The organism is Snodgrassella sp., assembly GCF_024103505.1.
Taxonomy (GTDB): domain Bacteria; phylum Pseudomonadota; class Gammaproteobacteria; order Burkholderiales; family Neisseriaceae; genus Snodgrassella; species Snodgrassella communis.
In genome coordinates this window covers 1-44,840 of sequence record NZ_JAGGIJ010000011.1, presented here as the reverse complement: position 1 = coordinate 44,840, position 44,840 = coordinate 1, and the positions used below count along the sequence as shown (strand labels likewise).

The following is a 44,840-nucleotide window of genomic DNA, read 5'->3' as shown; positions in this document are numbered from 1 at the left end:
GGTAATCTGTTCTGTTAAAGAGCGTTGCTTTTGACTGCGTTCTACTTTAAACTGGCTAGTTCTTTCGCGTCGCGTCATCAGCGAAGAAGGCGAACTATACGCCTCGCTCTAAACGCTGTCAACTACTTCTCGCTTTTATTTTTGTATAATTTATTAACCGCATATTTTTTATAATATTTAATTTTGTCGAATTTAGTTTTAGTTTGTTTTGATGAATGTCCTTTAGATAGATATTGCTCAATCTATTGGTTCAGTCATTTGTTGCAGAAATGATTTGTGCTATTTGTTGGTATTTATCTCTATTTAATGTGGTTAAGTTTAAAGTTTGTTCTGCCAGTGCTTTGTAAACTACTCGTTCTGAGGAACTCAATGCCTGCCAGTGGCAGGCGATTATGTTGCTATCGCCACGTTTTATCGGACCAGTTAAGGCTTCTGCTGGAGACATGATTTGCAGTTGATCAAGATTTTGTTGCATGAGTTGGTTTACTAGCTTTTCTGTTAGTTGTGGCGGCAAGGATAAGGTAGCCAGTATATTGCGCGCATAAGCATTTAATGTGACTAAAAAATTAGCGCTGATGGAAAGTGCTGCGTGATAGCGAGTTTTCTGAGCAGAGTTAATATTGAAACTAGTTAGATTTGCTGCCTGTGCCAACTGTTGCAATAACGGTAATGCTGCGCTGTCGCCTTCTATGGCGCATAGGTGGCCGGCCAGTGTATTAATTGCCGTTTCGATTGTGGCAAAAGCAAATACTGGATGTAATGAACCAGTTAGTATTTTTTGTTTGTTTGACTGTAATACTTTGCTATTTAGTGCTCCGCTAAAATGAAGTATTAGTGTATTGGCTGTGATCCAGTCTGTCTGATTAATTTGTTGGCCAATTGTTTCTATGGCTTGATCACTAACACCTATGACTACGATATCTGCTGGTGGTAAGGTATTTAGCTGTTTATGAAGTTGAATATGCGGTATATGGCTTTTAAGATGCTGTGCTGCTGGGAAACTGCGATTCCATGCTGCCTGTATATTTATTTGTCTGCTTTGATGCCAGATAATGGCTAGTGTTGAGGCAACTTTACCGGTACCGATGATATTTAATCGTGGCATAGATGACTTTGTTGGTTGGGTGGATTGAGTGAAGATGTCGGTCATTATCAGTTTTTCTTGGCTTAAGGGTAATTATTTTGTCTGTAGCTACGGGTTGTCATTGAAGCCGCTTAATCAAAACGGTACACTTCGATACTTACTCTATATTCTAATCAAAATTTATTTGGGCAAACACGTTAATGAAAGCTGCTTTTAATGTGAAATCCGCGCGTCTGGATACACTATCAGTACAGTTACTGACTGATGACCTGACTTTGATTAACTATGAACTAAAGCAACGGGCAGATCGTTTTGGAAATTTACGTAATATGCCTTTTACTTTGGATCTGCAAAATCTTACTAGTCCGGCAACAGTAGATTTAGGAAAGCTATTTGCGCTGTTTGCACAATATCATTTGCGTGTTATAGCTATTCGTCATTCTGATGCAAGCTGGGCAAGTTTGGCTAAACAACATAATATAGCTTTTAGTATTTTGCCGGAAGAGCAGGCTAATTCTCGAGTGAAAGCTGTAGCCGAGGCATTTTCTCCACAAACGGCAGATGCAAATAAAGAAAAATGTATTTCATCAGTTTCCGCAAATGCGCTGCCAACGTTGGTTATTGATCGTACGATTCGGACGGGGCAACAGGTTTATGCAGAAAAATCTGACTTAATTGTTCTGGGATTGGTCAGTGAAGGTGCGGAGATCATTGCTGATGGCAATATTCATATTTACGGCCCGTTGCGTGGACGTGCTTTAGCTGGTGCCGCAGGTAATAAGGATACACGTATTTTTGCTCAGTGCATGCAAGCTGAGCTGGTATCTGTGGCTGGTATTTATCGTATTTTTGATCAGCAGTTACCGGCACATTTGGATCGTCGCCCAGCACAGATTTTTCTGCAAAATGACCGGCTGGTACTTAGCGCGATTCAGGCGCATTAATTTATTCAGATGTATGATTTTTATGCACTGTTAATTTGTAAACATATTAATGGGTTCACTTTACAACAAAAGGAATTTAATTGTGGCAAAGATTATTGTGGTGACGTCAGGTAAAGGTGGTGTTGGTAAAACCACAACCAGTGCCAGCATTTCAACAGGTCTAGCTTTAGCCGGCCATAAAACTGCGGTAATTGATTTTGACGTGGGTTTACGTAATCTTGATTTGATTATGGGTTGTGAGCGCCGCGTGGTTTATGATCTGATTAATGTCATTCAGGATGAGGCTACTCTTAATCAGGCGTTAATTAAGGACAAACACTGCGATAATCTTTATGTATTACCAGCATCTCAAACTCGCGATAAGGATGCGCTTACTCGTGATGGGGTGGAAAAGGTTTTAAACGACCTAACTGGCAAGATGGGTTTTGAATATGTGGTCTGTGATTCTCCAGCAGGTATTGAGCAGGGCGCATTGATGGCTTTGTACTTTGCAGATGAGGCTATTGTAACTACGAATCCAGAAATTTCCAGTGTACGTGATTCTGACCGTATTTTAGGTATTTTATCCAGCAAATCCCGCCGTGCGGAAACTAATGGTGTACCGGTAAAAGAGCATTTACTGATCACACGTTACGCGCCTGAACGCGTTGAAAAGGGTGAAATGCTGTCTGTTCAGGATATTCAGGATATTTTGCGTATTCCTTTGATTGGTGTCATTCCTGAATCGCAAAATGTGCTACAGGCTTCCAATTCGGGCACTCCTGTTATTTTACAGGAAGATTCAGTGGTTGCTGAGGCATATAAAGATGTGGTAGCTCGTCTGTTAGGTGAAGACCGTCCAATCCGCTTTCTGGATGCTGAGAAAAAAGGCTTTCTCAAGCGCCTGTTTGGAGGTTAGGTCATGTCTATAATGGATTTTCTTTTTGGCAAGAAGCAACAATCCGCTCAGCTGGCACGCGACCGTTTGCAGATTATTATTGCGCAGGAGCGTGCTACACAAGCACCAGATTATTTGCCTACATTGCAAAAAGAGCTATTGGAAGTTTTGTCAAAATATGTTCATGTTTCTTTGAACGATATTCATATTGCTCAGGAAAAGAAAGATGGTATGGATGTATTGGCTCTGAATATTACTTTACCGGAAACGGGAAAAAAAAGGCCAGTGAATGACGCTGACTGAATTGCGCTATATTGTGGCCGTCGCTCAGGAAAAACATTTTGGGCGTGCTGCCCAGCGATGCTTTGTGAGCCAGCCCACTTTATCTATTGCAATTAAAAAGCTTGAAGAAGAGTTGGGGCTGACTTTATTTGACCGCAGCAGTAATGAAGTTTTGACAACTGAAGCGGGTCAGCGAATTGTGTTACAGGCACGCCGGGTACTGGAAGAAGCTGATCGTATCAGGCTAATGGCAAATCAGGAACAAAGCGAGCTGGCTGGAATATTTAAGCTTGGTCTTATTTTTACAATTGCACCATATCTGTTACCGAAATTAATTTTGTCATTGCGGCAGCTGGCACCGGAAATGCCATTGCAACTGGATGAAAATTATACTGATGTGCTAACAGAATTACTGAAGCGTGGTGCTCTGGATGCAATTGTGGTTGCTGAACCATTTCATGAAACGGGGCTGGCAACGATCCCGCTCTATGATGAACCTTTTTTTGTTATTGTTCCCAAAGGCCATCCTTTTGAGCAATTAGACGAAGTTACGCCAAAACAGCTGGGCGAAGAACGTGTATTGTTGCTTACAGAAGGTAACTGTATGCGTGATAATGTACTGGATAGCTGTCAGGAATTGGCTTCGCGTCAGAAAATTCTGGGTTTATCGAATAGTATTCAAGGAAGTTCTATTAACACGATTCGGCATATGGTTGCCAGTGGCTTGGGTATTAGTGTAATGCCTGCTACGGCATTAACGGAAAATGACCATTTGTTATTCAGCATTATTCCTTTTACTAATCCGGCTCCGAAACGGCGTGTGGTCTTGGCCTCACGACGTAATTTTGTCCGCCCTAAAGCTTTAAGGATGATCAAATCGGCTATTTTGTCTTCGCATCTATCCGGAGTACAATTTATTCATGATGTTGATTAGGCTTTATTGTTACAAGAAAAACGTCAGTTTTTGAGCTGGCGTTTTTCTTGGGCGGGAATTTCTGATTTATAGCGGCTAGAAAGTTTTTGATTATTTGTCTGTATGGTGTTTTTTTAATCTGTGCTGATAGAATTATCTTCTAAGGTGATATGGATTAAAATTTAGACAGATTTAGACAGGATGTTCAATGATTGCATTAATACAACGCGTTAAGCAAGCCAGTGTCAGTGTAAACTGTGAAATTATCGGCCAAATAGAGCACGGATTGCTGGTTCTGTTAGGTGTTGAACAAGGCGATGATCCACAAAAAGCTGAACGTCTGTGCAATAAGGTTCTAGGTTACCGAGTATTTGGTGATCAGGATAATAAAATGAATTTGAATATTAAGCAGGTGAATGGACAACTATTGGTTGTATCACAATTTACTCTTGCTGCTGATACTAAAAAAGGGACGAGACCTAGTTTTACTAAAGGTGCAACGCCAGCTGAAGCCAATCATTTGTATAATTATTTTGTTGAATTATGCCAAAAACAGCTTATAACTAAAACTGGAATATTTGCAGCAGATATGCAGGTTTCTCTGGTTAATGATGGCCCAGTCACGTTTTGGCTACAAGTTTAATTACTATTTATTGCTCGCGCTTTGAAATATGAATATTAGTTAATTTTTAGTAGCGACTTAACTCTTGTTTCAATACGCGGATATTGGCCTGTCTATCGGTAACATTTTGCTGCCAGCGCTGAATTTGGGCAACAATACCTTGCTTTTGCGCCTGTCGCAATTGCTGCTGGGCTGTCACCAATGCCCGCTGTTCACTGGCAATATCACGCTGTACGAGTTGCTTTGGGGTTAATTTGGGCACAACAATTATTTTTGCTGGTACATTTTTATTTTTAATTGCAGTGGCTATATCTGGTTTCGGTGTCTGCTGACGCAGCAGGATGCCTATTTTAGGTGTTGGCGGTACTTTCATTAAATCGCTATCACGACCAAATTCAGCACTATACCAGAGGCGCTGTAGCTGCTCTAATCCTGGGGCATTTTGGTTTTCCAGTGAATGTTTTTTTAAATCATCACTGTCTGTGGGCGGATGTTTGGCAATCTGGCATTGAACATCTAATGGTTTAGTTGTGTAGCTAACATGATTATTTGCTAGCGGACATGCATACCAGATTACCGGCACTGGTTCGCTAGCCATGATTGCGGCTGGTTTATCTTCAGCCCAAACTGGGTTTAAATAGCCTAATAGCAGTACACAGATACTAAGATAAAAACCAAGTCTGAACTTGTTTTGCATGACAATGACTCATTGCATTTAAATTAAAAACAAACAGATTTATATTACAACAATTCAAATGAGGCTAGTTAACTAGGTAAATCCATATAATTAGTCCAAGTGTTGTATTGTACGACAAGTTATTTGCTGTGCAGATGCTTTGTATTACAGTTTTTACTTTTATATCATATTAGTTGTTACTTTGTATATTTATTACAGAAAATATTGAGTTTATTTTGAATTGTCTAATGATGTATCTAGGTAAAATGGGATATTAGGGTGTTAACAGTAATATATTTAAGTGTTAACTAATGGTTATATTTTTACATGTTGAAAAACACGCTATAAGAAGGAGTATGGTAGAGCCAAATGAAATAAGATTAAATTTTTTGAAACTGAAAAAGATATATCTGTATTAGTCAAAATCCAAAATCAAATTCATAGTAACGGGTTATTTTTGTTTCGAAGTGATAAACTCTTTATTCACCGCTAGTTAAGATTTCGTCAGTAGAAAATTTGCTTAGCTTCTTTTTAGGCGTTGCTTTATTTAAAAGCTTATTATTAATACAAAATGTCTTTTATTTGTTATTTTAATGTTTTTGTTATCTTGACCCATTAAGTGATAACCACAAGGATACTCTCCATCAAAATGCGAGGGAATATTGTTATTGCATCCATAAATTCGCCAATTAATGTTTAGAATTTCAATATAGCTTAATTCTATTTAAGGGGTATTTGGCGATTTTTATCAGATAATAGTGTAACAAAAGTTAATAACGAATAGATAATATATGATTTTTATTTTTATCATTATTGATGTATTTGCATTTTATTATTACTTTTTATCAATTATATCAGGTTACTCATATGAATAAAAAGTACAAGTAATGCCAGATTTAAAATCCTTAAGATGCAGTTCCCCGCCAGTAAGTAGTTCTGAAGGAAAATAATCGGGCTTTTGCTTCAAATAAACTTTTCGCATTAGGTCAAGACCAATAAGATATCCATTACCGTCTTTGATATGAATGCCGTTATTATTGTATGGACTCAGTTGTTCACAAATAGAACAATCTTTATCATAATTATATTCGTCACTTTCAGACTCTTCAGGATAGTAACATCTGTTATCATAAACCCACTCTATATCCATGATATCTTGGTAACTAAAGTCTGTTAAATAATATGTAATAAAATTAATTGGTAAATACAGTATAAAACTCATTAAAAAACAGTAAATAGGTGATATAACTTTAATTTCTTCATTTTGATTTTATTATTTAGGCTGATTATTTTTTAATTCTCGACACAAAAAACAGCTAGCTAGATGATCATTTACTAAGCCCATCGATTGCATGAAAGCATAACAGGTAATGGGTCCTACAAAGCTAAAACCGCGCTTTTTTAATGCTTTGGACATAGCTGCACTGATTTTTGTCTGGGCGGGTACTTCAGCTAAAAATTTATAGTGATTGATAATCGGCTGATGATTAACAAACGACCAGATAAAACTGGCAAAATCTTCTCCATGCTGTTGCATGGTTAGATAGGCATGGGCGTTATGAATAATGGCCTGTAATTTGCCCGGATGGCGAATCAATCCGGGATTTTGCAGAAATGGTTTGATATCGGTGATGGTAATGATTTTATGTGGATTAAAATTGTAAAAGCAGCGCCGGTATTCATCACGCTTTTTTAATACAGTAATCCATGATAAGCCGGCCTGCTGGCCTTCCAGACAGATTTTTTCAAATAATTTTTGTCCGTCTCTTTGCACCCGCCCCCATTCATAATCATGATAATGCTGATAAAGGGGGTCTGCTTTAACCCAATCACAACGTTTTAATTGTTTTTGCATGGTTTCGGGAAGTCCGATAATATTGATCAATCTACTCAGTCATGTCTGATATTTTAATTTGACCATGTCTGAATCAGGATAATAATACCTAAAAGACAAAATAGGAAACAGGCACTGATGCGAATTTGATTAAGTGGTAAGCGTTGCATCAACCAGTTGCCAAAAAATATTACAGGAACATTTGCCAGCAATAAACCTACGGTACTACCCAGCACTACCGAGTACAAATCACGATACTGCGCAGCAAGTAATATCGTAGCGATTTGGGTTTTATCCCCTACTTCAGCCAGAAAAAATAATACTGCTGTCGCCACAAACGGACCATAACGCATAAAACGGGTGTCTACGCCATCATCCTTATCTGGTTTTAACAGCCATAATCCGACAATCAGGAAACTGAAACCAACAACCCAACCCATTAGCTGAGGTGTAAAAAAGCGCGCTACTTCAACGCCAAACCAAGCAGACACCATATGATTCAGCAAGGTTGCACATAATATACCGGCGATAATGGCATATTTTCGCGCAAAGCGGGTAGCAAGAAATAAAGTCAGTAATTGAGTTTTGTCACCGATTTCAGCTAAAGCAACCGGTATAACCGAAGAAAGAAAAGCATGAACCATTTTTAGAATACCAATAGGCGGGTTTAAAGACAAAAGACACGATAAAACCCCCGCCATAGCGGTTTTATCCTGTCTCAAGTCTCGTTAATCCGCCATCTGGTCAGACGTTACGACCATGCAGATAATGCTGCAAATATGTTGATCGTTACCACAGGTACTGGAGAAATCACCTGTGCAACTACTCCCTTAAGGCGATGCATCATAACCGATTCCGTACGGTAAAAACAAGTGAAATTTCGGTCAAAATCATTGAATTTGATTTTAAACAACAAAACAGGCTGCCATAATTTCTGGCAGCCTGAGAAGGGGATGAACAGACTAGATTAATAGTAACCCAGAACTTTCCACCATGCTCCACCAACTACGACAAATATCATCAGTTCAATGACGCTCATGATGAAACCAACTTTCCACCATTCACCCAAGGTGACGTAGCCGGAACCAAACACTACTGGTGAGGTGCCAGTTGCGTAATGAGTAAGTGTCATCATGATGCTGGAAGCGGCAGCCATCATCAGGGCAAATAGCATTGGTGGTGCGCCCAGTGCCAGACCGGCAGAATAGAAAGCAGCAAACATAGCTGTGATATGTGCTGTGGTGCTGGCAAACATATAGTGCGCATACATGTAAGCCAGTAATAGCAGTGTACATGCACCTATCCAGCCCATACCTAGACTACCAATGCTACTTTCCAGTACTCCGGAGAACCAGGTAATTAGCCCCAATTTATTCAGGAAAGTTGCCATCATGACCAGTGCAGCAAACCAAGTAATGGTATCCCATGCACTTTTTTCTTTCAGGATGTCGTCCCAGCTTAATACACCGGTTAATAATAACAGTGACAAACCAATGAATGCGGTAGTAGTTGGGTCAACAGCAAAAGCTTTACCAAACAGCATAGATGGAATGCCAGCCCACAGAACCAGCAATACTGCAAAAATACCCAGCATGATTTTTTCATCACGGGTCATTGGTCCTTGTTCTTTCAAACGCTCTTTCGCAAATGCAACTGCATTCGGAGTCTGCTTGATTTCAGGCGGATACATCCAATATATGATAAGCGGCATCAGGAACATAGCCACCAGACCGGGCAATAGCATGGCCAGTGCCCATGTACCCCAAGAAAGATGAATATCACTGTTTGTTGCTTTGGCTACTAAATCCACAATCAGTGGGTTTGGTGCTGTAGCGGTTATAAACATGATTGAGCTGATGGGATTGGCGTGGTAGTTCACCAGAGCCAGAAATTTACCCATACGTTTTTCTGTACCTTTTTCAGGATCAGAATCATAGCTGGAGGCGATAGATTTCATGATTGGATGAATAATGCCACCACCTCGGGCAGTATTACTTGGAGTAACAGGAGCCAGTAATAATTCCACTACGGCCAGACTATAGGCGACACCCAAGGTGCGTTTACCCCACAAACCAATAAACAGATAACCAACACGCGCTCCTAAGCCGGTTTTTAACAAACCGCGTGAAATCATGATAGCCACGCCAATCAACCAGATCAGTGGGTTACCAAAACTGCTCAGAGCATCTTTCATGGCTTTGCCGGGGGCGTCTGCGGTAACGCCAGTTAATGCCACTAGCATTATGGCAATAATAGACAGTGCTCCAATTGGCATGGCCTTACCAATAATGGCCGCAATCACACCAACAAACATGGCTAATAAATGCCAAGCCTGTGGTGAAACTCCTTCTGGCACCGGTATGGCAAACCAGATAATCAGGCTGATTAACAGCGCTATAGCAGCAGGAATGGGTTTAAACCCAATTTTTACAGGCATACAACATACTCCTAAATCATGAAGATATCGATACAGCCAAACAGAAATCATTAATATTCAGAGTGATTATAAACTCTTATTGCAAAATACCGTCTGACATAGCGCAAAATAGTATCAGACGGTAATGACGAAAATAGAACGATTTTACTGTTCAAGCATGAATGAATATAACATATAACTATGTAAGTAAACGCTATTGATATTAAAACAGGCTTTTTGCGGACTATTATTTGGATAAAATTTGCAAAACTATGCTTGAAATCGTTCTAGGAATACCCATTTACGATGCATTAGCAATAATATCGTGGTAGTTTTGAACTACTGTGTTTGTAGCCGTACGATAATGGCACAAATTACGAGATTAAATCATTAGGAGATTTTTAAATTATGGCAAAAGTAATCGGTATTGATTTGGGTACGACCAACTCTTGTGTTGCCATTTCCGAAGGTGGCCAGACCAAGGTAATAGAAAATGCTGAAGGTGCACGTACTACACCGTCTATTGTGGCGTATTTGGATGATAACGAAATTTTGGTGGGTGCACCAGCCAAACGTCAGGCTGTAACCAATCCCAAAAACACTATTTACGCGGTAAAACGCTTGATTGGCCGTAAATTTGATGATGCTGAGGTGCAGCGCGATATCAAATCTATGCCTTTCCAGATTGTTAAAGCCAATAATAATGATGCATGGGTAGAAGCACATGGTGAAAAACTGTCTCCTCCACAGGTTTCTGCCGAAGTATTGCGTAAAATGAAAAAGGCGGCTGAAGATTATCTGGGCGAAAAGGTAACTGAAGCTGTAATTACTGTACCGGCTTATTTTAATGACAGCCAGCGTCAGGCTACTAAAGACGCCGGCCGTATTGCTGGTCTGGATGTAAAACGTATTATTAATGAACCAACTGCTGCGGCTCTGGCTTTTGGTATGGATAAAGGTGAAAAAGGCGACCGCAAGATTGCCGTTTATGACCTTGGTGGTGGTACGTTTGATATTTCCATTATTGAAATCGCTGAAATTGATGGCGACAAGCAGTTTGAAGTACTGGCTACTAATGGTGATACATTCCTCGGTGGTGAAGACTTCGACCAGCGCCTGATTAACTACATCATTGATGAATTTAAAAAAGATCAGGGCATCGACCTGAAAAACGATGTAATGGCTTTGCAACGACTGAAAGAAGCTGCTGAAAAAGCTAAAATTGAACTTTCCAGCGGTCAGCAAACTGAAATCAATCTGCCTTACATCACTATGGATGCTTCCGGACCGAAACATCTGGCTATGAAAATTACCCGTGCCAAATTCGAAAGTCTGGTAGAGGATTTGATTACCCGTTCTATCGAACCTTGCCGCACTGCAATCAAAGATGCTGGTCTGAGTGTAAATGATATTAATGATGTGATTCTGGTAGGTGGTCAGAGCCGTATGCCAAAAGTACAGGAAGCGGTTAAGGACTTCTTTGGCAAAGAACCACGTCGTGATGTTAATCCGGATGAGGCCGTGGCTGTAGGTGCTGCTATTCAGGGTGCTGTATTGGCTGGTGACCGTAGCGATGTATTATTGCTAGACGTTACACCATTGTCTCTGGGTATTGAAACAATGGGTGGTGTGATGACTAAACTCATCAATAAAAATACCACTATTCCGACTAAGGCCACGCAGACATTCTCTACTGCTGAAGATAACCAGAGCGCTGTAACCATCCATGTATTGCAGGGTGAACGTGAACGTGCTTCTGCTAATAAGAGTCTGGGACAATTTAATCTGGGTGATATCCCTCCGGCTCCGCGTGGTGTGCCACAGGTAGAAGTCACTTTTGATATTGACGCCAACGGTATTTTGCATGTGTCGGCCAAAGATAAAGGCACTGGTAAAGAAGCTAATATTACTATTCAGGCTTCTTCTGGCTTAAGTGAAGAAGAAATTGAACGTATGGTAAAAGATGCTGAAGCCAATGCTGAAGAAGACCGCAAGTTGGCTGAGCTGGTAGCCAGCCGCAATCAGGCTGAAGCCTTGATCCACTCTGTACAGAAATCTTTAAGTGAATACGGCGATAAACTGGATGCTGCTGAAAAAGAAAAAATTGAAGCAGCCATTAAAGAAGCTGAAGAGGCTATTAAAGGCGAAGATAAAGCTGCGATCGATGCTAAAGCTGAAGCTTTGGGTACAGCCAGCCAGAAACTGGGCGAGATGATGTATGCTCAGGCACAGGCTGAAGGTCAGCAGGCTGGCGCTCAGGCAGAACAGCCACAAAACAAAGGTAACGATGATATCGTTGATGCTGAATTTGAAGAAGTAAAAGATAAAGAGAAAAAAGGCTAATTTCTTCTTTTGAATCCCCAACCCCACTTGCGAGTGGGGTTTTATTTTATTCGTGAGTTATGACAGAGAAAGACCTTTTTCTGAATAGTTGCTCAGATAGATAAAAACGATTAAATTTATCTTTAAAGTTACTGGGTTTAAGCTGTAAGTTCAGGTACTGCTATCTACTAATAATAGTCTGGCAGAGTAAATGAATAATTGATGTTGCAAATATTTATCGTTTCTGTAAAAAAACAGACAAGGTTGCGAGCTGGTTATTACAATAATTGTACTAATTATTGACAACCGAGATTTCTACTGGGGTAGAAAATGGAATTTAAAATTTTGCTCATTCTGCTTGGTCTTTGTTGTGCCATATTAACAGCTGGATTCTGTGGACGTTCGCAACGCTGGGGGCCATGGACAATGCTGATTGGCATCAGCTGTCTGCTCATTCTGATTATGGTAATAATTTATAAACTATCACGCGTTGTCTGATTTTTGGCAGCCGGCAGTCTGTGTATACCTCATTCTGGCAGATTGGATAGAATTGATGTATAACTTTATCTTGCTCAGTTAAAACTTCGTCCACTAAGAAAATTTCAAAAATAGGTAACTACATGCAAAACAAATTAAGCAAAATGACCTGTATCGAAGACTTGCGCAAAGTTGCTAAGCGCAAAGTACCGAAAATGTTTTACGATTATGCCGATACCGGTTCGTGGACAGAATCTACCTATCATGCCAATAGTAATGATTTTCAAGGCATTAAACTGCGTCAGCGCGTACTGACCGACATGACTGGTCGTACACTGGAATCTACGATGGTAGGACAGCAGGTAAAGATGCCTGTAGCACTGGCACCGACAGGATTAACCGGTATGCAACACGCTGATGGTGAGATTCTGGCGGCACGGGCGGCAGAGAAATTCGGCGTACCATTCACTCTGTCTACCATGTCTGTCTGCTCCATCGAAGATGTTGCTGAAAATACCAGCGCTCCTTTCTGGTTCCAGCTGTATGTGATGCGTGACCGTGAATTCATGCGCGACTTAATTCGTCGTGCTCAGGCTGCTCAATGTTCAGCGTTGGTGGTTACTGCCGATTTACAGGTATTAGGACAAAGACATAAAGATATCAAAAACGGTTTGTCTACCCCACCTAAACCCACCCTGCGCAACTGGTTAAATCTGGCCACCAAACCGGAATGGTGTCTGGCCATGCTCAATACTCAACGTCGCACTTTCCGCAACATCGTTGGCCATACTAAAGGTGTAGCCGACATGACCTCACTGTCCTCATGGACATCCGAACAGTTTGACCCACGCCTGAGCTGGAAAGACATTGAAGAAATCAAGGATTTATGGGGTGGAAAACTGATTATCAAAGGGATTATGGATGCCGAAGATGCCGAAATGGCGGTGAAATCCGGTGCCGATGCGATTGTGGTTTCTAATCACGGTGGCCGCCAGCTTGATGGTGCACCGTCTACTGTCCATGCTTTGCCCAATATTATCTCTGCGGTAGGTGAAGATATTGAAGTCTGGCTAGACAGCGGAATCCGCAGTGGACAGGACGTTCTTAAAGCCATTGCCATGGGTGCCAAAGGCACATTGATTGGCCGTGCCTTCCTGTATGGTCTGGGTGCATATGGTGAAGACGGGGTAACACGCGCTCTGGAAATCATCTACGATGAGATGGATACCACCATGGCCTTCACCGGTCATACTGATATCAAAACGGTCAATACGGATATCCTGATACCCGGTACCTATCCTGTCGCCGGATAAATTTATCTGCTTCAGATAACATTAAAGGCTATTTATCTCAGATAAATAGCCTTCTTTATTGATACAGGCAATTTAATACACCCTATAAAGCATTTATACGGTCTTTTCACGAATGGCAACAGGTGACAAAGTTATTGTAGCCAGCTATGCTTGCTTTTTTATTGCATATTAGATTGCTATGAACATCACTGAGAAAATTGCCTCCGAATTAAATGTTGCTTCCGCACGGATTCAGGCTGCGATTGACCTACTGGACAATGGCGCTACTGTACCGTTTGTGGCACGTTATCGCAAAGAAGCCACAGGTGGTCTGGATGATACTCAATTACGTACTCTTGCTGAACGACTACAATATCTGCGTGAATTACAGGAACGTAAACAGACAGTGCTATCTAGTATCGAAGAACAAGGCAAACTCACTGATGAATTGCGACAGATCATAGCTGCTGTTGATAACAAAACTGTATTAGAGGATATTTATCTCCCCTACAAACCCAAACGCCGTACTAAAGCCCAGATTGCTCGTGAGCATGGACTGGCACCACTAGCCGAGGCCTTACTCACTCAGCCAGACCAAAATCCGGAAACTACCGCACAAAGCTATCTGAACGACAACGTAGCTGACAGCAAGGCAGCATTGGATGGGGCACGTGCAATTCTGATGGAACAGTTTGCCGAAGATGCCGCCCTAATTGGCCGTTTACGCGACAAATTGTGGCGTGAGGGAGAAATTCAGGCCACAGTACTCGAAGGTCAGGAAAGTGCTGGAGAAAAATTCAAAGACTATTTTAATCACCGCGAACCGATTCATAGTATGCCCAGTCATCGTGCACTGGCTATATTGCGTGGCCGTAACGAAGGCATACTGGCACTCAGTCTGAAATACCAGCCAGATGACACGCCACTGAGCGAACAAAGTATTTACGAACAACTGATTGCGCAACAGTTTGGCATTGCCGATATGGGACGTGCTGCCGACCGCTGGTTACGCGACACCGTACGCTTAGGCTGGCGTGCCAAAATCTTCCTGTCACTGGAACTGGATGCCCTGAACAGGCTAAAAGAAAATGCAGATCAGGCCGCCATCAGTGTTTTTGCTCAAAACTTGAAAGATTTACTGCTGGCCGCTCCAGCTGGGCGCTTCACTACTATCGGGCTTGACCCCGGTATCCGTACTGGAGTGAAAGTAGCCGTAGTTGATGATACCGGCAAATTGTTGGAAACCGCCACTATCTATCCACACCAACCGCGTAACGATTGGAAAGGTGCGCTAACCATACTGATACATCTGGTTAAACAGTATAAAGTCCAATTAATTGCCATCGGTAATGGTACCGCCAGCCGCGAAACTGACAAACTGGCCGGCGAACTGATTCGTGCCCTGCCCGATTACCAACTACAAAAAATTGTTGTCTCCGAAGCAGGAGCATCAGTCTATTCTGCTTCAGCACTTGCTGCTAAAGAATTTCCCAATCTCGATGTCAGCCTGCGTGGCGCCATTTCCATCGCCCGACGTCTGCAAGATCCATTGGCTGAGCTGGTTAAAATCGATCCCAAATCCATTGGCGTTGGCCAGTACCAGCATGATGTCAATCAGAACCAGCTGGCCAAAAGTCTGGACGCTGTAGTCGAAGACTGCGTGAATGCAGTGGGCGTAGATGTGAACACTGCCTCAGTTGCACTACTGGCACGTATTTCCGGTCTCAACAATACACTGGCACAAAATATTGTCAACTATCGCGACCAGAACGGTGCTTTCGCCAATCGCCAGACTCTGCTTAAAGTACCGCGACTGGGCAGTAAAACGTTCGAACAGGCTGCCGGCTTTTTACGTATTCAGGGCGGAGATGAACCACTGGATGCCAGTGCCGTTCATCCCGAAAGCTACCCAATTGTTGCCAAAATGCTCCAGACAGCACAACTGCGTGCCGACCAGCTCATCGGTAACCGCAGCGTGCTTAAAGCACTAAAACCCACCGATTACATTGATAACAATGTGGGTCTGCCTACTATCAACGATATTCTGGCCGAGCTGGAAAAACCCGGCCGTGACCCACGTGGTGAATTTCAAACCGCCACCTTTGCCGATGGTGTAGAAGACATTACCGACCTTCAACCGGGTATGATACTTGAAGGCGTAGTCAGCAATGTAGCTGCCTTTGGTGCTTTTGTTGATATTGGTGTCCATCAGGACGGATTGGTACATGTCTCTGCGCTGGCCGACCGTTACATTGCCGATCCACGTGATATTGTTAAAGCCGGTGATGTGGTTAAGGTTAAAGTAATCGAAATTGATATACCGCGCAAACGTATTGCTCTGTCCATGCGACTGAATGACGATGCCCAAGCCACATCTCAACGAAATGAACGCCCGCGCAGACAGAATAGCAAAATGCAACACAAGCCCAGCAGTGCAGATAATGCCATGGCTGCTGCTTTTGCCCGTTTGAAACAGTAACAACACAACGGTAATCAAACAACATCAGAGGGCGCATTAACTGCGCCCTCTGTTTATGACAACCAGACATTACATCTAGTGACAATCCTTGCCAGAAAGCAACACACTCACCTGCGAATGATCTTGAAACGTATAAACGTAAACAAAATTAAATCCACCCAGCAACATACGCCGAGTCAACGGCTGGCGGCAATTCTGCTGTAAATCTTTTTTCGCCGCGGCCACATTGAAATTATTCTGAGTACGCTTGCTATCGAGCATCGTATACGAATAATAAATTGTCTGATTATGCCGTACTGCTGCGTTAAACATAATCTGCTTATGCTTTTGTGGTAGCTTCTTCTGTAACGCCAGCAACTGCTGGTCAACAGATGTTGTCAACGCTGGGTCAATCGCCAGTGGCATATGTGCAGGCTGACTGGCTGCCTCAGATGAAGCAGTGGCATCCGCTGCTTGCTGGTTACAGCCACTCAGCAAGCACAGGTAAAATAGCCCACAGATTATTTTTTTCATGGTTTACACTTTCAGCACAAATAGCAGACAAGTTATCCAGTTGTATCTGCAAATTCTACCGTACACCCCTTAAATCTATTCCAGATAACTAAGAAAGAGTGTAACACGCCTAAACTAATTTTCTACCTGTTTAATAACATTATTTAAATCATCCATTTTCAGGTTTTTGTGCAAATATTCCTCGTTTTCAGGCAGCACAATTTCTACCGATTGCTTGCGCTCAAACGCCAGCTTAGCCTTACTGTCCATAAAATCAATCACATGCCCACCAAGTTTGCGCGTAGTATCAATAAAATGCAGGTGAAAACCGGCTACTGATACCTCCTTGAAAAATTCCGGTGTCCAGAAGCCAATTAATGTACCACTTACATCCTCCACCGTATCCACTACCTGCTGCTCAAATACCTTGACAACAGACGGATAAGGTTTCTGCTGTACAAACGGACGGCGGATTTTCAGTTTATCAAAGCAGCCACTGATTTTTATGGCCACAAATACATTATCCAACGGCAAATACTGCGCCAGATGTGTATACAGATTATTTTTACTCACAGCAGTAATATCCACTACCTTATCCGGCTGAAACGTTGTTATCTGTACAAATGGCAAAAGCTCATCATTGCCCATCACCTTTACCGCCTTATCACCGTCTGCTTCCAGAAAATCCTTATCAATAATTACCTCACCGGCAAGTGCATGCGAGCAGCCCAAACCAAAATCACCATGTTTTTTTGCTTCCTCCACACCGAATACCCCATCAAACAGCCCTGCCATCAAAGCATTAATTGTTGAAAACTGCACGATTACCTTCTTCATTTCTGTCTACTCCAGCAGCAAATTCTAAATTATTTATATATTAATATATTCCATATTACACCTTAAATTAATCCATTATTAGCAGTTTCTTACCTCAGCCCGATTTAGCTCAGAAATTTCAAAGACCCTATAAACAATACATTACCCTGATAGATAAATCCGACAGGTACAGCCGTATACAAAACAGCCATACTGATACAGTTATGGTATGAGCAATTCTAATTATCTGTGGCTGTGATTCAGACTGGCACAATCAGCCAATCACTCTCACAGGCCAACCATACAACTTTTGTTTACCGTTTTCTGACAGCCATTGCAGAAATCAGCGGTTGTATTCCATTCTGGGCAAGTGTGGCATTTATGCGCGCGAAAAGTGACAAGCAGACAGGCTGCGTCTAAACTTACTGTTTATAGCTAAACGAACTATGGCTGTAGATTATTATGTTATTAAAAAGCTTACTTTCGTTGTCGTTAGGCACATTTGCGCTAGGCATGGCAGAATTCAGTATGATGGGTATTCTGCCAGATGTGGCCACTTCACTTGGCATCAATATTGCGCAGGCCGGACATTTTATTGCTGCTTATGCGCTTGGTGTATGCTGTGGCGCATGGCTGCTGGTATTAAGTTACCGCTTACAGCCCAAAACCATTCTGCTGTCACTGGCCGTACTGATTGCGATTGGTAATTTACTAGCGGCAATGGCACCCGGCTATACAACGCTATTGGTGGCACGTTTTATTTCCGGCTTGCCACATGGCGCCTATTTTGGCATCGGCTCAATTGTTGCTACCAAACTGGCGCCTCCCGGACGTTCAGCGCAGGCAGTAGCCATGATGATTGCCGGTATGACAGTTGCCAATCTGCTCGGAGTACCGGTAGGCACATGGCTGAGCCTGCATTTAAGCTGGCGAGTGGTATTTACCTTAGTTGCCATAGTGGCAATTGTGCTGGTGTTTACTTTACAGCGTTTTATACCACTAATAGAACGGCTACCAGATACCGGTATTCTGGGACAATTCCATTTTCTGAAATCGGCGGCACCGTGGCTGATACTGGCCGCCACCACTTTAGGTAATGGTGGAATCTTTTGCTGGTTCAGTTATATCAGCCCATTATTGATGCAAGTATCCGGTTTCAGTGGCAATCAGGTTAGCTTATTGATGGTACTGGCCGGTGCCGGTATGGTAGCGGGCAACTGGTGTGGTGGCCGTTTGTCAGACCGCTATACGCCGGGACAGGTAGCCGCCAGTTTGCAAGGACTTGCCGCTGTCGCGCTGTTACTGATTTTTTTGTTTGCTTCAACTGGCTGGCTATCGGCGACACTGATGTGTCTGTGTACATTCTGCCTGTTTGCAGTATCGGCTCCGCAGCAGCTGTTATTACTGCGTCATTCTCCGGGTGGTGCGCTGCTTGGTGCAGCCAGCGTTCAGATGGCATTCAATCTGGGTAATGCCATCGGTTCATATGGCGGTGGGCTGGCCATCAGCCATCACTGGGGTTATCAGTATCCGGCATTACTCGGTGTGCCGTTAACACTATTCGGCTGTGCCTGTCTGTTGTGGTTTCACCACCGCTATGAAAATCAGGGACAGCCTATCTAAAACTTATGGAGACTATAATGAATGATGCTATACCACTGAATATCAGGCAACGCATGCAAGTGGCGATTAAAAATGGTGATAAAACCGAACAGCAGCGTCTGTGGCATAAATACAGTGGCCAGCAGGGTTTTTCCAATGAATGGGTGATGGCAGCTCGACTGGGCGAACCCGGTTATACAGAAGAACAGGCACACATGGTCGCCTGCCTGTTTGGACGCTGTTAAACAACACTATTAAACAATAGGTATTTATGGCTGAAATAATAGTTGAAACACATCCGCTGGCACCATTTTTACCAGCCAGTGCGCAGCTACTGATGCTGGGTTCATTTCCGCCACCAGCTGCACGCTGGAAAATGAACTTTTACTACCCCAATTTACAAAATGATATGTGGCGCATTTTTGGGCTGGTGTTTTTTCAGGACAAGCACTATTTTTTTACCGAAAACAATAAAGCATTTAATGAACCATTAATCCGTACTTTTTTATCCGAACGCGGCATTGCCATTAATGATACAGCCTATCAGATCAGGCGCCTGCAAAACAATGCAGCAGACAAATTTCTCGAAGTCGTTACCCCAGTAGATTTACCGGCGTTACTGGCACAGATTCCGGATTGCCGGCACATCATGACTACCGGTGACAAGGCCACCAGCACACTACTACAGCTTCTGCCAGCCGGTACAGCAGCACCAACTATCGGTCATCCCAGTAATACCACACTAGCTGGCCGACACCTAACCTTATCCAGACTGCCTTCTTCTTCGCGTGCCTATCCGCTTGCACTAGAACGTAAAGCAGCCATTTATCAGGATTATTTTCATACCATCGGTTTATTAAACTGATTCTGACTATTTAGCGGGAGAACATTGATGCATATTCTGGTTTTGGGAGCCACAGGTGGCGTTGGTAGGAGTTTAGTTGAGCAGGCACTGGCCAATGGTGATGAAATAACTGCGGCAGTGCGCACACCGGAAAAACTCAACTTACAGCATCCTAACTTGCATATTCAACGCTGTGATGCATTTAAGGCTGCTGATGTTGCAGCATTGTTTACCGATAACAGCCATTACGATGCAGTAGCCTCAGCTCTGAACACCAACCAAGGAGTCAAACCGGGAAATGATTTGCAGCGAATGCTCAGCAATATTGCTCCGCAATTACAAAAACATCGCATCAAACGCATCATATACTGCGCTTCCGCCGGTGTAGATAATGAGCTGGAAGGTGAACGTGGTCAGGCAGCGATGGAGTTTTTGCGCCATCCGCTGGCTGATCATCGTGCAGCAATTGAGCAGATTCGGGCAGCTGGTCTGGACGCAACGATTGTGCGCCCGTTAGGGTTAACCCATGATGCACTTTCTGGTCATTATATCGAAGCAGCACAGGGCATTCCAGCTGGCAACGGCCGCATTGCCCGTGCAGATGTGGCTCATTTTATATTGAAAGCACTGCATAACGATGCTTATATCGGCCAGTCTATAGCCTTATCAGGTGTCTGAACAAAACAATAGCTGCCAGAAAACCAACTTATGGCAGCAATATGTTTTGGCCGGCTGTTTGCTGTAGCAAATAACCGGCTTTTATTTGTGAATTTTCTGATAAAACGATGCCTCGCCCTCTGGGCGGGTTTTGAAACGTTTATGTAGCCAGTAATACTGTGACGGCTGTTCACGCACCCGTGCCTCAATAAAATCATTCATGCGCTGAGTATCAGCAACAATATCTTTACTGGGAAAATTATCCCACTGCGGATAAAAACGCAAAGTAACACTACCATCGGCTTCGCGAGTCGGAATTGCCGGAATAACCTTAGCCTTGGTTAAAGCAGCAATACGGCTGAGGCCAGCAATCGTAGCAGTAGAAATACCGAAAAAATCCACAAAAATCGATTCCCGCCGGCCGAAATCCTGATCAGGCAGATAAAGAAACGGCGCACTGCTGGTTTTAATTTTCTTGATAATGGCTCGCAGCCCTTCCGTACGTCCAATCAGAAAAGCATTGTTATAACGCTCACGGCCTTTGAGAATTTGTTCATCCAGCTGCTTGTTTTTCTGATGTGAATAGACACTAATCAAAGAAACATCCTGATTAAGAGCATACACCGCCGCCTCAAAAGCAGTAAAATGAGGATAAAGTAAAATTACTTTTTCACCGGCCGCCAGTGCCTCATCCAGATAATGCTTGTCCTGATAGCGCACCAGCTTTTTCAACCGTCTGGCATCGCCATACCAATACAGACCATATTCCAGTAACAGCATCGACATATGATAGAAATGTTCACGCAGTATCTTGCGTCGTTGCCGTTCTGTCCATTCGGGAAAGCAGTGGCGCAAATTAATCAGACCAATGCGCCGCCGCGGCGCTACCGCATAATAACTTAACCAGCCCACACATCGTGCCAGCGCATGAATCATACACAACGGCAGTAATTGCAGCACATACAAAAAAGCAAACGCCAATTTCATCATCATTACTAAATTACCTAACCAGTTATCGCCCGCCATGCACTTAAACACTATCTATTGTACACAAGCTGCCTTCACTTTACATTCACAGTTGTATATAATCATTCAACTTACAACATACTGCCAGAATATTGTTTACAGAAAAAAATAAAAAATAACACGGCCTGCGCAGAATGCATAGACCGTGTAGCAAATAGCTGAGACTCAATGTGCCCCGCCACCGCCTCCACTACCAAATGGCGGCTTGGCAAACCATACCAGCACAACCAAAATCAAGAAAGTCAAACCATACAGCCAGAATAAATCATTGGCACCCATAATATGCGCCTGCTGCCCAATAGTCTGCTCAATCGACCCTAAAGGCTGTACACCACTTAAACCAAGCTGGTTCATACCCTGAATTGACTCATTCATAGCACTATTATAGGGATGAATGTTTTCCACCAATTGCGTATGATGCAAAGCTTCACGTTTATCCCACAATACATTTACCATTGAAGTACCAATACCACCGGCCAGAATACGCACAAAATTAGAAATACTGGATGCACTAGCAATCTGCGAACCAGACATATTAGACAGAGTAATTTGAGTTAACGGCATAAAGAACATCGCCATACCAATCCCCTGAACAAACTGTGGCCAGAATACATCCATAAAACCCATACCAGCATTAAAATTGGTACGCCAGAAGAAACAGATAGCGTATACAGTAAAACTGATAGTTACCAGCACACGCATATCCAGCCGATTACCAAACTTACCAATCAGCGGCGACAACAATACAGGGAAAATACCAATAGGTGCCGTTGCCAGCCCTGCCCAAGTAGCAGTATAACCAAGCTGCATCTGCAACAGCATCGGTAGCAGCACAATTGCCCCCATATAAGTCATATAGGCAGTACTGAGCGTAATTACCCCGACAGTAAAATTACGGTCTTTAAACAGACGCAAATCTACAATCGGATATTTGGCATACCATTCCCAGATAACAAAGTAGCTCAGACACACCACAGCAATAACAGCCAGAATAATAATTTCATTAGACGAAAACCAGTCCAGCTCATGGCCGCGGTCAAGCATCATCTGCAAAGCACCTACGCCTACCACCATCAGCGATAAACCCATACGGTCAATTGGCTGATGGACAGTTTCGGTTTCGCGTTTTTTCATCATCTGCCACGAAATGCCGGCAGCCAGCAAACCAATAGGCACATTAATAAAGAAAATCCAGCCCCAATGCCAGTTATCACTGATAATGCCGCCCAAAATCGGCCCGAAAATCGGCGCCACAATAATTACCATCGACCACATAGCCAGTGCCATCGGACGTTTTTCCGGCGGATAGGCTGCCATCAGCAAACTTTGTGACAGCGGAATCATCGGCCCGGCTACAGCACCCTGCAACACCCGGAAAAACACCAGCAATGCCAGGCTGGGAGCAATACCACATAAAAACGAGGCCAACACAAAAGACAGTGTTGCCACAACAAAAACTTTCACCTCACCAAAGCGGCGCGCCAGCCAGCCAGTAAGAGGGACTGAAATCGCATTCGCCACAGCAAATGCAGTAATCACCCATGTACCCTGACTATTGGCTGCACCCAGATTACCAGTAATAGTTGGCAATGCCACATTGGCAATAGTGGAATCCAGCACCTGCATGAAAACGGCCAGCGACAATGCCACCGTAACCAGAGCCAGTGCCGGACCTTTCAAAGGAGAATGCGTCATTCAAGCGGCCTTATTGCAGAAACAGTCTTCACCTTGCAGCTTATCCAAATCTGTACCCACAGGCACAGAAAATGCACATTGCAAAGAGAATGCTTCTGGAATTACAAAAAATCAGACCGAATCATTACCTGAATAAAATCTGCCGGAGGCAAAGCTAATTTTTTTGTACCAGCAATATCCAGATAAGATTCGGCATTAACAGAATCAAGGAGCGTATTGGGCAAAAATCTGCTCAATCATATTATTGATTGGCGTCCAGTCAATTGCAGCCATATTGCCATTGGTAGGAATCGCATTTACCGCTGTTAAATCCAGCCCATCTTGGTTGCGCGTATTCACCTCAACATCCATTGATAACCCTACCCGCAACGGATGCGCAGCCAACTCCTTCGGATCCAGTGCAATACGCACAGGTACACGCTGCACCACTTTAATCCAGTTACCCGTTGCATTCTGTGCCGGCAAAAGAGAGAACGCAGCACCCGTACCAGCAGACAAACCAGCTACCTTACCGTGATAGCTTACTTTGCTGCCATACACATCAGCCCTGATTTCCACCGGCTGCCCGATACGGATTTTAGCCAGCTGACTTTCCTTGAAATTGGCATCTACCCAGACATTATTCAACGGTACAACTGCCATCAGAGGCGCACCCGTAGCTACCTTCTGCCCCACCTGAACATTGCGTTTGGCAACCTGTCCGTCCACTGGCGCCTTAATTTGAGTACGCTGTAAATCCAGCCATGCACTTTTCAGATGGCTGACTGCCGTCATCACTGCCGGCTGCTGGCGCAGCGGAACATTATGCCCCAACACCGCTTTTGCCGCACTTTCCTGCCCTTGCACAGCTTTCAGGTTTGCCTGAGCTTCCAACACAGCATCACGTGCATGACTTAACTCTTCAGCAGAAATAGCATCCGTACCAGCCAGACTCTGACGACGCTGCAAGTCTGCCTGTAAGCGTTTTAACTGCGCTTGTTGTGCAGCCACCTGCGCACTGGCCTGACGTGATTGAGCAGACTGCTGCTGATTCTGGCGGATCGCATTAATCAGCTCATCATGTGCCCGTTCAAACGCCAGCTGCATATCACTGTTATCCAGCTCAACCAGCACCTGCCCTGCCTTAACAGTTTGCGTGTCATCCACATTCACCTTCTGCACCGTACCAGTAATCTGCGGCGTAATCTGCACCAGATGACCATTCACATATGCATCATCAGTAGATTCTTTATGCTGCCAGACCAGCAGATACATCAGCAGAAAGCCCAGCGCAATCAGCAGAAATACCACTGTCAGCACCACCAGCTTGCGCTTGCGGGCTGCGGGCACACGTTCAGATTGCGGCTGAACCGCTGGTTGCGAGGTTGACACCACCTCACTAGTTTGCTTTTGTTCACTCATACGTAAATAGCTCAATAAAATATAAAATAACAACCAATCAACGAGTAGCCTGAGCATCTGAAAGCTGGAAACCACCGCCCAGCGCAGCATGCAGACTATTCCAGCTATGTTGTTGCCAAGCAATGGTTTTAACCAAATCAGCACGCGCACTCAAAGCAGTATCTTCACGTTGCAGTTTAGTAATAGCATTATCCAGTCCGGCCGCATAACGTTTGCTGCTGGACAGCGCAGCCTTCTGTGCTGCCTGAAAAGCCTGTTGCTGCAACGGCAGTGCCACCGTACTATGCTGATAATCGCTCATAGCATCAGCAGCCTGCTGCAAGGCTGCCAGTACCGTTTTATCGTATAAAGCCACCTGCTCATTATAGGCAGAACGTTTGCCCGACAATGCAGCCTGCAAACTGCCAGAAGTAAAAATAGGCAACGAAATGGCTGGCACAATACCCAGCATCCGTGAAGAAGAATGCACCAGATCAAACGCATCCACGTGCGCCAGACCGGCTAGCCCCTTAATTTCAATATTAGGATAAAATGCCGCTTCAGCAGCCTTAATACCAAAATAATCCGACTGTAATAAAGCACGTTGTGCAGCAATATCCGGCCGTTGTCCCAGTATATCCGCGCGCAACCCATCAACCGCCACTTCAGGCACAGAACCCAGCGGCTGAGGTATCATTGCCGGCAGCTGGTTTGGCGACAAACCAACCAGTGCTGCCACACCATGGCGGGTACGTTCTATATCTGCCTGAGTCTGGCGCAAACCACTTTGCAAACTCAATACCGTCTGCTGAAAAATATACTCATCACTGGCAGGTTGCAGACCAGCACGAATCCGGTTAGCAACCAACTTCTGCAATTGCTGATTCACCCCAATACGCTGTCGCAAAATATTCGCCTGTTCCTGCAACAACTGCCATTGCGTATATTGCGACACAATACTCTGGCTTAATACCAGCCGTGCCTGTTCCTGCTGATAGACAGCAGCAAGACGCGCACCCAGCGCCGCCTTAACCACATTACGCTGCTTGCCCCAAAAATCAAAAGTATAATTAACGGCCACAGCAGCCATTTCATTACTAAAGACATGATTAGGATCATCACCAGTCCTGTTTGAGTCCGGCTTCGGATTCAAATAAGCAGCCACCCCATTGGCCTGCACGCCTACCTGCACACCAGCCTCACCTCTAGCACCACGCCATTGCGCCTCTGCTTGCGCAATACGTGCAGCAGCAATGCGCAGATCCGGCGCATTGGCCAAACCAGCATCCATAAGCTGATTCAACAACGGCTGATTCAGACCCAGCCACCAGTTCTGTCCAACCTTAGCAGACTGCCCAGCAGATAATTGCAGTTGCGCAGCGTCCTGTGGTATTTGCAGATCCGGCTGCTGACCAAAATTAGCACAGGCAGACAATAGTAGCAAAGCAACTGGAGTAACAAGCGATAACTGACGTAATCGGAATCGGGACACAGACACAGTTAATTTCATGCAAATCTCAGCAAAAAAGTTAAGCAGCAGTTAATAGCTTGGTTAGCAACCGCTGCAATTGTTCATATTCCGGTTCACTCAGGGCTGACCATACCCGCCGGTGTACCTCATTGGTTTCCGGACTTACCAGCTGAATCAGATCTTCACCAGCCTTAGTTAACTTCAACGTAATTTTACGTCGATCCAGAGGATGAGTAGAACGCGTTACCCAGCCATTGAGCACCAAATCATCAGACAAACGCGTCGCACTGGTACGAGTTAGATTCAGGATACTGCTCAGTTCGGATGGTAAAATCTTATGATTCGGACGCGCATAAACTGCCAGCAACGCATGCCACAAGCTTTCTGACAAATGATGCTGGTGCAAACGTTCATTCAGCTCACCTTGAATTGTTGTATGTACCAACCGGATCAACCGGCTGAGCATCACCAGCTGAACATTCATACTTGGCATTTTCACTGCCAGCACTTCCAAAGCAGCTTCCAGTTCAGTCGCAGGAAGAGAAAAACCCATGATAGAACACCTCAAAATTCAAAAAAATAAGCCATCACAATAATCATCCCTCTAATTATAAATGAAGCTTATAATTTGACTGAAAATATTCCATCCCAAAATAACAACTATATCAACAGACTTATCGAAACTTTCTCACGTATCCGCATACCAATGCCACCAGCCTCGCCCTATCCCAATGTTATTTTCCCGCTCACAGTCACAATCTGTCAAATGTCATATCAAAATCATAAACTGCTGCAAAGCAGCATCTACCCTTGCAGAAAAGAAACATTCGGAACAACATTCAAACCAGTGCAGCAACCAGTACCAAACCCAGAAAAACAACCAGTCGAACCTACTAATAAACGACCACAAACCTCATACGGATAATTATTTTTCTATACAAACCATAAGATAAAAATCTACAACCATCCCGATTTGTTAACGACATAATTATATTTGATAACCGAATAGATATTTAGCTAATTTGAAGATTTTTACGCCGTATTAACCAGATATCTGTTTTAGCCAGCCTGCCTCAACAACCTTTCACACCAACCTTAAACAAAATTGCATCCAGCCCCCTATACAAAAAACCAATTTTCTTAGCAAATACCTCAAAAATCACCACACAAACAGCCAGCTTAAATGACCCCACAAACAAATTATCAACTATCATAACCAGAACAGACACACATCCCAATACCAAAATCACATCGGAAGCAAGTTTCATCATTGCAAAAAAACAGACTGCCTTAAAGACAGCCTGTTTTCATAAACCCAGAATCAAATACCCGCGGCTTCACGCAATAATTGCGCCTTATCCGTACGCTCCCACGTAAATTCCGGTTCTTCACGTCCGAAATGGCCATATGCCGCCGTTTTAGCATAAATCGGCCGCTGCAAATCCAGCATTTTAATAATCCCCTTCGGACGCAAATCAAAATGCTCCTGCACAATCTCAATCAATCGATTTTCATCAACTTTACCAGTACCAAAAGTATCAATCGCAATAGAAGTAGGCTGAGCAATACCAATAGCATACGAAATCTGAATCTGACATTGACTGGCCAAACCCGCTGCAACAATATTCTTCGCCACATAACGACAAGCATAAGCAGCTGAACGGTCTACCTTAGTAGGATCTTTACCAGAAAAAGCACCACCACCATGTGGTGCCGCACCCCCATAAGTATCCACAATAATTTTGCGGCCAGTCAGACCACAGTCCCCCTGCGGCCCGCCAATCACAAAACGGCCGGTCGGATTAATCAGATACTGCGTATCTTCAGTTAACATATCAGCAGGCAATACCGGCTTGATAATATATTCTTTTACCGCCTCAACCAACTCTTCACGTCCGACATCCGGTTCATGCTGCGTAGACAGCACAACCGTATCAATGCGCTTCACCTTGCCAGTTTCACTGTCATACACACAAGTTAGCTGCGCTTTCGCATCCGGACGCAACCATGGCAGCTCACCACTTTTACGCACTTCACTCTGGCGCTGCATCAGACGATGCGCATAATAAATGGCAAACGGCATCAGCGTAGGTGTTTCATCACAGGCATAACCAAACATCAGCCCCTGATCACCAGCACCCATATCCAGATCAAGACCTTCCCCCTCATTGACACCCTGTGCAATATCAGGAGACTGCTCATCGTAACACACCATCACCGCACAGCCACTGGCATCAAAGCCCAGCTCCGATGAGTTATAACCGATACGCCTAATCGTATCACGTGCAACCTGAATATAATTAATATGCGCACGTGTCGAAACCTCACCGGCCAGCACGCATAAACCGGTATTGACTAAAGTTTCAGCGGCTACACGTGCAGCAGGATCCTGAGTCAGGATAGCGTCTAAAATAGAATCGGAAATCTGGTCGGCAACCTTATCTGGATGACCCTCAGATACCGACTCAGAAGTAAACAGAAATTCACTCATAATTGACGGATACTTTCTGATGCTAATAATGCTTTATGGGCAGTTATAGATGCTTTTGTTATAATGTCGCCCAAATTTTAAGTTTGAGATACACAACAGATGCAAAAGCTGGTTTATGTCGTATTTTCCTTGTTGGCACTAATCCCCTTGCCAATCTTGCAGGGCATAGGTTCAATACTGGGGCGTCTTGGCTATTACCTTGCCACCAATGAACGTAAACGCACAACTAGAAATCTCCATTTTAGCAAACTTGCCGCCAACGACCAACAAGCAGAGAAATTGATTAAATCGATTTTTGCCGAAACAGCCAAAAGCGGGCTGGAACTATCCATAGCTTGGACCCGCTCCAGCAAACATATCGTCTCCCTGTTTAAAGAAGTGCACGGCTGGGAACACATCGAAGAAGCTATCGCCCACAATCATGGCCTGCTGCTCATTACCCCGCATCTGGGCAATTACGACCTTGCCGGCCGGTACCTGAGCGAAAAACTACCCTTTCCCCTCACCGCCATGTACCGCCCACCCAAAATAAGCTGGCTCGAAAGCATAATGAATAATGGCCGCGTCCGCGATAACGGCTATACCGCACCGGCCAACATGCAGGGCGTCAAACAAATCGTACGCGCATTAAAAAACAAAGAAGCCACCATCGTTTTACCTGATCAAGTACCTGGTGAAGGCGAAGGCGTATGGGCAACTTTTTTTGGTCAACCAGCCTATACCATGACACTGGCCTCACGTCTGGCCGTCATGCCCAAAGTAACTGCCCTGTTCTTTTGCGGTGAACGACTACCCCACGGCCGCGGCTTTGCCCTGCATATTGCTCCCATGCAAGGTAATCTAACCGGCAACAAAGAACAGGATGCACAAATTATTAACAACAATATTGAACAGTGGGTCGCTCGCTTTCCCAGCCAGTATTTGTTTGGTTATAACCGGTATAAACACCGTAATACCAAACCACCAACTGCCCCATAACAATTGCAGTACATACCTACAATCAATCATCACAAACAGACTGATCACTATTGCATAGACAAATTACAGAAAACCATCCTGATAAAACAACTATTTAAATATAAATATATTATTTGCAGAAACTGTCTAATAACATCATAATAATTATTGATAGACACATAAATACACTTATACATTATCAATGAACATAAATTCCATTTTATCATCATAGATTACTCAATATAACTTTTACACCCAAGCAGCCATATAGAATAACTTATTCTATATCAAATATTTAAACAGAAATATTCGTTTCTACCACCTAATCTCCAAAATCTAATAAATACTTTAATAACCAGCACAATCTCATTTCTTAAAAATATCAATCACTGCAAAGCAAAGCTTTTCGATCATAAATTTATTATTAATTAACATAAAAATAAATCTATTTCTTCAAATAAAAATGTATGACGAAATTGGACAGGCTTGCTGCATATAGAATACAAAACAGACAGACCAGTGCATCATCATTAGCGAATAGCAACGCACTTATATCACAAAGCAGTTAAATTAATATCAAAATGCCTATATCTTTTAAAATAAAATTTTTTGAATCCTTTTACGCATTTCTATCCTCTATAAATATAGAGTTGGTGAAAAACATAATTTAAACCTTTTCCCGACTTCACTACTTGTTCCCAAATATAGCAAAACCCAAAGATAGCGACAGACAAATTGCCATGAAACAGAATTCAGAAAAATTAATTCTAGCCGCCTGTTCCGGTAATAAACAGGCTTTAGAACAACTATTAATTGTATCCCAAAAAGATATCAGAAGATTTGCCAGAAAAACCTGTACCACATCTGAAGACATAGAAGATGTGGTACAGATAGCACTTTGGCAAATTCACAGAAAGATTGGCACATTAAAAACAATAAAAGCTTATACCAGTTGGCTCTTCCGAATTATAGAAAGAGAATGTTATCGGTTATTTAGGTCCCGACTATCAAAAAATACCGAAACAGAATCTAATTTGGAAAACATAACAACACATGATTCCGATTTAAATCTGCGCATTGATTTAATCAATGCAATTATGACCCTACCACCGATTTATCGCCAAATATTAATTATACGAGATATTGAAGAATATACCGCACCCGAAGCCGCCAAAAAATTAGGTATAACTATTGAAGCTGTAAAAAGTAGACTGCACCGGGCTAGGACAATGATAAAAGAAAAACTGACTTCACAAATCTTTTTGGATAAATAGAAGACAAAAAAGAACAATTTTATCTGTTTTCACAACCCTATCAGTTTAAGCTTTAATTCAATACATGCTCCCTAAGCATAGTCACGCTGGTTTAAGTTTATTTTTCCAGTTTTCACTCTTTTAACTTAAAAAGGGACGTGATGTTTAGAAATAGTTCCATATTAACACATTTACTCCGTAGATATACTGGATTTAGTTTTCTCTCTTTAACAATATATCTTTTTATTCAAGGCACTGGGTGGAGCATTATATTAGGACTTACATTAGCCATTTCAGGATTTATTGCATTAAAAGCCTGCCCTGCCTGTTGGCTAATCAGGTTCATAACAACAATAACCAATCCAAGTAAAACATGTATTCCATATTCAAAAAAAGATGAATCACGTTCAGCACACCTAAAGTAAAAATAGTACGACATGTTAAATTTATTTAATTGAATAGATACATCTATTTGAATTTATTGTATTTATTTTATTATTGGCGAACTAATCCACTTACTAATTATAAATTATTTAACCTTAAGGAAAATTTAAATGAGTAATTATCAATCTCCAGATGATATCAAATATGTAGCTTCCTTATTGAATCTTGCACCGCAAGAAGCACGGGCTTTTATAGAATTCGATCACCAGACAGTCAAGCGTGAAGATGGCCTTATTCCCATCAAAACCAGAGAATTTATTGCATTAGCCGTCGCCCTGACTACACAATGTGCTTACTGTATTGATATTCATACTAAAGGCGCTATGCGCGCAGGAGCAAGTAAACAAGAATTAGCTGAACTTATTTCTGTTGCTGCATCTGTCAGAGCAGGAGCAACAATGGGGCACGGGCTACTGGCTTTACGCTTATTAGATGAATTAAAATTTTAAATTATTAATAATTCGTTTCCGTTAACTAAATACAAAACAAAAAGAGCCATAAAGGCTCTTTTTGTTGAATTCGTAAACTGCTTGAAATATAACAATACAGATTAACGTTTAGAGAACTGTTTAGCACGGCGTGCTTTACGCAGACCGAATTTCTTACGTTCAACTTCACGTGCATCACGAGTTACCAGACCAGCAGCAGACAGAGTTGGCTTCAGAGCTGCATCGTAGTCAATCAACGCACGGGTAATACCGTGACGAATCGCACCAGACTGGCCAGTTTCACCACCACCTACTACATTAACTTTAATATCAAAAGCTTCCAGATTTTCGGTCAGTACCAATGGCTGACGTACAATCATACGGCCGGTTTCGCGACCAAAGAATTCATCCAGCGGACGACCATTTACAATAATCTGACCGCTACCCTTTTGCAGGAAAACACGAGCCACTGAACTTTTGCGGCGACCCGTGCCGTAGTAATATTTACCGTTCATCGCGTGTCCTTAGATATCCAAAACTTTAGGTTGTTGAGCTGCATGACCATGTTCTGCAGTAGCATATACTTTCAGTTTTTTAATCATAGCATAGCCCAGCGGGCCTTTAGGTAACATACCTTTAACCGCTTTTTCCAGCGCACGACCAGGAAATTGGTTTTGCATTTCAGCAAAAGTACGCTCGTAGATACCACCAGGGAAGCCTGAGTGGCGGTAGTATTTTTTATCAGTCTGTTTCTGACCAGTCACACGCAATTTGTCAGCATTGATCACAATAATGTAATCACCGGTATCAACATGCGGCGTGTATTCTGGCTTATGTTTGCCACGCAGACGGCGAGCGATTTCAGCAGCCAAACGACCCAGAACTTTGTCTTGAGCGTCAACCACATACCAATCACGCTTCACCTCATGCGGCTTAGCTGAAAAGGTTTTCATAGAAGCTAATCCAGATATATATACGAAAGCTTCTAATATTAAAGATTAATCAAGTGATTGTCAATTACTATACTGGGTTTATATGACAAACTCCCTGTATTCACAGAGATTGGCAGACCATACTTTTCACCCCTAATATCATGCCTAACCGATGCGTTTAAAAGGTGGCAAACATGCCAGTAACTGCTTACCATAACGCGCAGTCAGAATACGGTTATCCAGAATAGTTACCCGTCCGTAATCCGACTCAGTACGAATCAGCCGCCCAACAGCCTGTATCAGCTTAATACTGGCTTCTGGCACAGTAATTTCCATAAAAGGATTACCACCGCGCGCTTCTATCCACTGATTACGGGTTTTCTCAATCGGATTATCCGGCATAGCAAAGGGCAGCTTGGCAATAATAACCTGTACACACATTTCACCGGGTAAATCCAACCCTTCAGCAAAACTATCCAGTCCAAAAATAATACTGGGCTTACCAGCAGCTATAGCTTCCTGATGGCGCTGCAATAACACCTGCTTAGGTATTTCTCCTTGTACCAACAACAGCGGCAAATGACTGTCTGGTAACTTCAGCGCCACCTCCTGCATCTGCCGGCGAGAAGAAAATAACACCAGCGTACCAATGGCTTCATTTTCATTGATCAGCCTCGGCAGCCATTTAACAATTTCACTAGTATGCGCAGCAGCATCTTTCGGGCTGGCTGCCAGTGCCGGTATATACAGCTCACCCTGCTCAGCAAAATGAAACGGACTATCCAGTGCCAGCATAGCCGTATCCGGCAGCCAGTTCAGCCCTGTTTGCTTTAACAGCAAATCAAATGTCCCCAGCGAGCGTAACGTTGCCGAAGTAAGCAAGGCACCGGCTGCGCGTCGCCACAAGCCACTGGCCAACTTACTGGCACTAGTAATTGGCGAAGCATTAAAACTGTAATCCACCTTATCTTTAAAAGTCCGCGTAATCCATTTAGCCAGTGGAGCTTCACCTTCAACATTTTCAGTAGAAATTAAATCCCATACATCCACAACCTGTTCTACCCGTGCCAGCAACATCCCCAGATCACCACATAACCGATCGAGCAGACTACTGTCCTGATTTTTATCACGTCGTGCGGCCGCTAGCGCCTCATTCATACTATTAATATGCTTGAGCAGCATACGCGCTGCCATAGCTGTATTATTTACCAGTATACCTAAACTTGAAGGAATAACACCATCCGGCCACAACCAACTACTTTCCTCAATACCCTCCTGCGTAGCCAGATTGGGTTCATCAGCCAGATGAAACAGCCACTCCTGCATACTTTCCTGCAAGCCAGATGCAGCCTCAGTAGCCAGCACAGCCAGCTCACTCTTATCCAGCACACCAGCCACCTTATCAACAACATTACCAATCCGGTCTAAAAACCATAAGGCCTGATTCAGACTGTGTTCAGCAGCAAATTGTTGCAAGGCCTTATGTGATAAATGATGAGCCTCATCAATACAATAAAAGCTGTTGGCCGGTGATGGCAGAATCACACCCCCGCCCATACCAATATCAGCCAGCAGCAAATCATGATTGGCCACCACCACATTCACCGTTTCCAGGGTTTCCCTTGCCAGAAAAAACGGACATTCCGGCCGATTAGGGCAGCCAGCTTTCAGACAGCCATGACGGTCATTGGTTACCCTTTGCCACAAGCCTTCATCAATCTGTTCCGGCCAAGTGTCACGATCACCATTAAAAGTACGCGCAGCAAACTGGTCTGCCATATCTCGCAATACAGCTAATTCTTCAGCTCTCGGTTTCTTGTCCCAGAACACCTGCTGTGGTTCAAACCCCTGCAAACTATCCTGCGCGTTTAATTGGGTTAATTGATACAGTTTATATGGACACAAATAGCGACCGCGCCCTTTTGCCAGCGCAAAGCTCAGACTCAGCCCACTGTGCCTCACAACAAACGGCAAATCCCGTCCCACCAGCTGCTCCTGTAAGGCCACCGTGGCACTGCTAACTACCAGAATTTTGCCACGAGTCTGCGCCATAATTCCACCGGCCAGCAAATACGCCAGACTTTTCCCAACACCCGTTGGGCCTTCTACTATAACAATAGATTCACCATTGCGCTCCGGCGCATCCTCACCAGCCTGCTGTTGCTGAGTGCGCGAAAATGCATTGGCAATGGCTGCAATCATTTCCCGCTGAGCCTGACGCGGTCGGAAATGAGGCAGACTTTTAGCGATATTCTGATAATGGTCGCGTATAGCGTTCTTTTCTAAATCAGTGAGCATAACTATTCAAACAGAGGACAAATGGCATAAATGCTTATTCTATTTAGTAGTAAAGTTATTTAAAATCAGTATATTTATAAACTAATTCTAATTATATACTGAAATTCCATATCAAATTTCAGTAGGTACATTATGAACAAAATTATCTATCTTGTATTATCCTGTTTAGTAGCAACAGGCTTGATTGCCTGCTCCAAAACCCAGCATGACACCACAGCAACTGATCCAGCCACAAAAAAAGAACTGATTTTTGGTGCTTCTGCCATGCCCTATAGCACCGTCTTTGAACAAGGTATCAAACCCATTCTCGAAAAACAGGGTTATACAATCAAAACCCTGAATTTTTCCACGCTGGAAGTGAATAATCAATCAGTTAATAATGGTCAGGTTGATTTTAACCTCGATCAACACACCGCCTACCTTAACGTCTTTAACCATGAAAAAGGCACACACCTGTATCCGTTAGTACATATCCCAACCGTTCCAGCCGCCATCTATTCAGACAAACATACCTCTATTCAGCAGGCTCCCAATGGTGCCAGCATACTGATTCCCAGCGACCCAGCTAATACCTCCCGTGCACTGCGCATCCTCACCGACAACCACCTAATTCAACTAAAACCTAATACCAACCCGATACTCGCTACCACCAGAGATATAGCCAGCAATCCCAAACAACTGAAAATCAGAGAAATTGATTCAGTAATGATACCGCGCACACTGAACGAAGTAGATTTCGGATTTGCCTCTGGCGGCATTGCCTATCAGTCGAAACTGGATCCCCAAAAAGCTGTACTACGCGAAAAAGTAGTGCCCGAAATGGAAATGGTGGTTACCATCAATGAAAAAAACAAAGACACACAATGGGCAAAAGACCTGAAAGCAGCCTATCAATCGCCAGAATTCAAACAATTTATGCAGAAATACAATCAAAACAAAATGTGGGTAATGCCACAGGGAGAATAAAGTACTTCAACCTCCAATTACCCCGAAAACTGTCGGCAATATTATCCTGTATTACCGACAGTTTACATATCAGCAAAAGCCCAAAGGCCACATTTACCATCCGCCATCAAACAATATAAACTTATTACCACATACAACATCACCAGACAAACCGTCTCCAAAACAAAATATAGTTAATAAAAATAACAATATCAAACACATTTAATAATTACAAAATTACACAACTAATTTGAATAAGCATAACTCTCTACAAATCAAACTTGTTTTTTAAAAACTACCACGTCTATAACTTATCTTAAAATAGTACAACATAAAAAGCATAAAAATAGAAATTTTTCTTCATTGACTAATAGAGGATTTAAATATGAAAAAAATGACTGAGCATCAGATCGTAGCTATTTTAAAATAAGCTGAAGCCGGTATTCCTGTCAAAGAACTTTGCCGTAAAGATGGTATGGGGAATTCAACTTTCTATAAATGGCGTGATAAATATGGTGGTATGGAAACGCGCAAGCTTAAGCAGATGTTTGCCGAGCTCAGTTTAAAATCTCAGCTTCAGGAGGAAATCATAAAGCTGGGATTGTAAGCTTAGCTAACATCTGCATAAAAATATAGTCATTGCCAATAATAGTATCAGTAAGTACGTAATAGAAACCTTTAATATAAAGATTTCTATTGCGGTATGAATGTTGATTTAAATTAAATAACAATACGTATTAATCATACTATTATGCATGTTAATTGCCTCAACGCTCTTTAAGTAATGCTCGCAATGTTTGTTTTTCATACACTTGACGAATTATTTCAATGACCGACTTAGTAAAAGTACTCTCCTGAGGATGGAAAAAACTTATCCATGTTTCGTCTTCTATGAATTTTGGCATGGCATTTTTTTCCGGCGAATCCCAAGCAGGCCACCACAATTCATTTGATTGGGGTGATGAAAGGATACCTTCCATTTGCTCTGCAATATGTTTGTATAGTTTTTTGTTAGGCTGAACAGTAGCATCTTTTCGACGAATCCCATAAATTATATCTCTTTGCATTGTACCTTGAGATTCCCAACGCAAAACAAAATAATCGTTTGGATCAAACTTTATTTGAAAACCTGCATAACGTTTTTCAATTTCAGTATCTCCTTCAATTTTGATACCTACCATACCTAAATTGGCTGTTTGGTCTCGTAAGTTTTTAATAAATTTATCAAATAATTCCTTTTTTACTACTTCAATATTATTTGCAATAAGAAGTGCTGAATTAAGGTTGTTAGAATTTGAAAGAATCATTTTAACTAACTCATCTTGTTGTTTCATATTTATTTCTCCATTTATATTTTCTTGAATATATTGAATTAAATCCTCAACAAGTAATTTTACTTTAGGTGCTTGAACATATAAAGCACAATCAATTAACCAATTGCGTAATTCATAAAAAGTGATGTGTAATACATTATCGCGAATAGACTCATCGGTATCTTCAGCCAAAGTATATTCGTTAATCTCTCTATTACATAAATAGATCAATAGCCAATTTTTATCATTTTTTGCTTCTTCATGTAGCCACGTGCCATAATCTTTTAATTGATCTTTTTGATCACATGCCCATGGTTTATTTTCAATTGCAATATAATTTTTATGATCTGTGAGGAGAATATCAATCCGCTGTCCTGTAGGAATTTTATATTCAGTAACAACCTGATATTTTGACTCAAGCTGTATGTTTTTTTGTGAAGAAAATAACTCATAAAACTTGTTAATAAATAAGTCTTGTTGACCATGTGTTTCATTTTTATCCAATAAAAATGCTAAGCAATTGGATAATGCCATTTCATTGATACAAAATAGATTCAATAAACGAAAAGCAGGCGCAAGTTGGCGATCAAATAATGCATTAGCCTTTTTATAACTTTCACGCCACAACGTAACATCATCTAATAATTTTTGAATGCTCAATGCTATCTCCTTTTTGATTTTTTGGTTCATAAATGCAAATATTTGTTAATATATATGGTTTATTGCCGCAATTCAAAGAATGTAATGACCTGATTTCATATTGATTTATCTAGTGATATTATATATTACTACTCTCGAACACAAGCAAAAAACAATCTTAATAATTTCAGGCTCAATTATCTTTTCTATTTCTGTCACAATCAAAAATTGCCAACACTTAAAAAACCAACCTCTCTTAGCATCTAAAAAATTTTAATAATATTGTTAACTCCGCCTATTGATATAAAATAACATATTATTACCACCTATTAAAATTATACTTTTATTTAAAAAGGATAATTCCCGAATTTCTAATTAAAACACATGTAACACATAGTTTAAATATCAACTTTGATTCTTTTCATTTAATGCAAAAATCCGGAAATTTGAGTCTATAAATAATCTTGTATAAGTATCACATACCTGACCTAAACAGACACGCCACCCAAAGTAAAAGCTCCGAACCATAATCGTCCGGAGCTATTGTATCTATCCTCTAAAATAGTACAGCATTGAAGTAGAAAATTCTCTTTATTAACCCACAGAGGATTTAAATATGAAAAAGATGACTGAACATCAGATCGTAGCTATTTTAAAAGAAGCTGAAGCCGGTATTCCTGTCAAAGAACTTTGCCGTAAATATGGCATCGGCAATTCGACTTTCTATAAATGGCGGGAAAAATACGGTGGTATGGAAACCTCCGATATCAAACGTTTAAAGGAGCTGGAGGCTGAAAACCGCAAGCTTAAGCAGATGTTTGCTGAGCTCAGTTTAAAATCTCAGCTTCAGGAGGAAATCATAAAAAAGCTATAGTGCCTACCAAGGCACGTAAAGCATGGGCTTTGGAGTTACAAGAAAATCATTTTGTTACTATTGCTATGAGCTGCGCTATTGTTGGCTTAAGCCGCTGTGCTTACTATTATCAGCCCAAGTTACCGGATGATTCAGTGATTAGGTCGGTACTCAGTGCGATCACCGATAAGCATTTACGCTGGGGCTTTCCCAAGTGTTTTAATCGCATCAGAAAGCTCGGCTATAAATGGAATCATAAACGTGTGTATCGGGTGTATTGTGAATTGAAGCTTAATCTCAGGGTAAAGCGTAAACAGCGTATTCCACCACGAAGCCCGGAAAGGCTATCAGTACCCAATAAACAAGGTGAATGCGGGTCAATGGATTTTATGAGTGACGGCAGTCGCAATCAACGACGCTTTAGAACTTTCAATGTGATAGATGACTTTAATCGTGAGGCGCTAGGCATTGATATTGCGGTCAGTTTACCAGCTGGCAGGATTACCCGTTATCTGGATAAACTGGCCGAATATCATGGTTATCCACTAAAAATACGAGTAGACAATGGACCAGAATTTACCGAAAACACCTTTACTAACTGGGCAAAATCACATGGTATAACTATAGATTACATCAACCCCGGCAGCCCATATCAAAATGGCTTTATTGAACGATTTAATCGCACCTATCACACAGAGGGACTGGATTGATATCTATTTAATAATCTGGAACAGGCAAGGAAGATAACCGAAGAATGGCTAACCATTTATAATACCGAAAGACCTCATGAAGCACTAAATAATATAACGCCAATTGAGTATAAAACACCAAAACAAGTAGCATGATTTTCTACATCAGTTTTGTACTAAATTTGGGATATTTACAAAAGCAAAATATATATAAGCTATATATGGAAGACGGTATCAGACCATACATAGCATTATCCATTATGCACTGCTTTATATTGATAAATTATCAATATAAAGTTAACATTATCCTAGATTATCATTTATTAACATACATAGGTATTCATAGTATGAAAAAAATATTTAGTTTACTGACAGGCTTATGCATTTTACTGGCTCTTGCTGCTTGCGGTGGTGCGTCTACACCGGAAGCAGCCGCCAAAAAATATACTGAAGCGGTATATGCTGGCGACAGTGAAACAGCTATTTCTATGATTTATCTTAGTGAGCAAGATAAGAAAAAAGCTGGATTGCCGGAGATGCTATCCGGTAAAATTAAAGCTGAAATTGCTCATAGAAAAGAATTTGCCGTTAAAAATGGCGGTATAAAAGAAATATCTGTAGGAGAACCAAAATACGATAATGATAAGAAATTTGCGAATGTTCCGGTAACGGTCACTTTCAAAAAGTCAGAAAAGCCCAAAGAAGAACATATACGATTAATTAAAACAGATGATGGCTGGAAACTGAAAATTTAAATAATGAACACCTGCGTAAGCAGGTTTTTTAATATATGCGTAAACATCATAGATACTTTATTTACTCTTTACTGATTATTCTCATTCTGGTGGGCGGTACTGTTACATTTTTTTATGAACGGCATCAATCTTCTCAATATAGAAAGCTTCAGAATCTGCCCACACTGAAGATTGGTGATTGGGTGGTACGATTGGGTACTGTCAATGACAGTCGTTGGATCAGTTACTTGGGTAAAAGCGAGTATTCACATATAGGAATGATTGTCCAATTACACCCTAAAATTTTGGTTGTACATGCGACAACAGATGATGGCGAATCTGCCTCAAATCAGGTCATTGTTTCCGAACTGGAATATTTTTTGAGTCCAAAATTGGCACAGAAAGGTGCTATAATTCGACCTATGTTCCTGAATCAGCAAGAAAAGCATAAGATTGCTGCTTTTATTCTAAATCAGCGTGGAAGACCTTTTATTTTAAGTAGTAAAGATGAACCGCATCTGTATTGCACAACATTATTATCAGATTCAATTGCTCAATTTCATCCATCATTTAAACCTAAATGGAACTATATATCCGCACCGTTTTTTAAAGGTGAATATCTGTTTCCTCAAGCTTTCGTAGACTATCCAGATATAAAAGTGATTTATCAGGTTGATAATTTAATTATGTAGCTTGAGAAAAATGTTAGAATTCTACTGGTTCAATATAACAATATGTGCTTAGCTGAATTACTTTTATTTTTAGAATTATATATATTTAGTTGCTTTGATAATAAAAATTACTGCACTGAAAATGTCCGAATATCCATATCTTTATCTGGTTGAAAAAACAATTGCCGAAATTGGCGGCCAAGTGGGGCTATATTATTTTAAAATGTAGTACTATCTCGATTTGTGTTCTGTGAGCAGATAAATAGCTGAATTGATCACTATTTATCTGTAATTCAGACAACCAAAAGAAGCTGGCATTCAATATCAGCCAAAAGATGACATAGCGCCTCATCACTCCAATTACAAGCGGTAAGAGTAAAGATTTTATGCAGTAAAACGGCATCTATCAATATCAATAGTTTTATGACGAAAGTATTAAATTAGCATTAGAAAATGTTTATATAATAGATAGTATCAATTCTTCATAAAACTATTTATTTTTATAATAGCCTTACGGCTAGGCAGAATTCGGATTGTTGTATCAACATGCCCGAAAATAGTATAGTCACACCATCAGTACTGTGTATTAGATTTATGTGATGTACACAATGTAGATTGCCAACATTATGACGGATAATTGTCACAATTTAGGCACATTATATAAATCTGAGGAAGAAACGATAACAGCAGATATAATGCGTAAAATGCTGAAAGATATAAAAGATATAAAAGAAAGGTAAAAGACTGATGGTGGGTCGTGAGCGATTCGAACGCTCGACCAACGGATTAAAAGTCCGCTGCTCTACCGACTGAGCTAACGACCCGAGAGCGCGCATTTTAGACAAGAGTACTGTAGCTGTCAAGCCCCTTAGCGCTTTTCATCTGTGGCAATATGGCGCTGAAGGTACTGCCACTGCCAACGACACTTTCAATTTGTAATTTACCGTTATGTTCAGCCAGTGCATGTTTGACAATCGCCAGACCAAGTCCAGTACCACCGCTCTGGCGTGAACGACCGGAATCCACTCGATAGAAACGCTCTGTCAGATGCGGTATATGTTCTGCCGCAATACCCGCTCCAGTATCACTAACCTGAAAAATTGCCCGCCAAAAATCATACTGATCCTGTTCACTCCTTAAGCGGACGGCAATAGTTCCCTGTGGTGGCGTGTAACGTACAGCATTAAACAACAGATTACTGAAAGCATTATACAAATCCTGCTGAATACCATTAACCCAGATATCTGTAGCCAGTTCACAGACAAAGGTATGTTTATCTGCTGACAAGATTCTGGCTTCATGCACCACCTGTTCTGCCAGAGCAGTGAGATTTACCGGTTGTTTGCGCATGGAAATATCAGTCTGGCTTTCCAAGCGGGATAAAGTCAGCAGATCGGCTAGCAGATTGCGCATGCGTGCGCCTTCTTTACTCATCAGGGCGATAAATGACTGGCGCTGCTCCTGTGGCAGTTCTGGCATATCAGTCAATGTTTCCAGAAAACCATTGATGACCGTCAGAGGTGTCCTCAGCTCATGTGAAACATTGGCCACAAAGGCTGTACGAGTGGCATTTAATTGTTCAGCAGCAGTAATATCTTGAGTAATAATCAGTGTTGCCTGCTCGTCAAATGGTGTACGTATAATATTTAATATTCGGGGTAATCCGCTATCACTATTATCAAGAGTAAGCTTCATATCCACAGATGCCGGTGTCTGTTTATTCAAAAACTGTTTGAAATCGGTACTTCCCATCAGTTCAGCCAGTATGCCATTAATGTCACGTTCTGCATTCAGATTTAAATGTATAGCAGCGACATGATTCAGCCACTGGATACGACCATCCAATCCCAGAATCAGCACACCTTCCGGTATAGTTTCGGCAATGCGGTTAAAACGCAGTAAGGCTACGCCTAGTTTCTGTTTACGCTTTTTGCGACTTTTAGCCTGTAACATCAGCGTATTGAAAATATTGTTCCAGATACCAATGCCATGAGGCACATTGCGCAGCTTTGGCCGTTCCAGCCAGCGTACCAGTTTGATTAAATGATACCAATAACCTATCAGCCATAAAAAAGACAGGCAACACAGTCCTAACAGCATTAATTGCACGCCGCCAATCAGCAATGACAGCAAAGCGACCACTATCAGAGTAGATAGTATTAAATACAAATGACGGCGTAGTTCAGCCATAAGGATGCATATTCCAACCCGATGTAAATCCGGTAATTATTCCTGATTACAGGCAAAACGATAACCACTACCACGCACTGTTTGGATCAGGTAATCATAACCAACAGTTTCTAGCCCGCGTCTTAAGCGACGAATATGAACATCTACCGTTCGTTCCTCAATAAACACATGATCACCCCACACTAGATCCAGAAGCTGGCGACGGGTGTATATCCTATCAGGATGAGTCATAAAAAAATGTAATAATTTAAATTCGCTTGGTCCCAGAGCAATGATTTGCCCGTTTACTTGCACCCGCTGCTGTTGCGGGTTCAGTTCCAGATCATGAACATGCAATGGTGTGCTGGTTTTTTGCGGAGCGCGCCGGCGCAGGAGCGCGTTAATACGTGCAACCAACTCGCGCGGAGAAAAAGGTTTGGTTATATAGTCATCTGCCCCCAGATTCAGCCCCTGTTCTTTATCTGTTTCTTCACCCCGTGCGGTTAGCAGAATAATCGGTAAATCACGAGTCCTGTCTGTATCTCGCAAGTACTTTATAAATTGTAAACCAGAAATTCCTGGCAACATCCAGTCTAACAAAATTACATCCGGTAACTGCGACTGCAATAGCGGCAATGCCTTTTCTACACTGGATATACTTTGCACTGTAAAACCGGCTTGCTCTAAAGTAAATTGAATCAGAGTGGAAATTGCATCCTCATCTTCCACCACCAATATATTGACCATCGTCATAATCATTACCCTAAACCAGTTCAGCAACTGTCACAGATTAATATAAAGGTTTAAAGGAGTAAAACAAATCATCCATATATTAGCGAAATCATAATCATAAGATGTAATCCAAATGACTCGCAGTACTTTCGTTCACATTAGTCTGATTATGTTATAAATTGCCTTTGCTTACTTTTTTAGCATAAAGAAATTAAGCCTGCATACATTAATATATAACCAATTAAAATTATGCCTAAACACCGAGATAATTAACCTAATTTGTATCATAAATACAACCCTGATTAGTGCATTTATTTGACTTGCATCATATAAAAATCAATTCAAATAAAAATTTGAGCACAAAATTTTGTTTTCCCAAACAAATAACTCAAAACTGCACAATAAATAAAATTTAACCACTTACTCAACCAATTGTTTTATTACAAAAAAAGAAAATTACAAAATATTCTAACTTTATACATGAATTTATTAATGATAATACAGTAAATTGACAAATCTATATACAAATATATAGTATGTTAAATTAATTTTATTAATTTAAAATTAATTAACAATCCTACTTAAATTTTATCCATTACTAAAGACGCCCTTATGAACAAAATATATAAGCTCATTTGGAATAGAAAAGAACAGGCTTATACCGTCACATCAGAACTAGTACGAAAACGAGGTAAAGTTACTGGGACAAAATTGGCGGTGGCAATCAGTGCAGCCATGTTAACGTCCAATATGGCATATGCTGAATGTTCGTCGTGTATTGAGTCATCTGCAACATTTGAAAGCCAAATCATACCTGCTGCCATGATTACTCTTGCGGATGCTGGTGATGACATCATAACAGAAAAACCTAACGATGTTACTGCACCTGAAAACCCAGATAATTTGAATCCTAGTAAGCCAAGTGACGGCGAACAACCGGGCGAACAGCCAGGTGAACAGCCAGGTGAACAGCCAGGTGAACAGCCAGGTGAACAACCAGGTGAACAGCCAGGTGAACAACCAGGTGAGCAGCCAGGTGAGCAGCCAGAACAACCTGAGCAGCCAGAACAACCTGAGCAGCCAGAACAACC

General features: G+C 42.0%; 41 protein-coding genes, 1 tRNA gene and 1 pseudogene. 22 read left to right on the top strand and 21 right to left on the bottom strand.

Annotation, left to right across the window (positions count from 1 at the left end; all coding sequences use genetic code 11):
• Positions 1–250: 250 nt before the first annotated feature.
• The gene (locus J6578_RS09705; protein ID WP_287954524.1) at positions 251–1,150 is read right to left on the bottom strand and encodes a Rossmann-like and DUF2520 domain-containing protein; all 900 of its coding nucleotides are present in this window, start codon (positions 1,148–1,150) and stop codon (positions 251–253) included.
• Positions 1,151–1,284: 134 nt separating this feature from the next.
• Between J6578_RS09705 and minC the strand changes: the two genes are divergently transcribed.
• The 5 genes from minC (at position 1,285) to dtd (ending at position 4,743) form a co-directional block, all read left to right on the top strand.
• Positions 1,285–2,028: a septum site-determining protein MinC gene (gene minC, locus J6578_RS09700; RefSeq protein ID WP_093093628.1), complete on the top strand. Its 744-nt coding sequence runs from the start codon at positions 1,285–1,287 to the stop codon at positions 2,026–2,028.
• Between the two features lie 82 nt (positions 2,029–2,110).
• A complete protein-coding gene (gene minD, locus J6578_RS09695) occupies positions 2,111–2,926 on the top strand; it encodes a septum site-determining protein MinD (RefSeq protein ID WP_100150814.1) in 816 nt (271 codons plus the stop codon).
• A 3-nt stretch (positions 2,927–2,929) separates the two neighbouring features.
• Positions 2,930–3,208: a cell division topological specificity factor MinE gene (gene minE, locus J6578_RS09690; protein WP_037407189.1), complete on the top strand. Its 279-nt coding sequence runs from the start codon at positions 2,930–2,932 to the stop codon at positions 3,206–3,208.
• Positions 3,195–4,121, top strand: a complete 927-nt coding sequence (locus tag J6578_RS09685) for a LysR substrate-binding domain-containing protein (RefSeq protein WP_093093624.1) — start codon at positions 3,195–3,197, stop codon at positions 4,119–4,121. Before minE ends, J6578_RS09685 begins: the two co-directional genes overlap by 14 nt.
• A 187-nt stretch (positions 4,122–4,308) precedes the next feature.
• Positions 4,309–4,743, top strand: coding sequence for a D-aminoacyl-tRNA deacylase (dtd, locus tag J6578_RS09680; protein WP_239366812.1), 435 nt, complete (start codon positions 4,309–4,311; stop codon positions 4,741–4,743).
• 46 nt (positions 4,744–4,789) lie between these two features.
• Here the strand turns inward: dtd and J6578_RS09675 are convergent, their stop codons facing one another.
• From J6578_RS09675 to J6578_RS09655, 5 genes are all read right to left on the bottom strand, one after another.
• Complete coding sequence (locus tag J6578_RS09675; RefSeq protein WP_143557939.1) at positions 4,790–5,320, bottom strand: hypothetical protein; 531 nt, start codon at positions 5,318–5,320, stop codon at positions 4,790–4,792.
• Between the two features lie 937 nt (positions 5,321–6,257).
• A complete protein-coding gene (locus tag J6578_RS09670; RefSeq protein ID WP_287951405.1) occupies positions 6,258–6,548 on the bottom strand; it encodes a hypothetical protein in 291 nt (96 codons plus the stop codon).
• A 123-nt stretch (positions 6,549–6,671) separates the two neighbouring features.
• Positions 6,672–7,253: a DNA-3-methyladenine glycosylase I gene (locus tag J6578_RS09665; RefSeq protein WP_287954521.1), complete on the bottom strand. Its 582-nt coding sequence runs from the start codon at positions 7,251–7,253 to the stop codon at positions 6,672–6,674.
• Positions 7,254–7,306: 53 nt separating this feature from the next.
• Positions 7,307–7,933 carry a TMEM165/GDT1 family protein gene (locus tag J6578_RS09660; protein WP_239392918.1) on the bottom strand — a complete coding sequence of 209 codons (627 nt, stop codon included), beginning with the start codon at positions 7,931–7,933 and terminating at the stop codon, positions 7,307–7,309.
• Between the two features lie 266 nt (positions 7,934–8,199).
• A complete protein-coding gene (locus J6578_RS09655; RefSeq protein ID WP_093093636.1) occupies positions 8,200–9,657 on the bottom strand; it encodes a DASS family sodium-coupled anion symporter in 1,458 nt (485 codons plus the stop codon).
• Positions 9,658–10,056: 399 nt separating this feature from the next.
• On the opposite strand from J6578_RS09655, the gene dnaK reads away from it, so the two are divergent.
• The 3 genes from dnaK (at position 10,057) to J6578_RS09640 (ending at position 16,218) form a co-directional block, all read left to right on the top strand.
• Positions 10,057–11,991 carry a molecular chaperone DnaK gene (dnaK, locus tag J6578_RS09650; protein WP_093093615.1) on the top strand — a complete coding sequence of 645 codons (1,935 nt, stop codon included), beginning with the start codon at positions 10,057–10,059 and terminating at the stop codon, positions 11,989–11,991.
• Between the two features lie 599 nt (positions 11,992–12,590).
• The gene (locus tag J6578_RS09645) at positions 12,591–13,760 is read left to right on the top strand and encodes an alpha-hydroxy acid oxidase (RefSeq protein ID WP_093093613.1); all 1,170 of its coding nucleotides are present in this window, start codon (positions 12,591–12,593) and stop codon (positions 13,758–13,760) included.
• A 178-nt stretch (positions 13,761–13,938) separates the two neighbouring features.
• Complete coding sequence (locus J6578_RS09640) at positions 13,939–16,218, top strand: Tex family protein (protein ID WP_287954519.1); 2,280 nt, start codon at positions 13,939–13,941, stop codon at positions 16,216–16,218.
• Positions 16,219–16,293: 75 nt separating this feature from the next.
• Here the strand turns inward: J6578_RS09640 and J6578_RS09635 are convergent, their stop codons facing one another.
• Positions 16,294–16,731 (bottom strand): hypothetical protein, encoded by a 438-nt coding sequence (locus J6578_RS09635; protein ID WP_239424438.1) that lies wholly within the window; start codon positions 16,729–16,731, stop codon positions 16,294–16,296.
• Between the two features lie 114 nt (positions 16,732–16,845).
• Entirely contained in the window at positions 16,846–17,547 is a 702-nt protein-coding gene (gene budA / locus J6578_RS09630; RefSeq protein ID WP_287954517.1) for an acetolactate decarboxylase, read from the bottom strand.
• Positions 17,548–17,775: 228 nt separating this feature from the next.
• On the opposite strand from budA, the gene J6578_RS09625 reads away from it, so the two are divergent.
• From J6578_RS09625 to J6578_RS09605, 5 genes are read left to right on the top strand one after another with little or no spacing between them, the layout of a single operon-like run.
• Positions 17,776–17,946, top strand: coding sequence for a hypothetical protein (locus J6578_RS09625; protein WP_180296899.1), 171 nt, complete (start codon positions 17,776–17,778; stop codon positions 17,944–17,946).
• Positions 17,947–17,988: 42 nt separating this feature from the next.
• Positions 17,989–19,149 (top strand): MFS transporter, encoded by a 1,161-nt coding sequence (locus J6578_RS09620; RefSeq protein ID WP_287954515.1) that lies wholly within the window; start codon positions 17,989–17,991, stop codon positions 19,147–19,149.
• A gap of 17 nt (positions 19,150–19,166) precedes the next feature.
• Positions 19,167–19,373, top strand: a complete 207-nt coding sequence (locus J6578_RS09615; protein WP_093093601.1) for a hypothetical protein — start codon at positions 19,167–19,169, stop codon at positions 19,371–19,373.
• Positions 19,374–19,399: 26 nt separating this feature from the next.
• Entirely contained in the window at positions 19,400–19,993 is a 594-nt protein-coding gene (locus J6578_RS09610) for a uracil-DNA glycosylase family protein (RefSeq protein ID WP_287954513.1), read from the top strand.
• Positions 19,994–20,020: 27 nt separating this feature from the next.
• On the top strand, positions 20,021–20,650 hold the full coding sequence (locus tag J6578_RS09605) for an NAD(P)-dependent oxidoreductase (RefSeq protein WP_037407225.1): 630 nt from the start codon (positions 20,021–20,023) through the stop codon (positions 20,648–20,650).
• 81 nt (positions 20,651–20,731) lie between these two features.
• Here the strand turns inward: J6578_RS09605 and J6578_RS09600 are convergent, their stop codons facing one another.
• From J6578_RS09600 to metK, 6 genes are all read right to left on the bottom strand, one after another.
• A complete protein-coding gene (locus J6578_RS09600; protein ID WP_093093634.1) occupies positions 20,732–21,616 on the bottom strand; it encodes a lipid A biosynthesis lauroyl acyltransferase in 885 nt (294 codons plus the stop codon).
• Between the two features lie 204 nt (positions 21,617–21,820).
• On the bottom strand, positions 21,821–23,350 hold the full coding sequence (locus tag J6578_RS09595) for a DHA2 family efflux MFS transporter permease subunit (RefSeq protein ID WP_037407228.1): 1,530 nt from the start codon (positions 23,348–23,350) through the stop codon (positions 21,821–21,823).
• 204 nt (positions 23,351–23,554) lie between these two features.
• Positions 23,555–24,751 (bottom strand): EmrA/EmrK family multidrug efflux transporter periplasmic adaptor subunit, encoded by a 1,197-nt coding sequence (locus J6578_RS09590; protein ID WP_239428503.1) that lies wholly within the window; start codon positions 24,749–24,751, stop codon positions 23,555–23,557.
• A gap of 37 nt (positions 24,752–24,788) precedes the next feature.
• Positions 24,789–26,228 carry an efflux transporter outer membrane subunit gene (locus J6578_RS09585; RefSeq protein ID WP_287954511.1) on the bottom strand — a complete coding sequence of 480 codons (1,440 nt, stop codon included), beginning with the start codon at positions 26,226–26,228 and terminating at the stop codon, positions 24,789–24,791.
• A 31-nt stretch (positions 26,229–26,259) separates the two neighbouring features.
• Positions 26,260–26,754 (bottom strand): MarR family transcriptional regulator, encoded by a 495-nt coding sequence (locus J6578_RS09580; protein ID WP_093093591.1) that lies wholly within the window; start codon positions 26,752–26,754, stop codon positions 26,260–26,262.
• Between the two features lie 768 nt (positions 26,755–27,522).
• Positions 27,523–28,692, bottom strand: coding sequence for a methionine adenosyltransferase (metK, locus tag J6578_RS09575; RefSeq protein ID WP_100102787.1), 1,170 nt, complete (start codon positions 28,690–28,692; stop codon positions 27,523–27,525).
• A 99-nt stretch (positions 28,693–28,791) separates the two neighbouring features.
• Between metK and J6578_RS09570 the strand changes: the two genes are divergently transcribed.
• The 3 genes from J6578_RS09570 to J6578_RS09560 all read left to right on the top strand — a co-directional run bounded on the left by J6578_RS09570 (position 28,792) and on the right by J6578_RS09560 (position 31,795).
• Entirely contained in the window at positions 28,792–29,670 is an 879-nt protein-coding gene (locus tag J6578_RS09570) for a lysophospholipid acyltransferase family protein (RefSeq protein ID WP_239428501.1), read from the top strand.
• Positions 29,671–30,389: 719 nt separating this feature from the next.
• The gene (locus tag J6578_RS09565; protein ID WP_287951391.1) at positions 30,390–30,923 is read left to right on the top strand and encodes an RNA polymerase sigma factor; all 534 of its coding nucleotides are present in this window, start codon (positions 30,390–30,392) and stop codon (positions 30,921–30,923) included.
• A gap of 533 nt (positions 30,924–31,456) precedes the next feature.
• Positions 31,457–31,795 (top strand): carboxymuconolactone decarboxylase family protein, encoded by a 339-nt coding sequence (locus tag J6578_RS09560; RefSeq protein ID WP_287954509.1) that lies wholly within the window; start codon positions 31,457–31,459, stop codon positions 31,793–31,795.
• 101 nt (positions 31,796–31,896) lie between these two features.
• Here the strand turns inward: J6578_RS09560 and rpsI are convergent, their stop codons facing one another.
• The 3 genes from rpsI to dinG all read right to left on the bottom strand — a co-directional run bounded on the left by rpsI (position 31,897) and on the right by dinG (position 35,004).
• Entirely contained in the window at positions 31,897–32,289 is a 393-nt protein-coding gene (gene rpsI, locus J6578_RS09555; RefSeq protein ID WP_025329932.1) for a 30S ribosomal protein S9, read from the bottom strand.
• A gap of 9 nt (positions 32,290–32,298) precedes the next feature.
• A complete protein-coding gene (rplM, locus tag J6578_RS09550) occupies positions 32,299–32,727 on the bottom strand; it encodes a 50S ribosomal protein L13 (RefSeq protein WP_025329931.1) in 429 nt (142 codons plus the stop codon).
• Between the two features lie 144 nt (positions 32,728–32,871).
• A complete protein-coding gene (gene dinG, locus J6578_RS09545; protein WP_239366767.1) occupies positions 32,872–35,004 on the bottom strand; it encodes an ATP-dependent DNA helicase DinG in 2,133 nt (710 codons plus the stop codon).
• Between the two features lie 132 nt (positions 35,005–35,136).
• On the opposite strand from dinG, the gene J6578_RS09540 reads away from it, so the two are divergent.
• Both J6578_RS09540 and J6578_RS09535 read left to right on the top strand, forming a co-directional pair.
• A complete protein-coding gene (locus J6578_RS09540; protein WP_239366764.1) occupies positions 35,137–35,970 on the top strand; it encodes a MetQ/NlpA family ABC transporter substrate-binding protein in 834 nt (277 codons plus the stop codon).
• Positions 35,971–36,391: 421 nt separating this feature from the next.
• Positions 36,392–36,556: a transposase gene (locus J6578_RS09535; RefSeq protein WP_502958000.1), complete on the top strand. Its 165-nt coding sequence runs from the start codon at positions 36,392–36,394 to the stop codon at positions 36,554–36,556.
• A gap of 160 nt (positions 36,557–36,716) precedes the next feature.
• On the opposite strand, the gene J6578_RS09530 is transcribed toward J6578_RS09535, so the two are convergent.
• A complete protein-coding gene (locus tag J6578_RS09530) occupies positions 36,717–37,922 on the bottom strand; it encodes a PDDEXK-like family protein (RefSeq protein WP_287954506.1) in 1,206 nt (401 codons plus the stop codon).
• A 595-nt stretch (positions 37,923–38,517) separates the two neighbouring features.
• Here J6578_RS09530 and J6578_RS09525 point away from each other — a divergent pair.
• The 3 genes and pseudogenes from J6578_RS09525 to J6578_RS09515 all read left to right on the top strand — a co-directional run bounded on the left by J6578_RS09525 (position 38,518) and on the right by J6578_RS09515 (position 40,869).
• A pseudogene (locus J6578_RS09525) lies at positions 38,518–39,599 on the top strand (IS3 family transposase).
• Positions 39,600–39,790: 191 nt separating this feature from the next.
• Positions 39,791–40,198, top strand: a complete 408-nt coding sequence (locus tag J6578_RS09520; RefSeq protein ID WP_180296221.1) for a DUF4878 domain-containing protein — start codon at positions 39,791–39,793, stop codon at positions 40,196–40,198.
• Between the two features lie 35 nt (positions 40,199–40,233).
• Positions 40,234–40,869: a hypothetical protein gene (locus J6578_RS09515; RefSeq protein WP_093091967.1), complete on the top strand. Its 636-nt coding sequence runs from the start codon at positions 40,234–40,236 to the stop codon at positions 40,867–40,869.
• A 727-nt stretch (positions 40,870–41,596) separates the two neighbouring features.
• On the opposite strand, the gene J6578_RS09510 is transcribed toward J6578_RS09515, so the two are convergent.
• From J6578_RS09510 to phoB, 3 genes are all read right to left on the bottom strand, one after another.
• Positions 41,597–41,672 (bottom strand) — tRNA-Lys (locus J6578_RS09510).
• 13 nt (positions 41,673–41,685) lie between these two features.
• Positions 41,686–43,038, bottom strand: coding sequence for a phosphate regulon sensor histidine kinase PhoR (phoR, locus tag J6578_RS09505; protein WP_287954504.1), 1,353 nt, complete (start codon positions 43,036–43,038; stop codon positions 41,686–41,688).
• A gap of 36 nt (positions 43,039–43,074) precedes the next feature.
• Entirely contained in the window at positions 43,075–43,770 is a 696-nt protein-coding gene (gene phoB, locus J6578_RS09500; protein ID WP_100149833.1) for a phosphate regulon transcriptional regulator PhoB, read from the bottom strand.
• 591 nt (positions 43,771–44,361) lie between these two features.
• Here phoB and J6578_RS09495 point away from each other — a divergent pair.
• The coding region (locus J6578_RS09495; protein ID WP_287954502.1) for an ESPR domain-containing protein at positions 44,362–44,840 on the top strand (479 nt) is incomplete at its 3' end.

Excerpts from the sequence above, each read along its gene's own strand:
- J6578_RS09705 (WP_287954524.1), bottom strand. The coding sequence starts at position 1,150 with ATGACCGACATCTTCACTCAATCCACCCAACCAACAAAGTCATCTATG.
- minC (WP_093093628.1), top strand. The coding sequence starts at position 1,285 with ATGAAAGCTGCTTTTAATGTGAAATCCGCGCGTCTGGATACACTATCA.
- minE (WP_037407189.1), top strand. The coding sequence starts at position 2,930 with ATGTCTATAATGGATTTTCTTTTTGGCAAGAAGCAACAATCCGCTCAG.
- J6578_RS09685 (WP_093093624.1), top strand. The coding sequence starts at position 3,195 with ATGACGCTGACTGAATTGCGCTATATTGTGGCCGTCGCTCAGGAAAAA.
- dtd (WP_239366812.1), top strand. The coding sequence starts at position 4,309 with ATGATTGCATTAATACAACGCGTTAAGCAAGCCAGTGTCAGTGTAAAC.
- J6578_RS09675 (WP_143557939.1), bottom strand. The coding sequence starts at position 5,320 with ATGGCTAGCGAACCAGTGCCGGTAATCTGGTATGCATGTCCGCTAGCA.
- J6578_RS09670 (WP_287951405.1), bottom strand. The coding sequence starts at position 6,548 with ATGGATATAGAGTGGGTTTATGATAACAGATGTTACTATCCTGAAGAG.
- J6578_RS09665 (WP_287954521.1), bottom strand. The coding sequence starts at position 7,253 with ATGCAAAAACAATTAAAACGTTGTGATTGGGTTAAAGCAGACCCCCTT.
- J6578_RS09660 (WP_239392918.1), bottom strand. The coding sequence starts at position 7,933 with ATGGCGGGGGTTTTATCGTGTCTTTTGTCTTTAAACCCGCCTATTGGT.
- dnaK (WP_093093615.1), top strand. The coding sequence starts at position 10,057 with ATGGCAAAAGTAATCGGTATTGATTTGGGTACGACCAACTCTTGTGTT.
- J6578_RS09645 (WP_093093613.1), top strand. The coding sequence starts at position 12,591 with ATGCAAAACAAATTAAGCAAAATGACCTGTATCGAAGACTTGCGCAAA.
- J6578_RS09640 (WP_287954519.1), top strand. The coding sequence starts at position 13,939 with ATGAACATCACTGAGAAAATTGCCTCCGAATTAAATGTTGCTTCCGCA.
- J6578_RS09635 (WP_239424438.1), bottom strand. The coding sequence starts at position 16,731 with ATGAAAAAAATAATCTGTGGGCTATTTTACCTGTGCTTGCTGAGTGGC.
- budA (WP_287954517.1), bottom strand. The coding sequence starts at position 17,547 with ATGAAGAAGGTAATCGTGCAGTTTTCAACAATTAATGCTTTGATGGCA.
- J6578_RS09620 (WP_287954515.1), top strand. The coding sequence starts at position 17,989 with ATGTTATTAAAAAGCTTACTTTCGTTGTCGTTAGGCACATTTGCGCTA.
- J6578_RS09615 (WP_093093601.1), top strand. The coding sequence starts at position 19,167 with ATGAATGATGCTATACCACTGAATATCAGGCAACGCATGCAAGTGGCG.
- J6578_RS09610 (WP_287954513.1), top strand. The coding sequence starts at position 19,400 with ATGGCTGAAATAATAGTTGAAACACATCCGCTGGCACCATTTTTACCA.
- J6578_RS09605 (WP_037407225.1), top strand. The coding sequence starts at position 20,021 with ATGCATATTCTGGTTTTGGGAGCCACAGGTGGCGTTGGTAGGAGTTTA.
- J6578_RS09600 (WP_093093634.1), bottom strand. The coding sequence starts at position 21,616 with ATGAAATTGGCGTTTGCTTTTTTGTATGTGCTGCAATTACTGCCGTTG.
- J6578_RS09595 (WP_037407228.1), bottom strand. The coding sequence starts at position 23,350 with ATGACGCATTCTCCTTTGAAAGGTCCGGCACTGGCTCTGGTTACGGTG.
- J6578_RS09590 (WP_239428503.1), bottom strand. The coding sequence starts at position 24,751 with ATGAGTGAACAAAAGCAAACTAGTGAGGTGGTGTCAACCTCGCAACCA.
- J6578_RS09580 (WP_093093591.1), bottom strand. The coding sequence starts at position 26,754 with ATGGGTTTTTCTCTTCCTGCGACTGAACTGGAAGCTGCTTTGGAAGTG.
- metK (WP_100102787.1), bottom strand. The coding sequence starts at position 28,692 with ATGAGTGAATTTCTGTTTACTTCTGAGTCGGTATCTGAGGGTCATCCA.
- J6578_RS09570 (WP_239428501.1), top strand. The coding sequence starts at position 28,792 with ATGCAAAAGCTGGTTTATGTCGTATTTTCCTTGTTGGCACTAATCCCC.
- J6578_RS09565 (WP_287951391.1), top strand. The coding sequence starts at position 30,390 with ATGAAACAGAATTCAGAAAAATTAATTCTAGCCGCCTGTTCCGGTAAT.
- J6578_RS09560 (WP_287954509.1), top strand. The coding sequence starts at position 31,457 with ATGAGTAATTATCAATCTCCAGATGATATCAAATATGTAGCTTCCTTA.
- rpsI (WP_025329932.1), bottom strand. The coding sequence starts at position 32,289 with ATGAACGGTAAATATTACTACGGCACGGGTCGCCGCAAAAGTTCAGTG.
- rplM (WP_025329931.1), bottom strand. The coding sequence starts at position 32,727 with ATGAAAACCTTTTCAGCTAAGCCGCATGAGGTGAAGCGTGATTGGTAT.
- dinG (WP_239366767.1), bottom strand. The coding sequence starts at position 35,004 with ATGCTCACTGATTTAGAAAAGAACGCTATACGCGACCATTATCAGAAT.
- J6578_RS09540 (WP_239366764.1), top strand. The coding sequence starts at position 35,137 with ATGAACAAAATTATCTATCTTGTATTATCCTGTTTAGTAGCAACAGGC.
- J6578_RS09520 (WP_180296221.1), top strand. The coding sequence starts at position 39,791 with ATGAAAAAAATATTTAGTTTACTGACAGGCTTATGCATTTTACTGGCT.
- J6578_RS09515 (WP_093091967.1), top strand. The coding sequence starts at position 40,234 with ATGCGTAAACATCATAGATACTTTATTTACTCTTTACTGATTATTCTC.
- phoR (WP_287954504.1), bottom strand. The coding sequence starts at position 43,038 with ATGGCTGAACTACGCCGTCATTTGTATTTAATACTATCTACTCTGATA.
- phoB (WP_100149833.1), bottom strand. The coding sequence starts at position 43,770 with ATGACGATGGTCAATATATTGGTGGTGGAAGATGAGGATGCAATTTCC.